General features: G+C 60.8%; 53 protein-coding genes (2 of these 53 running past the window's edge). 36 read left to right on the top strand and 17 right to left on the bottom strand.

Going from position 1 to position 56,271, the window contains the following annotated elements:
- Positions 1-478, bottom strand: partial view of a glutathione transferase gene (yfcF, locus tag GTP45_RS22090; RefSeq protein ID WP_161015995.1) — the 5' portion only. The gene continues 149 nt to the left of window position 1, outside the view; 478 of the gene's 627 nt are visible here — the first part of the coding sequence; its start codon is at positions 476-478; its stop codon lies off the left edge, out of view.
- A gap of 111 nt (positions 479-589) precedes the next feature.
- Between yfcF and GTP45_RS22085 the strand changes: the two genes are divergently transcribed.
- The 4 genes from GTP45_RS22085 to GTP45_RS22070 all read left to right on the top strand — a co-directional run bounded on the left by GTP45_RS22085 (position 590) and on the right by GTP45_RS22070 (position 3,808).
- Positions 590-1,504 (top strand): transcriptional regulator GcvA, encoded by a 915-nt coding sequence (locus tag GTP45_RS22085; protein ID WP_161015994.1) that lies wholly within the window; start codon positions 590-592, stop codon positions 1,502-1,504.
- 54 nt (positions 1,505-1,558) lie between these two features.
- A complete protein-coding gene (locus tag GTP45_RS22080; protein WP_161015993.1) occupies positions 1,559-2,482 on the top strand; it encodes a LysR family transcriptional regulator in 924 nt (307 codons plus the stop codon).
- A 97-nt stretch (positions 2,483-2,579) separates the two neighbouring features.
- Positions 2,580-3,113, top strand: a complete 534-nt coding sequence (locus GTP45_RS22075) for a carboxymuconolactone decarboxylase family protein (RefSeq protein WP_161015992.1) — start codon at positions 2,580-2,582, stop codon at positions 3,111-3,113.
- A gap of 23 nt (positions 3,114-3,136) precedes the next feature.
- Positions 3,137-3,808 (top strand): peroxiredoxin-like family protein, encoded by a 672-nt coding sequence (locus GTP45_RS22070; RefSeq protein WP_161015991.1) that lies wholly within the window; start codon positions 3,137-3,139, stop codon positions 3,806-3,808.
- Positions 3,809-3,821: 13 nt separating this feature from the next.
- Here GTP45_RS22070 and GTP45_RS22065 read toward each other — a convergent pair whose 3' ends face one another.
- From GTP45_RS22065 to GTP45_RS22050, 4 genes are all read right to left on the bottom strand, one after another.
- On the bottom strand, positions 3,822-4,097 hold the full coding sequence (locus GTP45_RS22065) for a DUF493 family protein (RefSeq protein WP_161015990.1): 276 nt from the start codon (positions 4,095-4,097) through the stop codon (positions 3,822-3,824).
- 67 nt (positions 4,098-4,164) lie between these two features.
- Positions 4,165-4,953: a hypothetical protein gene (locus GTP45_RS22060; RefSeq protein ID WP_161015989.1), complete on the bottom strand. Its 789-nt coding sequence runs from the start codon at positions 4,951-4,953 to the stop codon at positions 4,165-4,167.
- A 28-nt stretch (positions 4,954-4,981) separates the two neighbouring features.
- Entirely contained in the window at positions 4,982-5,758 is a 777-nt protein-coding gene (locus GTP45_RS22055) for a DUF2491 family protein (RefSeq protein ID WP_161015988.1), read from the bottom strand.
- Between the two features lies 1 nt (position 5,759).
- On the bottom strand, positions 5,760-6,581 hold the full coding sequence (locus tag GTP45_RS22050; RefSeq protein WP_161015987.1) for a hypothetical protein: 822 nt from the start codon (positions 6,579-6,581) through the stop codon (positions 5,760-5,762).
- A gap of 86 nt (positions 6,582-6,667) precedes the next feature.
- Between GTP45_RS22050 and GTP45_RS22045 the strand changes: the two genes are divergently transcribed.
- Positions 6,668-7,150, top strand: a complete 483-nt coding sequence (locus GTP45_RS22045; RefSeq protein WP_161015986.1) for a phage regulatory CII family protein — start codon at positions 6,668-6,670, stop codon at positions 7,148-7,150.
- A 16-nt stretch (positions 7,151-7,166) separates the two neighbouring features.
- Here GTP45_RS22045 and GTP45_RS22040 read toward each other — a convergent pair whose 3' ends face one another.
- Positions 7,167-9,104, bottom strand: coding sequence for a DUF6600 domain-containing protein (locus GTP45_RS22040; protein WP_161015985.1), 1,938 nt, complete (start codon positions 9,102-9,104; stop codon positions 7,167-7,169).
- A 90-nt stretch (positions 9,105-9,194) separates the two neighbouring features.
- A complete protein-coding gene (locus tag GTP45_RS22035; RefSeq protein WP_161015984.1) occupies positions 9,195-9,833 on the bottom strand; it encodes a LysE family transporter in 639 nt (212 codons plus the stop codon).
- Between the two features lie 100 nt (positions 9,834-9,933).
- Between GTP45_RS22035 and GTP45_RS22030 the strand changes: the two genes are divergently transcribed.
- The 12 genes from GTP45_RS22030 to GTP45_RS21975 all read left to right on the top strand — a co-directional run bounded on the left by GTP45_RS22030 (position 9,934) and on the right by GTP45_RS21975 (position 22,555).
- On the top strand, positions 9,934-10,854 hold the full coding sequence (locus GTP45_RS22030) for a DUF808 domain-containing protein (RefSeq protein WP_161015983.1): 921 nt from the start codon (positions 9,934-9,936) through the stop codon (positions 10,852-10,854).
- Between the two features lie 145 nt (positions 10,855-10,999).
- Entirely contained in the window at positions 11,000-12,643 is a 1,644-nt protein-coding gene (locus GTP45_RS22025) for a methyl-accepting chemotaxis protein (protein WP_161015982.1), read from the top strand.
- A gap of 6 nt (positions 12,644-12,649) precedes the next feature.
- Positions 12,650-14,047, top strand: coding sequence for an oxygen-independent coproporphyrinogen III oxidase (gene hemN, locus GTP45_RS22020; RefSeq protein ID WP_161015981.1), 1,398 nt, complete (start codon positions 12,650-12,652; stop codon positions 14,045-14,047).
- Between the two features lie 7 nt (positions 14,048-14,054).
- Complete coding sequence (locus GTP45_RS22015; RefSeq protein WP_161015980.1) at positions 14,055-14,819, top strand: sulfite exporter TauE/SafE family protein; 765 nt, start codon at positions 14,055-14,057, stop codon at positions 14,817-14,819.
- Positions 14,798-17,245: a heavy metal translocating P-type ATPase gene (locus tag GTP45_RS22010; RefSeq protein ID WP_161015979.1), complete on the top strand. Its 2,448-nt coding sequence runs from the start codon at positions 14,798-14,800 to the stop codon at positions 17,243-17,245. The genes GTP45_RS22015 and GTP45_RS22010 overlap by 22 nt, the downstream gene beginning before the upstream one ends.
- Positions 17,245-17,406 (top strand): cbb3-type cytochrome oxidase assembly protein CcoS, encoded by a 162-nt coding sequence (ccoS, locus tag GTP45_RS22005; RefSeq protein ID WP_161016179.1) that lies wholly within the window; start codon positions 17,245-17,247, stop codon positions 17,404-17,406. The genes GTP45_RS22010 and ccoS overlap by 1 nt, the downstream gene beginning before the upstream one ends.
- A gap of 91 nt (positions 17,407-17,497) precedes the next feature.
- Positions 17,498-18,919 (top strand): cytochrome-c oxidase, cbb3-type subunit I, encoded by a 1,422-nt coding sequence (ccoN, locus tag GTP45_RS22000; RefSeq protein ID WP_161015978.1) that lies wholly within the window; start codon positions 17,498-17,500, stop codon positions 18,917-18,919.
- Positions 18,920-18,931: 12 nt separating this feature from the next.
- On the top strand, positions 18,932-19,546 hold the full coding sequence (gene ccoO / locus GTP45_RS21995) for a cytochrome-c oxidase, cbb3-type subunit II (RefSeq protein WP_161015977.1): 615 nt from the start codon (positions 18,932-18,934) through the stop codon (positions 19,544-19,546).
- Between the two features lies 1 nt (position 19,547).
- On the top strand, positions 19,548-19,715 hold the full coding sequence (locus GTP45_RS21990; protein WP_161015976.1) for a cbb3-type cytochrome oxidase subunit 3: 168 nt from the start codon (positions 19,548-19,550) through the stop codon (positions 19,713-19,715).
- Positions 19,708-20,664, top strand: coding sequence for a cytochrome-c oxidase, cbb3-type subunit III (gene ccoP / locus GTP45_RS21985; RefSeq protein WP_161015975.1), 957 nt, complete (start codon positions 19,708-19,710; stop codon positions 20,662-20,664). The genes GTP45_RS21990 and ccoP overlap by 8 nt, the downstream gene beginning before the upstream one ends.
- Positions 20,661-22,046 carry a cytochrome c oxidase accessory protein CcoG gene (gene ccoG, locus GTP45_RS21980; protein ID WP_161015974.1) on the top strand — a complete coding sequence of 462 codons (1,386 nt, stop codon included), beginning with the start codon at positions 20,661-20,663 and terminating at the stop codon, positions 22,044-22,046. Before ccoP ends, ccoG begins: the two co-directional genes overlap by 4 nt.
- 11 nt (positions 22,047-22,057) lie before the next feature.
- A complete protein-coding gene (locus tag GTP45_RS21975; protein WP_161015973.1) occupies positions 22,058-22,555 on the top strand; it encodes a FixH family protein in 498 nt (165 codons plus the stop codon).
- 171 nt (positions 22,556-22,726) lie between these two features.
- Here GTP45_RS21975 and fnr read toward each other — a convergent pair whose 3' ends face one another.
- The 3 genes from fnr to GTP45_RS21960 are packed head-to-tail and all read right to left on the bottom strand — an operon-like array spanning position 22,727 to position 24,268.
- The gene (gene fnr, locus GTP45_RS21970) at positions 22,727-23,485 is read right to left on the bottom strand and encodes a fumarate/nitrate reduction transcriptional regulator Fnr (RefSeq protein WP_161015972.1); all 759 of its coding nucleotides are present in this window, start codon (positions 23,483-23,485) and stop codon (positions 22,727-22,729) included.
- A gap of 46 nt (positions 23,486-23,531) precedes the next feature.
- The gene (locus GTP45_RS21965; RefSeq protein ID WP_161015971.1) at positions 23,532-24,050 is read right to left on the bottom strand and encodes an RNA polymerase sigma factor; all 519 of its coding nucleotides are present in this window, start codon (positions 24,048-24,050) and stop codon (positions 23,532-23,534) included.
- Entirely contained in the window at positions 24,047-24,268 is a 222-nt protein-coding gene (locus tag GTP45_RS21960) for a YgaP family membrane protein (protein ID WP_161015970.1), read from the bottom strand. Before GTP45_RS21960 ends, GTP45_RS21965 begins: the two co-directional genes overlap by 4 nt.
- Before the next feature lie 103 nt (positions 24,269-24,371).
- Here GTP45_RS21960 and GTP45_RS21955 point away from each other — a divergent pair, with 103 nt between their 5' ends.
- The 7 genes from GTP45_RS21955 (at position 24,372) to GTP45_RS21925 (ending at position 34,706) form a co-directional block, all read left to right on the top strand.
- Positions 24,372-24,806, top strand: coding sequence for a MarR family winged helix-turn-helix transcriptional regulator (locus GTP45_RS21955; protein WP_161015969.1), 435 nt, complete (start codon positions 24,372-24,374; stop codon positions 24,804-24,806).
- A gap of 323 nt (positions 24,807-25,129) precedes the next feature.
- Complete coding sequence (locus GTP45_RS21950) at positions 25,130-25,876, top strand: alpha/beta fold hydrolase (RefSeq protein ID WP_161015968.1); 747 nt, start codon at positions 25,130-25,132, stop codon at positions 25,874-25,876.
- A 116-nt stretch (positions 25,877-25,992) separates the two neighbouring features.
- Complete coding sequence (locus GTP45_RS21945; protein WP_161015967.1) at positions 25,993-29,652, top strand: response regulator; 3,660 nt, start codon at positions 25,993-25,995, stop codon at positions 29,650-29,652.
- Positions 29,653-29,798: 146 nt separating this feature from the next.
- Positions 29,799-32,183, top strand: a complete 2,385-nt coding sequence (locus GTP45_RS21940) for a catecholate siderophore receptor Fiu (RefSeq protein ID WP_161015966.1) — start codon at positions 29,799-29,801, stop codon at positions 32,181-32,183.
- 74 nt (positions 32,184-32,257) lie between these two features.
- Positions 32,258-32,938, top strand: coding sequence for a Fe2+-dependent dioxygenase (locus GTP45_RS21935; RefSeq protein WP_161015965.1), 681 nt, complete (start codon positions 32,258-32,260; stop codon positions 32,936-32,938).
- 188 nt (positions 32,939-33,126) lie between these two features.
- The gene (locus tag GTP45_RS21930; RefSeq protein WP_161015964.1) at positions 33,127-33,360 is read left to right on the top strand and encodes a hypothetical protein; all 234 of its coding nucleotides are present in this window, start codon (positions 33,127-33,129) and stop codon (positions 33,358-33,360) included.
- 65 nt (positions 33,361-33,425) lie between these two features.
- Entirely contained in the window at positions 33,426-34,706 is a 1,281-nt protein-coding gene (locus GTP45_RS21925) for an MFS transporter (RefSeq protein WP_161015963.1), read from the top strand.
- On the opposite strand, the gene GTP45_RS21920 is transcribed toward GTP45_RS21925, so the two are convergent.
- A complete protein-coding gene (locus GTP45_RS21920) occupies positions 34,693-35,595 on the bottom strand; it encodes an AraC family transcriptional regulator (RefSeq protein ID WP_161015962.1) in 903 nt (300 codons plus the stop codon). The two genes, GTP45_RS21925 and GTP45_RS21920, sit on opposite strands and share 14 nt — an antisense overlap.
- Positions 35,596-35,734: 139 nt before the next feature.
- On the opposite strand from GTP45_RS21920, the gene GTP45_RS21915 reads away from it, so the two are divergent.
- Together GTP45_RS21915 and GTP45_RS21910 are read left to right on the top strand one after the other, a co-directional pair.
- Positions 35,735-36,487 carry an SDR family NAD(P)-dependent oxidoreductase gene (locus GTP45_RS21915; protein ID WP_161015961.1) on the top strand — a complete coding sequence of 251 codons (753 nt, stop codon included), beginning with the start codon at positions 35,735-35,737 and terminating at the stop codon, positions 36,485-36,487.
- A gap of 25 nt (positions 36,488-36,512) precedes the next feature.
- On the top strand, positions 36,513-36,815 hold the full coding sequence (locus GTP45_RS21910; protein WP_161015960.1) for a hypothetical protein: 303 nt from the start codon (positions 36,513-36,515) through the stop codon (positions 36,813-36,815).
- A gap of 287 nt (positions 36,816-37,102) precedes the next feature.
- Here GTP45_RS21910 and GTP45_RS21905 read toward each other — a convergent pair whose 3' ends face one another.
- The gene (locus GTP45_RS21905; protein ID WP_229258584.1) at positions 37,103-37,816 is read right to left on the bottom strand and encodes a hypothetical protein; all 714 of its coding nucleotides are present in this window, start codon (positions 37,814-37,816) and stop codon (positions 37,103-37,105) included.
- Positions 37,817-37,995: 179 nt separating this feature from the next.
- Here GTP45_RS21905 and GTP45_RS21900 point away from each other — a divergent pair, with 179 nt between their 5' ends.
- Together GTP45_RS21900 and GTP45_RS21895 are read left to right on the top strand one after the other, a co-directional pair.
- Positions 37,996-40,500, top strand: coding sequence for a hypothetical protein (locus tag GTP45_RS21900; RefSeq protein WP_161015959.1), 2,505 nt, complete (start codon positions 37,996-37,998; stop codon positions 40,498-40,500).
- Between the two features lie 408 nt (positions 40,501-40,908).
- The gene (locus GTP45_RS21895) at positions 40,909-41,517 is read left to right on the top strand and encodes a hypothetical protein (RefSeq protein ID WP_161015958.1); all 609 of its coding nucleotides are present in this window, start codon (positions 40,909-40,911) and stop codon (positions 41,515-41,517) included.
- 1,021 nt (positions 41,518-42,538) lie between these two features.
- Here the strand turns inward: GTP45_RS21895 and glmS are convergent.
- Entirely contained in the window at positions 42,539-44,368 is a 1,830-nt protein-coding gene (gene glmS / locus GTP45_RS21890; protein WP_161015957.1) for a glutamine--fructose-6-phosphate transaminase (isomerizing), read from the bottom strand.
- A gap of 132 nt (positions 44,369-44,500) precedes the next feature.
- Here glmS and GTP45_RS21885 point away from each other — a divergent pair, with 132 nt between their 5' ends.
- Positions 44,501-44,953, top strand: coding sequence for an Lrp/AsnC family transcriptional regulator (locus GTP45_RS21885; RefSeq protein WP_161015956.1), 453 nt, complete (start codon positions 44,501-44,503; stop codon positions 44,951-44,953).
- A gap of 434 nt (positions 44,954-45,387) precedes the next feature.
- Here GTP45_RS21885 and glmU read toward each other — a convergent pair whose 3' ends face one another.
- Positions 45,388-46,752 (bottom strand): bifunctional UDP-N-acetylglucosamine diphosphorylase/glucosamine-1-phosphate N-acetyltransferase GlmU, encoded by a 1,365-nt coding sequence (glmU, locus tag GTP45_RS21880; protein WP_161015955.1) that lies wholly within the window; start codon positions 46,750-46,752, stop codon positions 45,388-45,390.
- Between the two features lie 28 nt (positions 46,753-46,780).
- Here glmU and GTP45_RS21875 point away from each other — a divergent pair, with 28 nt between their 5' ends.
- The 5 genes from GTP45_RS21875 (at position 46,781) to GTP45_RS21855 (ending at position 49,909) form a co-directional block, all read left to right on the top strand.
- Positions 46,781-47,680, top strand: coding sequence for a DUF6279 family lipoprotein (locus GTP45_RS21875; protein WP_229258583.1), 900 nt, complete (start codon positions 46,781-46,783; stop codon positions 47,678-47,680).
- Between the two features lie 52 nt (positions 47,681-47,732).
- A complete protein-coding gene (gene rsmD, locus GTP45_RS21870) occupies positions 47,733-48,380 on the top strand; it encodes a 16S rRNA (guanine(966)-N(2))-methyltransferase RsmD (protein ID WP_161015954.1) in 648 nt (215 codons plus the stop codon).
- Positions 48,381-48,467: 87 nt separating this feature from the next.
- Entirely contained in the window at positions 48,468-48,959 is a 492-nt protein-coding gene (gene coaD, locus GTP45_RS21865; protein WP_161015953.1) for a pantetheine-phosphate adenylyltransferase, read from the top strand.
- 12 nt (positions 48,960-48,971) lie between these two features.
- Complete coding sequence (locus tag GTP45_RS21860) at positions 48,972-49,226, top strand: YfhL family 4Fe-4S dicluster ferredoxin (RefSeq protein ID WP_161015952.1); 255 nt, start codon at positions 48,972-48,974, stop codon at positions 49,224-49,226.
- A 98-nt stretch (positions 49,227-49,324) separates the two neighbouring features.
- A complete protein-coding gene (locus tag GTP45_RS21855) occupies positions 49,325-49,909 on the top strand; it encodes a chalcone isomerase family protein (RefSeq protein ID WP_161015951.1) in 585 nt (194 codons plus the stop codon).
- Between the two features lie 35 nt (positions 49,910-49,944).
- Here the strand turns inward: GTP45_RS21855 and GTP45_RS21850 are convergent, their stop codons facing one another.
- Positions 49,945-50,205: a hypothetical protein gene (locus GTP45_RS21850; protein ID WP_229258582.1), complete on the bottom strand. Its 261-nt coding sequence runs from the start codon at positions 50,203-50,205 to the stop codon at positions 49,945-49,947.
- Between the two features lie 164 nt (positions 50,206-50,369).
- Here GTP45_RS21850 and GTP45_RS21845 point away from each other — a divergent pair, with 164 nt between their 5' ends.
- Positions 50,370-51,341 carry a LysR family transcriptional regulator gene (locus GTP45_RS21845; RefSeq protein ID WP_161015949.1) on the top strand — a complete coding sequence of 324 codons (972 nt, stop codon included), beginning with the start codon at positions 50,370-50,372 and terminating at the stop codon, positions 51,339-51,341.
- A gap of 3 nt (positions 51,342-51,344) precedes the next feature.
- Here GTP45_RS21845 and GTP45_RS21840 read toward each other — a convergent pair whose 3' ends face one another.
- Entirely contained in the window at positions 51,345-52,904 is a 1,560-nt protein-coding gene (locus GTP45_RS21840; RefSeq protein ID WP_161015948.1) for a methyl-accepting chemotaxis protein, read from the bottom strand.
- 60 nt (positions 52,905-52,964) lie between these two features.
- On the bottom strand, positions 52,965-53,420 hold the full coding sequence (locus tag GTP45_RS21835) for an Lrp/AsnC ligand binding domain-containing protein (RefSeq protein ID WP_008443393.1): 456 nt from the start codon (positions 53,418-53,420) through the stop codon (positions 52,965-52,967).
- A gap of 214 nt (positions 53,421-53,634) precedes the next feature.
- On the opposite strand from GTP45_RS21835, the gene putA reads away from it, so the two are divergent.
- On the top strand, positions 53,635-56,271 hold the 5' portion of the coding sequence (putA, locus tag GTP45_RS21830) for a trifunctional transcriptional regulator/proline dehydrogenase/L-glutamate gamma-semialdehyde dehydrogenase (RefSeq protein ID WP_161015947.1). The gene runs 1,017 nt beyond the window's last position; only the first 2,637 of its 3,654 coding nucleotides appear in the window; the start codon lies at positions 53,635-53,637; its stop codon lies beyond the right edge, outside the window.

Below are 56,271 nucleotides of genomic sequence, written 5' to 3'. Positions count from 1 at the left end.
ACTCGCCGAACAGGTGCTGCGGCCCCTGCACGAAGCGCTCGGCCAAGTGCACTAGCTTGGCGGCGGCTTGCTGCGCGGTCTCGGTCAGCGGCGAGCACGGCTTTTTGAAAAACACGGTTTCCGTGTCGCGCTCCACGCGCACCGGCACCAGATCGCTGCGCACCCATGCCTGGATTTGACGTGCTTGCGCGCGCTGGCGGCGGTCGTGCGGATACAGCCGCGCGTATTCCGGCGCCGGGAAGGTCTCTTCCAGATATTCGGTGATGGCGGTCGACTCGGTCAGCACAAAGTCGCCCTCGACCAAGGCCGGCACGCGGCCGGTCAGCGCGCGGCCGGCGTAGGCGGCCAGGCGCTGCTCGCCACTGCCCAGATCCACGGTCTTGACCGTGAACGGCAAGCCTTTCTCGGTCAAGGCCACGAAGGCCGACAGGGCATAAGGGCTGGTATAGAGGCTATCAACGTACAGTTCAAAAGGCATGGCAACTCCGGCTTAGGTAGATTTATTCACATAGTAAACCTTGTCTAAGTCCCTGTATAACGGTATATTTTCGCAATTCTTGTTAGTTTTATTTACAAAGTTATCCACAGAATGGCCCGCAGGCTGCCTAATTTTTCCGCATTGCGCGCCTTCGAGGCGGCGGCCCGCCACGAGAATTTCTCGCGCGCGGCGGAAGAATTGCATCTGACGCACGGCGCCATCAGCCATCAGGTTCGCGGCCTGGAAGAGGAATTGGGACGGGCGCTGTTCGTGCGCAACGGCCGGCAGGTGAAAATAACTAACGACGGGCTGAAGTTCGCCCAGTTCCTCGGCAAGGCCTTTGCCGATATCGCCGCCGCTACCGACGCCATGCGCGCCACCAGCATCAACCAGCGGCTGACGATTACCTCGATCCCCTCGTTTGCGGCGCGCTGGCTGGCGCCGCGTCTGGGTAAATTCATCGAGCTGCACCCGGATATCGAGGTGGTGCTGCAATCGAGCGGCCACATGCAGGATCTGGCGCGGGAAGGCGTGGACGTGGGCATCCGCTTTGGGCGCGGCAATTATCCGGGAATGGTGGTGTTTCGGCTGATGGGAGACGTGTACTATCCCGTAGTAAGTCCCCACTATCGCGGTGGAAAGCTTCCATCGACGCCAGCCGATCTGGCGCGGCACACGCTGCTGCGCTCGGTCGAGCACTGGACGCCTTGGCTGCACGCGGCCGGCGTCGATATGCCGGAGCCGTCCGGCGGGCTGCTGTTCGAGGATTTATCGATGCTGATCCGTTGCGCTGCCGACGGCAACGGCGTGGCGCTGGTGCGGCACGTGGTGGCGATGCAGGAAATCGCCTCCGGGCAGCTGCTGCGGCTGTTCAACATCGCCACGCCCAGCCCGGATGAGTACTTCTTTGTCACACCGCCCAATTCGGCAAACAAGCCGCAGGTGCTGGCGTTCCGCGCGTGGCTGCTGGAAGAGATCGAAGCCTTCCAGCGCAGTTCCGCTAATGCATGGGCTAAGCCCCTATAATTCATTCCTGCGCGGAATGCAAAACCCGGGGGCAGGGCGCTTGAAAGGAATACGATGGATCGACTTACCTTGATGGAAACGTTCGTGTGCACCGTGGAGACCGGCTCCTTTTCGGCCGCGGCACGTCTCCTCAATGTCGGCCAGCCAGCCGTATCCAAGGCGATTGCTCAGCTGGAAGAGCGGCTGCAGACCCGTCTCCTGCTGCGCTCAACGCGCGGCTTGACCACGACCGAGGCGGGACAGGCCTATTACGAATCCGCGAAACGGGCGATTGGCATAGTCAACCAAGCCGATGACGCAGCGCGTGGGGTCAGTGCTGAGCTCGTGGGCAAGCTCCGCGTATGTGCGGCGGTCACCTTCGCGCGTTTGCATATCATCCCGCACATCAAGCAGTTTCTCGCGCAGCATCCCATGCTGGAAGTCGAGGTCATGCTCGACGACCGCCAGATTGACCTGCTGGAGCACGGTATCGACGTGGCTCTGCGCATGGGCAACCTGGACGATTCTTCGATGACGGCGCGGAAAATCGCCACTGCGCGCCGCCTGGTCGTCGCCGCACCGGCCTACCTGGCCGAGCACAGTGTGCCTGAGATTCCGGCCGACCTGGCGCAGCACGAAGCGGTGGTCTACCTGGCCGATGCAGGCGGCGCGGCGACATGGTCTTTCGAACGCGGCAGCACCAAGGTTTCTGTCACCGTGCACGGGCATTTGCGGGTGAACGCGGCGGAAGGCGTACGCGCTGCGGTCTGCAGCGGTGTTGGGGTGGCCATCGCATCAGAGTGGATGTTTGCCCCGGAGCTGGCAAACGGCGCGGTGGAGCAGTTGCTGCCCGAGTGGTCATTGCCGACCATCGATTTGTGGGCAGTCTATCCGTCCGGGCGGCTGGCTAGCGCTAAGGCCCGGGCATTTACGGCCTTCGTGCAAGAGATCATGGCTGGAGCTGCTTCCAAGACGGCGGTTCTACTCCGCAAGGAATAAAGCTTATGCCGCCAGGCTGGCTACTCTGACCAGCTCAAAAACTTCATAGTTCGTCCTGTCGCAACACCTCAACGACAGCAACCACAAAGGACGAATCATGAAAAACTTCACCATCCCGACCGCAGCCACTGTCTCCCCCGCCAACCAGGCCATCTTCGAAAAACTCCAGCAAGGCCTGGGGATGGTGCCCAACCTGTACGCTACCCTGGCGCACTCCGAGCACGCACTCGGCAACTATCTGACCCTGCAGAACGGCAAGAGCTCGCTGAGCCCGAAAGAACGCGAAGTCATCAACCTGGTAGTCAGCCAGGTCAACGAATGCGCCTACTGCCTGGCGGCGCACACGGCGCTGGGCGGCATGGTTGGCTTCACCCCGGAACAGATCATCTCGATCCGCAAGGGCAGCGCGCCTTTCGATACCAAGCTCGACGCCCTGGCGCGCCTGGTCAAGAGCGCTACCGAGCGCCGCGGCCACGCCACGCCGGCGCTGGTCGACGGGTTCTTCGCGGCAGGCTATACCGAAGGCCAGCTGGCCGACACGGTCATGGTCATCGGCGACAAGATCATCACCAACTATCTGCATGCGCTGACACAGGTTCCAGTCGACTTCCCTGCCGCGCCGGCCCTGTAAAACGTCCCAAGGAGCATCACATCATGACGCTGCAAAGCAAACTCGACGCATTCAAGGCCGACTTCAGGGGCGGTAAAGCCCCTTACTTCGCGCCGCCGGAAATCCATCCGATCATGGAACGCGCTACTGCGGAACTGGTCGCCTCCGGCCAGGCTGGCCGCGCGCTCAAGGCAGGCGACCGCGCGCCGGCCTTTATCCTGAACGACCCCGAAGGCAAGCCGGTATCGTCGGACGACTTGCTTTCCCAAGGGCCACTCATCATTAGCTTTTACCGAGGGGTATGGTGCCCGTACTGCAACCTGGAGCTGCAGGCCCTGCAGGAAACGCTGCCGCAATTCCAGGCGCTTGGCGCAAACCTGGTCGCGATATCGCCGCAAACTGCCGCCAATAGCCGCAAGGCGCAGCGCCAGAACAAGCTGGCGTTTCCGATCCTGAGCGACACGCACAACGACGTCGCCGCCGCTTTCGGTCTGCGCTTTGCATTGCCGGATTACCTGATAGACCTGTACCAGCGACTGAAGAACGACCTGCCAGCCTTCAATGACGATCCGGCCTGGACGCTGCCGATGCCGGCCCGCTACGTGATCGGCCAGGACGCGGTCATTGCGTACGCCGAGGTCAATCCCGACTACACCCGCCGCCCGGAACCGGACAGCATGCTGCCGATCCTGCAGCAACTGCTGGCTGCTGCCTGACCGGCGTTCTTAATCACATGACAATCTTGACCATCGGGTGCGCCGACAGCTCGGTGTACAGCGCATCCAGCTGCTCGCGGCTGGTGGCGCGCACGGTGCAGGTCAGGCCGGTGTAATTGCCCTTGGCCGACGGACGCACTTCCATTTTGCCCTCGTGGAAATCCGCGTCATGCTTTTGCACGACCAAGATGATGGTCGGGGCGAAATCGATATGAGTCGGCCCCATGACCTTGATCGGGAAGTCGCTCGGGTACTCGATGAGGGACTCTGATGGTGGGATCGCTTGCATATTCTTGTTCCATTTCAATAAAGACCGGCGACGCCAAATGGCGTCACCAGCCTATATTGTAGCCCGATCAGGACTTTGCAAGCGCCAATGGCTCGGCCGCTGGCGGTGCAGACAGCCGTTGCAAGCGCGCCAGCGCCGACTCGTTGCCGAGCGCCGGCTGGCTCACCGATTTGCGGATCGCCTCCAGTTCGGCGGCCTGATCCAGCGGCTTCTGGCCGATGTCGGTGACGATGCGCAGGCCCTCGGCGTCGTTGCGGATGGCCTCGGCGCGGCGGGTCAGGGCCGACAGCGCGCTCGACTGGCCGCGCATGCCTTGCAGGCCGGCCAGCTGGGCCTGGCGATCAGCGCGCAATTGCTGCAAATCCTGCTGGGCGCGGGCCGAGGCCAGGGCTTGCATCGCCTTCTTGGCCTGTGCGTCGAATTCGGACAGCTGTTTCGACAGCGCATCGACGATGGTTTGCAGTTCGCTCATGTACTGCCTGGCGTCGGCTTCCTCTTGTATTTCCTGCGGCAGACGCGCCTTGTTGCCTTCCAGCTCGTCGCAGAGCAGGGTGATGGTCGATTCGGAGATCTTGCCGGCGGCGAGGCGCTCGGCCAAGGTGCCAGCGGCCTGCTCGTCGGTGGCGATCAACTGGCGCAGCTTGACCACGTCGTCCGCTTCCTTGTCGAACGCGGCACGCGCGGCGGCCAGCTTTTGGGCGGCGCTGCGCAAATTGTCGGCCAGACGGTCGCGGTCGGCCTCGGTGGCGGTTTCCGGGTCAAAGTTGGCGATCGCTTCGGACACGCGATTGCCCAGCGCGCCGAAATGCTTGGTGATCAGTCGCGCGGTCAAGCCCCAGCCATTCAAGTTGCTCATGTCAGTCTTCCTCAATCAAGGTTGCGCATCATTGGATAACGATGCGTTGCTGCTCCACCGGGATGCCAATGACGAAGTCGACATGGATCCCGCGTTTGCTACGGTCGCCGTTCACGCTGTGGAGTATTTCCGTCGTGATCAGCAGGTACTCGTGGCCGCCGCCGCGCAACTGGCGCACATACGGCATGAAATACATTTCCTGGCGCAAGCCGGTGTGGCCGCCGGCGTCGTCCAGCCGCGTTTCCGTGCCAGTGAACGGCGGCACGAACTGCGCTTGCTGATCGCCAGCGTCGCGCCAGTAGTCGAGGCCAACGCTGGCGCCGAAAATCAGTTCCAGGTCGAGGCCGGCATCGTCCAGCTGCTCGCGCCACAGGGTGTAGCTGCGGTCGCCGAGGCCGGAGCCGGATTGGCCGGTGTAGGCTTCCTGGTCTTCCGCCGTTTCAGGAATCACGCGCGCCAGCTGGGTGCAGTACATGATCTCGCTGACCTTGCCGCTGGCGTTTTGGTAGACCTGCAGGAATTTCTCCTTGTCGTCGCGGTCGCCGGTTTCGAGGTAGTAACGGTACAGGCCGCCCGCTTGCTTGAGCTTGATCTGCGAGACCGCCACGATGCGTGTGTCGTCGGCGTCCGGCAAGGCGATCAGCGAGCCGTCGGCCACGGCGCGCAGCAGCGGCGATTGCTGGATGCCGACCACGCTGCCGATGCGCGCGCCCAGCGGGAGGTCGCTGTCAGTGCGCGGCGTGTCGTTGGCGGACAGCTTGGCCGCGCCGGTGCGCAGGTAGTTGTATGCATCACTCCAGCCCATCTCAATTCCTTTCAAACGAATAATTCGGCGCGGCGCGCAGGCGGCGGAACTTGCGCACCGAGTACACGGCGGCCCAACCCAGCAAGCTGATCACCGACAGCCAAGCGAACAGGCGCAGGACGCTGCTCATGAACGATGGCGCAGGCGCTGGAGCCGCCGCTGGTGACGGCGCGCCCAAGCCCGGCATGCCAGCCACCATGCCCGCACCTTCCGGGCCCGGGGCCGCGGTCGCACCGGTCGCGGCAGGGGCGCTCGCGGCCGGTACGGGCTGGTTGCCGCTGGTGGTCGGGTAGGCGACCGGCTGGTTGCTCTGGCTCATTGCCCGGCCCAGCATGAAGCCCAGCACGCCGGCCATCAGGCCGTTGGATGGCTGGGCGGGCGGCGCATAGACCGGCGACGGGCCGGCGTAGGGCGGCGCGCCGTAGGCTGGGGCCGGCCGCTGCGGCGCGGGCTGCTGCGGTTGGCGCAGCGTGTCATTCAGCGGCGGCAGCGGTTGCGGCGCATTGGCGGCGGCGCGGCGCTCGTCCAGCGTCCGCAGCGCGCGCTCGCGGCTGGCGCCCTGGTCGACATCGCGCGACATTGCCGAGGTGTTGCGCTGCTGGGCCGGCGACCCGGCTTGCTTGCCAAACGCGCCGGGGCCGCTCTGGCGGTTGGCGGGCGGCGCTTGGCGGCTGTGCGCAGCGGAGTTGTTCTTTTGTGAAGAAAATCCGCTTTTAAACGACTTTGATGTGCCAGAATGTGAGGCCGGCCGCGCTTCTGCCGGCACATTGCCCAGAAAGGCAAGGCAAACCATCAAAAGCAGCGCAGATCTGAGTGACTTCATGATGTCATTTCACAAAGAAGTTGAATGAAAAACAGCATAGCGCCGCGCAAAGTCGCTTGCATCGGTAATAAAAGGCACGCTTCACCATGACTCGCAAATACTTGGACATGAATCAGCACGACGCGCTCTACAAGGTGGCGCGCGCGTATCCCGGCGGCATCGACGCCTTGGCGCAGGCAATGGGGATTTCGGTCAACGTCCTGCGCAACAAGCTGGCGCCGACGATCGCGTCGCACTATCCGTCGTTTGAAGAGGTGTCGACGGTGGTGGACTTGTGCCACAAGGCAGGGGTGAACGAAGCCCACCTGCCGCTGCACGCGTTGCTGACGCGGCACGGCATGGCCGCCTTCGTGGTGCCGACGCCGGACACCATCGGCGACGACGATTTATCGCAGACGGTGTGCAAGGTGATGAGCCAGGTGGGCGCGGTGGCGGAGGCGGTGTCGACTGCGCTGATGGATGGCAAGGTCACCGCTGCGGAAGCGGATTTGATCGAGCGGGAATTCCAGGGCGCGCTGTCCGCGCTGGGAGAGTGGCGGGCACGGCTGCGGTTGAAGGCGCAGCAGTAGTCCCGCCTGGCAAGGCTTATTTGTCGTTTTGGCGGTTGCGGCGGTCGCCTTTTTCTTCGCTGCGGCGTTCCGGCTCGTGACGCGGTTCGCGGTTTTCGCGCTGGGGCGGCTGAGCTTGGGGCTGCTGCTGCGGCGGCGTGAACTGGCGTGGCTGCGGTTGAGCCTGCGGCTGCACTTGCTGCATCGGCGGCGGCGTGAACTGGCGCGGCTGCTGCTGAACCTGCGGCTGCGCTTGCTGCTGCGGTTGCATCTGCGGCTGTGGGCGCGGCTCAGGGCGCTGCTCGTCATGCGGACGGAAACGCCGGCCTTCATCGCCGCCACGGTCGAAACGATCCCGCCCCGGTTGCTGCGGCGTGATGGAAATGTTCGGCGGCGTCTGCGGTTGCTGCTGCGGATTGAAGCGCGGCCGCACATCGATCCGCACATCGTTGGGGTCGATAGTCTGCGGACGTGAATCCGGCTGGCCGAACTGGCCCGGCGCCAAGGTGCTGGTCTGCCCGCGCGGCTGCTGCGCCGGCACGTTCACCGGCTGCGACGGCGCGGTAATCACGCGGCCCGGACGGTCGTTGCGATCATTGCGGTCGTTGCGGTCATTCCGATCATTGCGGTCATTGCGATCAAACCGGTCATTCCGGTCGTTGCGCCCATCGTTGCGGTCGTAGCGATCTGGGATGCCGTCGTGATCACGGTCGCCCATGCCGCCGCGGTTGGTGGTCAACGGACGGCCCGGCGGTTGCGGCGGCGTCACCGGCGTCACGCCCCGCACAAACGTGGTCGGCGGAATAATCGACGCACCACGGTTCACCACCACATTGCGGCGACCTTCAAACTGATCGCGCGGCAGCACCGTCATGCCGTCACGCGGGCCGTTCCAATCATTGCGCGGCGTGAACGGCTTGCCATTGTGCGTCCACGTCACGCGGCGTTCGTAATCCGACGACACGCGGTAACCCGGCACAAACCGGTCACGCGGCGACAGCGGATACCAGCCCAAGCCCGGCCCCGGATGATGGCCGCCGCCATTGCCGCCCACCCAGCCAACCAGCGCCGGCGCCCACACCGGCCGTCCCACGGGACGCCCCGGCGCCCAGCACCAGCGGCGATTGACCATCACCCAGCGCCCATAGTGCGACGGCGCATAACCCCATGGCGCGTTATCGATCCACGTCCAGCCCCATGGCGCCAGCCAAGTCCAGCGGCCGTCGCGGTACGGCGCCCAGTCGATGGCCACATTGCGCGGCGTCCACAGCGGGCCGTATTCGGCACTCTCAGTCCAGCTGCCGTTGCGATCCAGCTCCTCGTAACCGGTCATGCCGCTGGAGACGAAGCGGGTGGTGGTGGTGGCGCTGTCCAAGCGGTCGCGATCCTCGGCCCATACATCAAAGCCGTCGCGCCGCGCCACACTGGTACGCACGTCTTCCATGCTGACATCCACATGGCGGCCATTGTTGACCACCACCGACGAACCGGCGCCATCCACCCGCGCCGAACCGCTCAACACGCTGATCTGGCTGGTGTCGGGCACGCGATCCACGTCCACCCGCAGCACACCCGGCTCGATCATGGTGATGCGCGCCTGCGGCGTGCTCAGTTCAAAATCGCGCAGCATCTCGGGGCTGCGCACGCGGATGCTGACGCTGCCGTAGTTCAAGCGCAAACGCAGCAAATCGTCATCCATGCCGGTGATTTCGAGATCGGAATCGCTATCCACGCGCACTGCCGTCGAGCCGACGCGGAATTCGGTGCGCGCACCGCTGGCGGTATTGATGTGATTGAACGCCGTCACCGGCCAGTTGAGCGACGCACCAACCGGCTCGCCATCACCCACCAGCGTCACTTGGCCCTGCACGGCAGAAATGCGGCCGACCATGGCCGGCGGATCGTCGGCCAGCGCCAAAGCACTAAAGCTGGCCAAAGCGGCCAGCACGACGGTGTGGATAAGTTTGCGGCTCATGGCAGCGTCTCCTGTGGATATTGTTGATTTAACGCCGACCGCCACGGTTCGACTACACGGGTTACACGAGGTTACAAAATGCGTTGCGATTTAAGCAGCCGCAGCGCCGCGCTTGACGAAGAACAGCGCCGCGCCGACCGCCATCAGCAGGCCGCCGAACACGCGGTTTTGCTTTTTCACTGCGCCGGCGTCGCGGAAGAAGCGCTGCATCGACGAGGCCAGGAACGCATAACTGTGCATCACCACCAGGTCGATGCAGCACATGGTTACGGCCAGAATCAGCAACTGCGGCAGCAGCGGCGCATCGTGCGTGATGAATTGCGGCAGCACCGCCACCATGAAGATGATGCCCTTGGGATTGGTGGCATTGGTCAGGAAACCGGTCAGGAAGCGTTTTTTGATAGTTGGCACCACCACTTCCGCCTGCTTCTGCTCGCTGATGCTGACCTTGGCGCGCCACTGGCTCAAGCCGAGGTAAATCAGGTACAGTGCGCCGACGGTCTTCACGATATTGAACGCCACTTCCGACGCCAGCAGCAGCGAACCCACGCCCGCACCAGCGATAAAGAACACCAGCAGCAAGCCAGTCTGCAAACCAAAGATGGTGGCGCTGGCGCGGCGCACGCCGTACGACAGCCCGTGCGACATCGACAACACGGCGCCCGATCCGGGCGAAACGGCAATAATGCAGGCGGCGACAAAGAAAGTGATCCAGGTGGCAAAGCTCATGGCGTTTCCATTCAAATAAGCGATCTCCATTGTAGCGGTATCGCTGCCTATCCCGCTTGGGTTAATATTGCTGATCAAACCACACACGGAGTTTCCCCAAATGGCCGGTTCCAGCCTGTTAGCCCTGATCGACGATATCGCCACCATCCTCGACGACGTCGCCGCGATGAGCAAAGTGGCGGCCAAGAAAACTGCCGGCGTGCTCGGCGACGACCTTGCGCTGAACGCCCAGCAAGTGGCCGGCGTGCGCGCCGAGCGCGAGTTGCCGGTGGTGTGGGCGGTGGGCGTCGGTTCGCTCAAAAATAAGGCCATCCTGGTGCCGGCGGCGCTGGCGATCAGCGCGTTTGCGCCGTGGGCGATTACGCCGCTGCTGATGATCGGCGGCCTGTATCTGTGCTTTGAGGGCTTCGAGAAAATCGCCCACAACCTGCTGCACAAGGAAGAGGGCGAGCACCACAAAAACGAACTGCACCAAGCGCTGGCCAACCCGGAAGTCGACCTGGTGGCGCTGGAAAAAGACAAAATCAAAGGCGCGATCCGCACCGACTTCATCCTCTCGGCCGAAATCATCGTGATCGCGCTGGGCACGGTGGCGGAGGCGGCGTTCAGCAAGCAGGTGACCGTGGTGGTCAGCATCGCGCTGGTGATGACGGTCGGCGTGTATGGCCTGGTGGCAGCCATCGTCAAGATGGACGACGCCGGCCTCTACCTGAGTCAGCGTGGCGGCGCCGCCGTGCGCGCGCTAGGCCGCATGCTGCTGACCGCCGCCCCCAAGCTGATGAAGCTGCTGGGCGTGGTCGGCACGGTCGCCATGTTCATGGTCGGCGGCGGCATCCTGACCCACGGCCTGCCGTTCGCGCACGACATCATCCACCACGCCGCCGAAGCCTCCGGCCCGATCCTTGGCGCCATCGTCCCAACCGTGCTGGACGCCGTCACCGGCGTCATCGCCGGCGCATTGGCGCTGGTGGTGGTCACCATCGGCAGCAAGATTGTCAGCTTGATTAAGAAGTCTGGCTAAGCGGACAAGCTTGCTTCTCCCGGAAGGGCCATACACCGGCCCAATCCGGGTAAATTTGATCTACATCAATAAAATCGGCGGGGTGACTACGTAAACTGGCTATATGTATTGCGATACAGCAATAAAACCAGCCGGAGTACGACCCATGCGCAACAATCAACCTGTCACCAACCGCGAAGTAGAAGTCCTCGACGATCAAGCCATCGTTTCGAAAACTGATCTGGACGGCAATATCACGTATGTGAATCCGTATTTCACGGAGATCAGTGGTTTCAGCGAACAAGAGTTGCTCGGCGCTCCGCAAAACATCCTGCGCCACCCGGATATGCCGGCCGAAGCGTTTGCCGACCTGTGGGCCTCGATCAAGTCCGGCACGCCGTGGACTGGCATCGTCAAGAACCGCTGCAAAAACGGCGACTACTACTGGGTGCGCGCCAACATCACCCCGATCCGCGAAAACGGCCGCACCATCGGCTATATGTCGGTGCGCACGCGCCCGGAGCGCCAGCAAGTGGCCAAGGCTGAACAGGTTTACCGCACCATCCGCACCGAGGCCAATCACGGCATCCGCATCAAGAACGGCCAAGTGATCGAACCCGGCGTCGGCTCGCTGCTGTCGCGCTTAAGCCACGTGTCGCTCGGCATGCGCATCTGGCTGGCCACCAGCACCGTCAACGTGCTGCAAGTGATTGTCTGCGGCGCGGCCCTGCTGAACGGCACCAGCGCGAATAACTACGGCATCTTTGCCGCCACCTTTGTCGGCCTGCTGATCAACGTCTTCCTGTGGTACACGCTGCGCGTCTCGGTGCTGCAACCGCTGGATCGCGCACTGCAAGGCGCGCGCGCCATCGCGGCCGGCGACCTGTCGTCGTCGTTCGATACCGAGGCCACCGACGAAGTGGGCCAGCTGCTGCGCGCCCTCCAGCAAATGAACAGCAACTTGATCGCCACCATCCGCGATGTGCGCGTCAACGTGGAGACCATGGCTGTCGCCACCCGCCAGATCGCTGCTGGTAACGCAGACCTGTCCGGCCGCACCGAGGCGCAAGCGGCCAGCCTGGAAGAAACCGCATCGAGCGTCGAGCAGTTCTCCTCGACCGTCAAGCAAAACGCCGACAACTCCGAGCAAGCCAACAAGCTGGCGCAAAGCGCGTCCGAGGTGGCAGTGCAGGGCGGCGTCATTGTGGCCGACGTCATCGCTACCATGGACGAGATCAACAACTCCTCGCGCAAGATTGTGGACATCATTGGCCTAATCGAAGGCATCGCCTTCCAGACCAATATCCTCGCGCTGAACGCCGCAGTAGAAGCAGCACGCGCCGGTGAACAAGGCCGCGGCTTCGCCGTGGTGGCAGGTGAAGTACGCAACCTCGCCCAGCGCAGCGCTACCGCCGCCAAGGACATCAAGAACCTGATCGACGTCTCGGTCGGCAAAGTCAGCGCCGGCATGGTGCAAGTGGATCGCGCCGGCGCCACCATGAAGGAAGTGGTGGCCTCGGTACAGCAAGTGACCGCCATCATGAAAGAAATCTCGGTGGCTTCGCACGAACAAAGCATCGGCGTGGATCAAGTGAATTCGGCCATCGCCCACATGGATCAGGTGACGCAGCAAAACGCCGCGCTGGTGGAAGAAGCGGCAGCAGCCACCGCCAGCCTGGCCATCGAAGCGGGCGGTCTGACGCAAGCTGTGAGCTTGTTCAAATTCGGCCCACCGCGCACCTCCCGCGCTAATCGTACTAACCGTGCCAGTGGTGCAGCCACACAGAATGTGAAACGTCTCGCCGCCTAAAACATCATGAACACGCCCTTCCCACCCGTTGAATTTGATGCCGGGATTATCGGCAAACTCAGTCAGTCGGGACCACGCTATACCTCCTATCCCACTGCGGATCGCTTCCAGGAAGACTTTGGCTACGGCCAGTTCCTGGAGGCGGTGGCCGGCCTGCGCATGCGTCGCAGTCGCCGGCCCTTATCGCTTTACATACATATTCCGTTCTGCGACACGGTCTGCTACTACTGCGGCTGCAACAAGATCGTCACCAAGGATCACAGCAAGGCCGCCGTCTATCTCGGCTACCTGAAGCAGGAGATCGATATGCAAGGCCGCCTGTTCGACGGCATGGGCCAGATCGAGCAGCTGCACTTTGGCGGCGGCACGCCGACCTATTTGAGCGATAAGCAGATGGGCGACCTGATGACGCATCTGCACGCGAACTTCGATTTCGCCTCCGATGCGCAAGGCGAGTATTCGATTGAGATCGATCCGCGCACGGTGAGCGTGGAACGCGTGCATAGCTTGCGCGCGCAGGGTTTCAACCGCATCAGCCTTGGCGTGCAGGATTTCGATCCTGAAGTGCAGAAGGCCGTCAATCGTATCCAGCCGGAAGCCGAGACGCGCGCGGTGATGGATGCGGCGCGTGCTGCCGGCTTCCGTTCGATCAGCATCGATTTGATTTACGGCCTGCCCAAGCAGACCATGGCCAGCATGATGCAGACGCTGGACAAGGTGATCGACGCGAATCCAGACCGGATTGCGCTGTACAACTACGCGCACCTGCCGCACATCTTCAAACCACAACGCCGGATCTCGGAGGCGGATATGCCGTCGCCTGCGGTGAAGCTGGAATTGCTGGCAATGTGCATTCAGCGCTTGTGCGACGCGGGCTACATCTACATCGGCATGGATCATTTCGCGAAGCCGGACGACGAGCTGGCGGTGGCCCAGCGGCAGGGCCGTCTGCAGCGCAACTTCCAAGGCTATTCCACGCGCGCGGAGTCGGAGTTGATTTCGTGCGGCGTGTCAGCCATCAGCGCGGTAGGTGCGACTTACAGCCAGAACGAGAAGACGCTGGACGCTTATTACGACAAGCTGGAACACGGCGTGCTGCCGGTCACGCGCGGCATCAAGCTCGATAACGATGATTTGCTGCGCCGGATTGTGATTCAAAAATTGATGTGCAATTTTGAGTTGTCGATGTCGTCGATTGAGCAGGGCTTTCCGGTCAAGTTCCGCCAGTACTTTGCGACCGAACTGGCAAAGCTAAAAGCGTTTGAAGAAGACGGGTTGCTGACGATTGATGATGAGTGGATTTCGGTCACGCCGAAAGGCCGACTGTTGATCCGCAATATCTGCATGGTATTCGACCGCTATCTCGGCACGCCGCAACCACTGCGTTATTCGAAAACGATTTGAGGATGCCATGAACGGCGCGCAGCTACTGCCAGTGTTTGTGGTCGGCCTGGCCGGCAGCATTCATTGTGCGGGCATGTGCGGCGGGATCGTGACCGCTATCGCCGTCGCTCCGGCGCACGCCGGAGTCCATAGAACGCCGGTGCGCATACTCAGCATGGATTCCGGCGTTCGCCGGAATGACGTGGGGTACGTGGTGGCTTATAACGCCGGCCGCATTAGCAGTTACATGATGGCGGGCGCACTGGCAGGCGGTCTCGCTGGCGGTGCGCGCAGCATGGCGACATTGGCCGGCATGCAGCTTAATTTCTACTGGCTCGCCAACGCCATGCTGATCGCCCTTGGCCTCTACCTGATGAACGCATGGCGCGGCCTCGCCGTGTTGGAACAAGGCGGCCGCGTAATATGGCGCCGCATCGCGCCCATCACCAAAACCTTCATGCCCGCTGACACGCCGCGCAAAGCCTTCACCCTCGGCGCGCTATGGGGCTGGCTCCCGTGCGGCATGGTCTACAGCGCCCTCACCACCGCCTTGCTCAGCGGCTCGGCCCTCAACGGCGCCGCCATGATGCTGGCCTTCGGCCTCGGCACCCTGCCGATGCTTATTAGCCTCGGCCTGCTGGGCGCGCACTTGCAGCAAGCAATGCGGCGCCGTTCCTTGCGCATCGCCTGCGGACTGCTGGTGCTGGGCTTTGGCGTGATCGGACTGGCCCGTGCGGCCGGCGGCGTCACGCCCGACTGGATGGATATGCTATGTCTCACACCACATCAATAAGCACCGCACCCGCGATCTGCTACCACTGCGGCCAGCCTTTGCCAGGCGACGCCGCATGGACAGTCTTGATCGAGCACGTTGAACACACCATGTGCTGCCCCGGCTGCGCCGCCGTCGCGCAAACCATCGTCGATCTCGGACAGGAAACCTACTACCGCGAGCGCACTGCCTATGCCGCCAGCGCCGACGGCGCACAGCAACTGCCGCCGGAACTGCAACTGTACGACAACGCCGATCCGCGCTTCGCTCTCGATGAAGACAGCCGCGAATCCACCTTCACGGTAGAAGGCATCCGCTGCGCCGCCTGCGTGTGGCTGATCGAGCAGCGCTTGATGCGCTTGCCCGGCGTGGAGAGCGCGCAGCTCAACGTCGCCACCGAAAAACTCTACGTGCGCTGGCGCAGCGACGCCTGCAAGCCGGGCGACATACTCGGCGCGCTGCACACCATCGGCTACACCGCCTATCCGTATGACGCTGGCCGCCACGCCAACCAGCAGCGCCGCGCCGCCAAGTCATTGGGCCGCCAGCTGTTCGTGGCCGGTCTGTCGATGATGCAGGTGATGATGTACGTCGCTCCCGCCTACCTCGCGGAAGACGGCACGCTGGACGACAGCATGGCCTCCTTGATGCGCTGGGCAAGCTTGCTCTTAACGCTGCCTGCCATCTGCTATTCAGCGTTGCCGTTCTGGCGCGGCGCGTGGGCCAGCTTACGTGCAAAGGCGCTCGGCATGGATGTGCCGGTGGCACTCGGTATCGCCGCCGCTTTTGGCGCGAGCGTAATTGCCACCATCAGCGGCAAGGGCGATACCTGGTATGACTCGGTCACCATGTTCATCTTCCTGCTGCTGTGCAGCCGCTATCTCGAACTGCGCGCGCGCCAAAAAGCCGGTGCCGCGCTGGAGCGCTTACAGCACGCGCTGCCCGCATCAGCCGCGCTGCTGGAAAATTATCCGGCCAGCCGCGCCGCCACCATCGTGCGCGCTGCCGCACTGGCTGTGGATAACGTCATAGTTATCAAGCCCGGTGAAGCGGTAGCCGCCGATAGCATCATCATCGAAGGCCGTACTTCGCTCGACTTGTCGCTACTCAGCGGCGAAAGCGCGCCACAGGCGAAAAATGTAGGCGACTCTATTCCCGGCGGCGCAATCAACGCCGGTAGCGTGATCCTCGCCCGCGTCACCAGGCGGGCGCAGGACAGCACCTTGTCCGACTTGATTAAGCTGATCCACCGCGCCGGCGGGGAGAAGCCGCGCATCTCGCAATGGGCCGACCGCGTGGCCGCTTGGTTCGTGGCCGGGCTGCTGCTGTTTGCGCTGGCCACCTTCGGCTTCTGGTTCATGCTGGACGGTGACGCTACGCGCGCGTGGCCAATTGCGATTGCGGTGCTGGTAGTATCCTGCCCATGCGCGCTTTCTCTGGCGACGCCGACCGCGCTGGCCGCCGCCACCGCCCGCCTGCTGCGGCAAGGCGTGCTAATCACCGGCCCGCAAACACTTGAAACGCTGCACCGCGCCACCCACATCGTGCTCGATAAAACCGGCACGCTGACGTGGGGCCGGCCGGTGCTGCAAAAGACCCTGGCACTAGGCTCGATGCGTCCTGACTTCTGCCTGCAAATCGCTGCCGCGCTGGAAGCGGGCAGCGCGCATCCGCTGGCGCGCGCCATCATCAACGCCGCCGACGAAGGATGGCGGCAGAACTGGCACGCCACTACGCTAATCGAAACACCGGGCAGCGGCCTGGAAGGCGTGGTGCACAACCGCCGCTACCGCTTGGGCAGCCTGCAATTCGTGGCCGGCATCAGCGGCTTGCCGCCAGAGCGCGAAGTGGCCGATGGCGTCACGCCGGTCTATCTCGGCGTGGAAGGCCAGTGGCTAGCCTGCTTCCACCTGCATGACGGCCTGCGCCCCGACGCGCAAGATACGGTCGATTACTTCCGCCAGCGCGGCAAAACCATGGTGCTGGTCAGCGGTGACGATGACATGTTGGCACGCCGCGTCGGCGATCAACTCGGCATCGACACCACGGTGGGCGGCTACCTGCCTGCCGATAAACTCAATTTCGTCCAGCAGCTGCAACGGCGCGGCTGCGTGGTGGCGATGATCGGCGACGGCATCAACGACGCTGCCGTGATGGGCGCTGCCGATGTGTCCTTCGCCATGGGCGGTGGCGCAGCGCTGGCGCAAGCGCATGCCGATGCGGTGTTGTTCAACGGCCGCCTCAGCGCCGTTGCCGACAGCGCGCGCACAGCAGAGCGCACCATGCAAATCATCCGCCAAAACCTGTGCTGGGCCACCCTGTACAACGTGGTGGCGATACCGGCCGCTGCTTTCGGCTTGCTCAATCCATGGCTGTCCGGCGTCGGCATGGCGCTCAGTTCCGCCGTGGTGGTGCTCAACGCGCTACGCCTAAGACGAGGCCCATGATGGAAGCACTTTTTTTGCTGATTCCGCTCAGTGTGGCGCTGGTGTTTGCCGCGCTGTGGATATTCTTCCGTGCCTCCGACGACGGCCAGTTCGATGACCTGGTCGGCCCCGCCTACCGCATCTTGAAAGACGACGACCTCCCTCCAATGGATCAGAAGTGATCTGGAAAGTTTTGATCCACATCAAAGAATTTTAAGGTGCTCCTAAGTAACCTTTGACCTACATCATCAAAGTGTTCTGGGGAGAACTCAATTGGATCAACACTACAACTACAAGGTCGTCAAACAGTTCGCTGTGGCGACGGTAGTCTGGGGCGTCATCGGCATGCTGGTGGGCGTGATTATCGCCGCCCAGCTGGCGTGGCCGGCGCTCAATCTCGACATACCGTGGCTGACGTACGGCCGCCTGCGCCCGCTGCACACCAACGCGGTGATTTTCGCGTTCGGCATTTGCGGCCTGTTTGCCACCTCCTACTACGTGGTGCAGCGCACCTGCCAGGTGCGGCTGTTCTCGGACAAGCTGGCCGCCTTCACTTTCTGGGGCTGGCAAGCGGTAATCCTGAGCGCGGTGGTCACGCTGCCGATGGGCCTCACGCGCGGCAAGGAATACGCCGAGCTGGAATGGCCGATTTCGATACTCATCGCCGTGGTGTGGATCGCCTACGCGGTGGTGTTCTTCGGCACCATCATCAAGCGCCGCGTGAAGCACATCTACGTGGCCAACTGGTTCTTCGCCGCCTACATCATTGCCGTGACGATTCTGCACGTGGTTAACGGCATGAGCATGCCGGCCTCCGCATTTAAATCGTACTCGGTGTACGCGGGCGTGCAGGACGCGATGATTCAATGGTGGTACGGCCACAATGCGGTCGGCTTCATCCTCACCGCCGGCTACCTTGGCATGGTGTACTACTTCATTCCCAAGCAAGCGGAACGTCCGGTGTACTCATATCGTCTGTCGATCGTGCACTTCTGGGCGCTGATCTTCACCTACATGTGGGCCGGCCCGCACCACCTGCACTACACCGCACTGCCGGACTGGACGCAATCGATCGGCATGGTGTTCTCGCTGGTGCTGCTGGCGCCAAGCTGGGGCGGCATGATCAACGGCATGATGACCTTGTCGGGCGCATGGCACAAGCTGCGCACCGATCCGATCTTGAAATTCATGATCGTCTCGCTGTCGTTCTACGGCATCGCCACCTTTGAAGGCCCGATGATGTCGATCAAGACCATCAACGCGCTGTCGCACTACACCGACTGGACGATCGCCCACGTGCACGGCGGTGCGCTGGGCTGGGTTGGCTTCATCACCATGGGCTCGATCTACTACCTGCTGCCGCGCCTGGCCGGTGAACAGAAGATGTACAGCACCCGTTTGATCGACCTGCACTTCTGGGTTGCCACCATCGGCATCGTCTTGTACATCGCCGCGATGTGGATTGCCGGCGTGATGCAAGGCCTGATGTGGCGCGCGGTGAATCCCGACGGCACGCTGACCTACACCTTTGCGGAAAGCGTGAAAGCCACCTACCCGTACTACGTGGTGCGCTTCACCGGCGGCTTCCTGTACCTGAGCGGCATGTGCGTGATGGCCTACAACACGTGGATGACCTTGCGTAACCGCGACACCGCTGTCGCCCGCATCCCGGCGGTGAACGCCGCCCATGCTTGAACCGGAGCTCGTATGAAATTTTCACATGAATGGATCGAAAAAAATCCGTGGCTGCTGATCGCGCTGGTGACGCTGGTGGTCAGCGTCGGCGGTGCGGTGGAGATTGCGCCACTGTTCTTCCAAAAGTCGACCACCGAGCCGATCGCCGGACTGAAGCCGTACTCGCCGCTGCGCCTGGTTGGCCGCGATATCTACATCCGCGAAGGCTGCTACAACTGCCACTCGCAAATGATCCGGCCGTTCCGCGCCGAGACTGAGCGCTACGGCCACTACTCGGTGGCGGGTGAGTTCGTCTACGACCACCCGTTCCAGTGGGGTTCCAAGCGCACCGGCCCGGATCTCGCGCGCGTGGGCGGCCGCTACAGCGATGAGTGGCACCGCACGCACTTGAACAATCCACGCGACGTGGTGCCGGAATCGAATATGCCGAACTATCCGTGGCTGGCCAAGACCACGCTGGTGCCCGCCGAGGTGGTGCCGAAGATGAAAGCGCTGCGCGTGACCGGTGTGCCTTACACCGACGCCGAGATCGCCGCCGCGCCGGAGGAACTCAAGGATAAAACCGAAGAAGACGCCCTCGTCGCTTACCTGCAAGGCCTGGGCACCCTGATTAAAACGAGGAACTGAGATGGCTATCGAAACTGTGTTTGACAGCGCCAGCAGCGTGATGACCGTGATCTCGTTCATCACCTTCGCCGGCATCCTGTGGTGGGCTTACGTGCGCCATAAGGAAGCCGATTTCGCCGTGGCAGCCGCGCTGCCATTCGCGGACGACGAGGAGAAGCGCCATGGCTGATTTCACCAACGGTTTTTGGGACTGGTACATCGTCGTTTTGACCTTGCTGGGCGTGTTCGGCTGCGGTGTGCTGCTGTACTCGCAATCGAAGGTCAAGCTGGCCAAGACCGCCGACGGCAAGACCGGCACCACCGGCCACGTCTGGGATGAAGACCTCACCGAACTGAATACGCCGATGCCGCGCTGGTGGATGTGGCTGTTCTACCTGACCATCGTGTTCGGCCTCGCTTACTTCTTCCTGTATCCAGGCCTGGGCACTTACGCAGGCAAGCTCGGCTGGACTTCAAACACCGAGTACAAGGGCGAGCTGAAAAAGGCCGATAGCGAATTCGGCCCGCTGTTTGCCCAGTACCAGAAGCAGGATTTGAAAGCAGTGGCGTCCAATCCGCAAGCACGCGCCATCGGCGAACGTTTGTTCCTGACCTACTGCGCGCAATGCCACGGTTCGGACGCGCGCGGCAACAAGGGCTTCCCTAACCTGACCGACAAGGATTGGCTGTTCGGCGGCGCGCCGGAAACCATCAAGGAAACCATCTTGCACGGCCGCGTAGGCGCGATGCCGCCAATGGGTGCTGCGCTCGGAGACGATAAAGCCGTGGAGAGCGTTGCGCACTACGTGCTGAGCTTGTCCGAGTCGACCCACGATCCGATCAAGGCGGTGTTCGGCAAGAGCAAGTTCGGTGCTTGCATGGCCTGCCACGGCGCCGATGCGAAAGGTAATCAAGCTATGGGCGCACCTAACCTGACCGACAAGATCTGGCTGTTCGGCGGCAGCGCCGAGACCATCATGGAAACCATCCGCAAGGGCCGTACCGCCACCATGCCGGCATTCGAGGATTTCCTCGGCGACGCCAAGGTACACGTGCTGGCCGCCTACGTGTGGAGCTTGTCGAACGACGTGAATGTGCCACCACCGGCCCCCGTTTCTGAACCGGCCGCTGCAAAATGAACGCCCCGCAGCCACAAGTCATCAAGATGTACGCCGCGCGCGAGGAGATTTATCCTCGCGAGACAGATGGCCGCTACGCGCGCCTGCGCTGGCTGTTCGTCTGGCTGACGCAGCTGGCGTTCTACTGCACGCCTTGGTTGCAGTGGAACGGCCGGCAAGCGCTGCTGTTCGATCTGGGTGCGCGCAAGTTCTACATCTTTGGACTGGTGCTGTGGCCGCAGGACTTTATCTACCTCGCGGCGCTGCTGATTATCAGCGCCTACTTGCTGTTCCTGGCGACGGCGGTGGCGGGGCGCGTGTGGTGCGGTTTCGCTTGTCCGCAAACGGTGTACACCGAAATCTTCCTGTGGATAGAACGCCAGATTGAAGGCAAGCGCAGCGCGCGCATTGCGTTGGATCGGCAGCCGCCGTCGCTGCGAAAATTCAGCAAGAAGACTGCCAAGCATTTGGCGTGGGGCGCGGTGGCGTTGTGGACTGGCTTTACCTTCGTCGGCTACTTCACGCCGATTACGCAGTTGATGGGCGAAGTGGCGACGCTCAACTTCGGCCCGTGGGAATGGTTCTGGGTGGTGTTCTACAGCTTTGCCACGTACGGCAACGCCGGCTGGATGCGCGAGCAAGTGTGCAAGTACATGTGTCCGTATGCGCGCTTCCAGAGCTCGATGTTTGACCGCGATACGCTGATCATCACCTACGACGCCAAGCGCGGCGAACCGCGTGGTCCGCTGTCCAAGAACGCGCATGGCAATGGCGGTTCATGCATCGATTGCTCGCTGTGCGTGCAGGTGTGCCCGACCGGCATCGATATTCGCCATGGCCTGCAATACGAGTGCATCGGCTGTGCTGCTTGTGTGGATGCTTGCAACGGCGTGATGGACAAAACAGGTCAAGCGCGCGGCTTGATCCGCTACAGCACTGAACGCGCGATGGAAGATCATTTAACGCCGACCGAGATCCGCTTGCGCGCCTTCCGCCCGCGCGTGAAGATTTACACCGCCGTGCTGGGCTTGATCGTGCTGGCGACCTGCACCGCGCTATTCCTGCGCACGCCGCTCAAGCTGGACGTGATCCGCGACCGTGGCTCGATGGGGCGCGAGGTGGAGGACGGCATGATCGAAAACGTCTACCGCTTGCAGATCATGAACACGTCCGAGAAGGCGCACCTGTACAAGATTGAAGTCAGTGGCATCGACACGGTGGCGCAAGTGACTGCCGACCACGTCATGGTTGGCGCGACCGAAACCCGCAGCTATCCGATCCGTCTGCGCACAGCGCACGGCGCCGGCCATCCCGGCTCGAACAAGATTGAAGTGACACTGAGCGCAGCCGACGATCCGTCGCTGCACGTGAAAGAATCCGCGGTCTTCATTGTGCCGCGCTAAGGAGTGTTTTCATGAGTACACTGACTTTTCCGGTTACGCCGTGGTGGAAGCAACGCTGGCCGTGGCTGTTGATGGCCGGGCCGGCGCTGGTGGCGGTGGCCAGCATTTACACCGGCTATTTGGCGGTCTCCGCACCGGACGCGCTGGTGGTTGGCGATTACTACAAGCAGGGCAAGGCTATCAACCAAGACTTGCGGCGCGATCACGTAGCGGCCCAGTTGGGCTTGTCGGTGGCTCTCGGCTACGACGCAGTCACCGGTACTTTAAGCGGGCGTATCAACCGCAAGGATAGCGGCACGCTGCTGCTGCATCTCTCGCATGCGACGCTGCCGGAGAAGGATATCAAGCTGGTGCTGGTGCCCGATGAGAACGGGACGTTCAGCGCCAGCTTGCCGCTGCTGGAACGCAGCCGCTGGATCGTGCTGGTGGAAGGGCCGAAGCGCGAGTGGCGCTTGGCCGGATCATGGAGCTGGCCGGCGCAGCGCGGCGTTGCGCTGCTGCCTGATTGAGATGGGGTTGACGTTGCATGCCGCTTTAAAAGTCTGCGGCACCAACCCAACCCGCACACCGCTGCGGCCAGGGTCAGACCCCGTACGGGGTCTGACCCTTTCGTTCGGGGTACTTTTTAGGATAGCAATGAGGTGCCAAAGGCTACTCATCTTCCGTACCCCGTCGATGGATTAGCCGCAGGTTTCGGTACCTGCCGTAATCGCCTTCAGCATACGCGGATCGAGCAGCTCGATCTCGCGGTTGCTGACGCGTACCAAGCCTTCTTTCTTAAACTTGGACAGCAAGCGGCTGATACTCTCAATAGTCAAGCCGAGGTAGTTGCCGATTTCCTCGCGCGACATGCGCAGCTGGAAGGTGTTCGGCGAATAGCCGCGCGCCTCGTAGCGCGACGACAGGTTGACCAGGAACGCGGCAAAGCGCTGGGTCGCCTGCATATTCCCCAGCAACAGCATCACGCTTTGCTCGCGCGTGATTTCCTGGCTCATCATGCGGTGGAAGTGGCGCAGCAAGGTTGGCATTTCGGCCAGTAGCTGCTGCAGCGTGGCGAAAGGAATCTCGCACACTTCGCTGTCTTCCAGCGCGACGGCGGTGCAATGGTGCTCGTCGGCGCTGATGGCGTCCATGCCCAGCAGCTCGCCGGCCATCTGGAAGCCGGTGATTTGCTCCGCGCCTTCGCGGTTCACCTGGTAGGTTTTGAAATGGCCGAGACGAATCGCGTACAAATTCTGGAAAGTGTCGCCAATGCGGAACAGCGTCCCGCCGCGCGGCACCTTGCGGCGGCGGCCGATGATCTCGTCGAGCCGCTCCATGTCGTTGTTGTCCAACCCCATCGGCAGGCAAAGCTGGTGCATGCTGCACGAGGCACAGCTGGCCTTGAGGATCTCGATCGTCGCGCCGGGCAGTACCAGCGAAGGAAGTTCTCGTATCATGCGGCTAGTGTAGCCCATCAACCGCGATTGCGTGCCGATTCCGCAGTCATCCAATCAGGTATTCGCGCGCCATCTGCCTTGCGCGGTGCAAGCGGCTCTTCACGGCAGCCACGGATTCGCCGGTTTCCTCGGCGATTTCAGCAATCGACATCTCTGCAAAGTCCCGCAACAGTACGACTTTTAGATAGTCCGCAGGAAGGGATTCCAGCGCGCGGATCAGTTCGACGCGCAAGCCGGCCGTGTCCTGGCTGGCCAGCCATTGCTCGGCGCGTTCATCGTCCCACGGATCGTGGCCGAGGGCGGCGCGGCCGAGACGGTGGCACTCGCGCTTCACAACCTGGAACAGCCAACCGGAGAATGCCGCCAACATGCGCACTGACGACAGCCGGCGCGACAACACCAGCAGCGCTTCCTGCACCGCGTCGTCGACGTCGCCGATCAGGCAATTGCGCTGGGCGTAGCGGCGGATATCGGGCTGGCATAGCCGCAACAGCTGGGCCAGCGCCGCTGGGTCGCCGCTGTGGGCGGCGTTCAATACCGGTAAATGCTGTTCCGCCAGACTCATAGTTTTCCTTGTTTGGCCGCCTTATCGAGGCGACGGCCGACCATGGCGCACATCGGGCAAAAACCGAACAGGCCGGACGCCACGATACCAGCGGCCGACAACGCCACCACCGTACCCCAGATGCCGCCCAGCAGAGTGAAACCGGCGTAGATAGCGATCAGGCCCAGCACGATGCGCAGCGCGCGTTCCCAGGTTGGTACATTTTTAACGTAGAACATTTTGCTCTCCAAAGTGTGATCGAGGAAGTCCCTCGGCTACTAAGAGGCGGGGAAATCGCATTTGGATTCGCGCGCAGAAAAATATTTTGTTAGGCTAGCGGTCATGACCCTGCCCAAGCCACCCACACTGGATCAGCACTTGTGTTTTTTAATCTACAGCACCTCGCTGAAGATGACCCAAACCTACAAGCCGCTGCTGACCGCCCTCAACCTGACTTATCCACAATACCTGGTGATGGTGGTGCTGTGGGAGCAGGACGGACTGGGCCTGAAAGACGTGGCGCAGCGCCTGCAGCAGGATTCCGGTTCGGTCACGCCGGTGGTCAAGCGGCTGGAAGCGGAGGGCTATTTGATCCGTAGCCGCGACCCGCGCGACGAGCGCAACCGCGTCCTGACCTTGACCCCGGCCGGCCAGGCCCTGCGCGCCGCCGCCCTCAAGGTCAGCCAGGACTTCGCCGCCCAGTGCTCGATCGAGAACGAAGAAGTCGCCTCCCTGATGCGCAACCTGGGCAAACTCAACCAAAACCTCGGCCCTTGAATGGCGGGGTACCATAATGAGTCCTGGTGGGCCTTCAACTACTAGCTTGAAAAGCACCCCGAACGAAAGGGTCTGACCCCGTACGGGGTCAGACCCTGGCTGCAGCGGTGTGCGGGTTAGGGTGGTGCCGCGAACTTTTAAAGCAACATGCAGCGTCAACCCCGTCAAAAACAACAGACTCAAAAAAATTTTAAAATTAACTTGCGCACTAATTATTTGTGCACTATATTACGGTTCATGGACGCGGCTTAAACAAGGCGCGTTTTTTAAAGACAAACACTTAGCGCGCTAACTAATAGCGTGTAACCTTGAAAGGAATTACCATGAAACGCACTCTGATCGCTTCCGCTCTGCTGGCCGCCACCGCTTTCGCTCACGCTGCTGCTCCTGCTAACGACACCACCATCGTGCTGGTGCACGGCGCGTTTGCTGACGGCTCCAGCTGGGAAAAGGTGATTCCTCTGCTGCACGCTAAAGGCTACAAAGTGGTCGCCGTGCAGAACCCGCTGAGCTCGCTGGCTGACGACGTGACCGCTACCCAGCGCGTAGTTGACGCACAAACCGGCAAGGTCGTTCTGGTCGGCCACTCGTGGGGCGGCACCGTGATTACCCAAGCCGGCACCAGCGACAAGATCAAGGCGCTGGTCTACGTGGCAGCCTTCGCTCCGTCGGAAGGCGAAGCTACCGGCAACCTCGGCAAAGACTACGCTGTGCCACCTGGCATCGCTACCCTGCAAGTCGATGCTACCGGCTACGCCTGGCTGCCAGCTGACTCGGTCGCTAAAAACTTTGCGCAAGACGTATCGCCAGCGACCGCCTCGCTGATCTACGCCACCCAAGGCCCAATCGCACTCAAGGCTTTCGGCGAGACCACCACCGTGGCAGCATGGAAAAACAAACCGAGCTACTACATCGCTGCCAGCAAAGACCGTATGATCGCGCCGGAACTGCAACAAGCGTTTGCGAAGAAGATCAACGCCACCACCACCACGCTGGCAACCAGCCACGTGCCGATGGTATCGCAGCCGGCCAAGGTGGCTGAAGTGATCATCGCCGCAGCACAGCGTTAATACAGTTTCATGTAGCAAGCAAGCCAGCGCGCCTTGTGCACGCTGGCTTTTTCTTTCTTGCCAAGGTAAGCCATTGATAGGAGAATCGACCCAGCCCCGCATACATCAAGGATGATATGAAGCCACTCGGCATCAAGGCTAAAGTCGCTCTCGCTACTAGCATCACCTCGGTCCTGATGATCGGACTAGTCACGCTGGTACAGACCCAGCGCATGCAGGAAGACTACACGCGCGTGCTGTTCACGCAACAGACCGCGCTGATCAACCGCACCGCGCAGGAGCTCGACGACAAGCTGGCCATGCTGCTCGATATCATCGCGCTATCCGCGCGCAACCAGCCGCCGGGCCTCGACACCTCCGCCGAAAAGCTGCGCGAGTATTACCAGAACCGCGCCGTGCTGGCCCTGTTCGATGATTTGCTGGTGATGAACGCGCAGGGCAAGGTGATTTCCGATTTGCCGCTGGTGCCGGGCCGGGTCGGCATCGACGCTTCCGACCGCGCCTACTTCAAGACCGTGATGCGCACCCGCAAGCCGATGATCACGGAGCCGCTGATCGGCCGCGCCAACAAGCAGCCCATCGTGCAGATGGTGGCGCCGGTGCTCAACGATAAGGGCGAGGTGGTATGCGTGCTGATCGGCGTGCTGCGCCTGTACAAGGACAATCTGCTGGGCCATTTGCGCACTGCCAAGGTCGGCAGCACCGGCTATTACTTCGCGCTGACCCGCAGCGAGACGCCGGTGTATGTGCTGCATCCCGACATCACCCGCTTGCTCAAGCCGCGCGCCGCCAACGCCAATCCGGCCACCACCCGCGCGCTGGAAGAAGGCTTCGAAGGCACGGTAATGGGCATGGGCGAGGGCCGCCCCACGCTCAACAGCTACAAGCAGCTGAAATCGGTCGACTGGCTGCTGGCCACCTCGCTGCCGGCGGAAGAAGCGCTGGAACCGTTCGACGGCGTGATCAAGCGCGTGCTGATCTGGAGCGGCTTGGCGGCCGTGCTGACGGCCTTGCTGATCAGCGTGCTGACCTTGCGTCTGATGGCGCCGCTGATCAAGCTACGCAACGCCATCGTCGCGCTGCGCGCCCATCCGGCCCGCTTCACGCCGCTGCCGGTGCACGCGCGCGATGAAGTCGGCCAGCTGACCTCGGCCTTCAATGATTTGATGCACGAACGCCTGGCCGCCGACGCGCGCCTGCAAAGCCTGGTCGAGTTCGCACCGAACACCATCGTGGTGGTGGGTGTGGACGGCCGCATCGAAACCTTCAACCGCGAAGGCGAACGCTGCTTCGGCTACGAGCGCGACGAGGTGCTGGGACAGCCGCTGGAAATCCTGGTGCCGGAACGTTTGCGCAGCCAGCACGCCACCCATCGCCACCGTTTCTTTGCCGATCGCCTGAGCGCCGAGCCGGTGCGCATGGGGCAGGGCAAGGTGCTGCACGGCCGCCGCCGCGACGGCAGCGAGTTCCCGGTCGAGGTCAACCTGAGCGCAGTGCGCACCGACCAGGGCACTAAGGTGCTGGCGGTGATTTCCGACATTACCGAACGCCACCGCCTGCAACAGGAAGTGGAAGAGCGCGCGCTCGATCTCGAACGCGAGCGCGACCGCGCGCAAGCCGCCAACCGCGCCAAGAGCGATTTCGTGGCAAATATGAGCCACGAAATCCGCACGCCGATGAACGCAGTGCTGGGCATGGTCTACCTGCTCGGCAATACGCAGCTGACACAGCAGCAGCGCAAGTATCTGAACATGGTGCGGGTGTCCGGCCAGTCGCTGCTGGGCATTCTCAACGACGTGCTGGACTTTTCCAAGATCGAGGCGCGCAAGCTGGAGCTGTCGCCGGTCGACTTTGCGCTCAACGACACCATGGATTCACTGGCCACCATGATGACCATGAATGCCGGCGACAAGGAGCTGGAGCTGGCGATCAGCGTCGATGCCGCCGTGCCGAATCGGCTGCGTGGCGACTCCATGCGGCTGCAGCAAATCCTGATCAACCTCGCCGGCAACGCCATCAAGTTCACCGAACAGGGCGAGGTGGTGGTCAGCGTGCAATTGAGCGCGCGCGATGAACACAGCGCGCTGCTGCGCTTCGAAGTGCGTGACACCGGCATGGGCATGACCGAGGCCCAGCTGGGCCAGCTGTTCAATGCCTTCTCGCAGGGGGACCAAAGCATCACCCGGCGCTTCGGCGGCACCGGGCTGGGCCTCGCCATCACCAAGCGCTTGATCGAACTGATGGGTGGGCAAATTTCCGTCAACAGCCGGCCGGGGCAGGGCTCGACTTTCTGGTTCAGCCTGCCGTTTGACATCCAGGCCGACCAAACCGACGAGCGCCGCAAGCCGGCGCTGGGCCAGTTGCGCCTGCTGGTGGCCGACGACAACCGCACCAGCCGCGAGCTGGTGGCGCGCCTGATCCGCGCGTGGGGCTGGCAAGCCGACGAGGTCGATTCCGGCGAGGCCGCGCTGCGGCGCTACCGGCAAAGCCGCGACCAGCAGCAGCCCTACGATGTGGTGCTGGCCGACTGGCACATGCCCGGCATGGATGGCTTGGCCACGGCCAAGGGCATCCGCGCTGCAGCAGCCGGCCAGCCGCAACCGATTGTGGTGATGCTGAACGCTTTTGCCCGCGACCGTATCGAAGAAATCTCGCACGCGCCGGAGGCCGACGTGGTGCTGGTCAAGCCCATCACCAGTTCCAACCTGTTCGACGCGCTGCATCAGGCGCTGGTCACGCAGGGCGAGGCCGATCCGCAGGCGGTCACCGAGCAGGGCATCGTCGGCTCGCTGGCCGACATCCACTTCCTGCTGGTGGAAGATAATTTGCTGAACCAGGCGGTGGCGCGCGGCATTCTCGAACACGCCGGCGCCACGCTCGACATTGCCGGCGACGGCCGGCAAGCGGTGGAGATGATGCGCAACCGCGCCGCCGAGTACGACATGGTGCTGATGGACATGCAAATGCCGGTGATGGATGGTTTCACCGCCACCCGCCTGCTGCGCCAGGAGTTGAAGCTGGTGCTGCCGATCATCGCCATGACGGCTGGCGTGCTGGAGTCCGAGCGCGAGCGCAGCCGCGAAGCGGGCATTACCGATTTCATCCCCAAGCCGATCGAAGTGGACGAAATGCTGGCAGTGCTGCGCAAGCACTTGCCCAAGCCGGTGCTGCCGGTCGCCAGCCCGCCGATCCCGGCCCCGCCGCCGGCCGAAGACGATTTGCTGGCCGCGATGGAAGCCGCAGCGAGACTGCCTGCTGCCGCACCGCCAGCCCCTGCTGCGTCCGCGCCCGCTCCGGCTCCGGCACCGGTATTCGCCCCGCGCGAAGCCGTGCCGCTGGGCGGGCCGCTGCCGATACCGGCCTCGGCCATCGCCGCGCCACCACCCAAGCTGGTCACCTCGCCGATGCCCGCCGGCGAGGCCGCCATCTTCAATATGGACGGCATGATGCGGGTGATGGGCAAGGACGCCAAGGGGCGCGCCGCCATCTTCAAGATGGTGCGCGGCGCTATCGACAGTGGCATGGAGCCGCTAGACCAAGCCGCGCTGGCCCTGCAAGAGGGCCGGCTGCGCGATGCTGCCCGCGCCTTCCACAGCCTGCGCGGCGCGGTTGGCGTGCTGGGCGCCAAGCGCCTGATCAAGGCCACCATGGCCGCCGAGGACGCCATCAACGGCCAGCGCGACGAGGAACTCGACGAACGCTACCGCGAAGTCCGCACCGAGCTCGAACAAACCCTCGCCCAAGCCCGCGCCTGGCTGGCACGCGAGCAATCCTGAGTAGCTTTTTAGCGTTTCTACAACGCTTTTCCTTGCCGTCGCGCGCCTCTGAATCATATTGATAATAATTCGCATTTACGTTACGGCATTTTATTGTTACAATCTTTCCTATTCTTTTACTCACATTTACGAACGGAAAGAAGCAAATGGCAATGATCAAGAGTCGCAAACATGCGCAGACGCGCTTTAACCAACACATGAGCGCAGCATTGGCTGCAATGTTGCTGCCAGTGGCCGCCCACGCTGCCGACACTGTTACCGCGCCGGACGCCGCCGAGAAAACCAAGACTTTGCAAGAAGTCCAGGTCAACGGCAGCCGCGAGAATGATTTCAAAGCCGAACGTGCTTCTTCCGCCAAGTACACCGAAAAACTGGTCGACACCGCCCAGACCCTGACCGTCATCAAGAAAGAACTGATCGAGCAGCAAGGCGCCACCACCCTGACCGAAGCGCTGCGCAACACCCCGGGCGTGGGCGCGTTCTTCCTCGGTGAAAACGGCAATACCAACACCGGCGACGCCATCTACATGCGCGGCTTCGACGCCTCGAGCAGCATCTACGTCGACGGCGTGCGCGACATCGGTTCGATCTCGCGCGACACCTTCAACATCGAACAAATCGACGTGCTGAAAGGCCCAGCCGGCACCGACAACGGCCGCTCCTCGCCAACCGGCTCGATCAACCTGGTCAGCAAACAGCCACAGCTGGAAAACGCCTACAGCGGTTCGGCCACCGTGGGCAGCGGCAAGCAACGCCGCGCTACCGCCGACATCAACACCGTGATCGATGCTGATTCGGGCATCGCTTTCCGCCTGAACCTGCTGGATCAAGACAGCGAAAACCCAGGCCGCGATTTCGTCAAAGCCAAGCGCTGGGGCGTGGCGCCATCGGTCGCCTTCGGCCTGAACTCGCCGACACGCGTCTACCTGAACTACTTCCACGTCAAGCAAAACAACATTCCTGACGGCGGCGTGCTGACCATCGGCCTGCCGGGATGGACGCCACCACCGGACATCGCTGCCGTGGCTGCCACCCCAACCGCGCCGGCCCGTCCAGCCAAGAGCTTCTCGTTCATGGCCGGCGCCGCTCCGGTCGATCCGAAGAACTTCTACGGCTCGGTGCTGGATCACGACAACGTCAAGGCCGACATGGCCACCGTGAAGGTTGAGCACGACTTCGCCAACGGCGCCAAGCTGGTCAACACCAGCCGCTACGGCAAGACCAAGCAGGATTACCTGCTGACCTCGTTCATGGCCACCAACACCAACCTGAACGCGAACACCGCGGCCACCGGCGCCGACAACTGGGTCATGGCGCGTACCAACCTGACCACCAAGGATCAGCTGAACGAAATCCTGACCAACCAGACCACCCTGACCGCTGACTTCGCCACTGGCGCGCTCAAGCACACCGTGGTGGGCGGCGTCGAGCTGACCAACGAGAAGCAGACCAACTTCACGTATGCCAACACGGCCCCGGCAGCGACTGCCGGCCTGCCACCGACCAGTATCTACCACCCGAACCCGAACACCCCGATCACCTCGGCGCAGGTCAACCTGAAGCGTAACGGCGGCCGCAGCGACGGCACCACCAACACCCAGAGCCTGTACGTGTTCGACACCATCAAGGTCGGCGAGCAGTGGATCTTCAACGGCGGCGTGCGCGTTGACCACTACAACACCACCTACAACGCGACCACGGTGCAAGCCGCAGCTGCCGCCGGCCAGCCGCAGCTGATCCCGATCGGCACGCTGGTTGCCAGCTCGATCGAAGCGTCGGACAACCTGGTCAACGGCAAGCTGTCGGCACTGTACAAGCCAACCGCCAACAGCAGCGTGTACGCGCTGGTCGCGTCGTCGAAAGCGCCTCCTGGCGGCACCAACTTCGCCCTGAGCACCTCGGCCAGCAGCGCGGCCAATCCGAAGTTCGATCCACAGGAGACCACCAACTACGAGCTGGGCACCAAGTGGGATCTGCTGGGCCAGAAACTGGCGCTGTCGGCGGCCCTGTTCCGCACCGAAGTGAAAAACGAAGTGGAGCAAGATCCGGTCGACTCGCAGTACTACCAGACCGGTAAGAAACGCGTGGAAGGTATCGAGCTGGGCTTGACCGGCGAGATCCTGCCGAAGTGGCTGGTCAGCGCCGGCTATGTGCATCAGAAAACCAAGGTCGAGTCGGGTAAAGTCGTGACCGCCAGCGGCGACAACCAGCTGACCTACACGCCTAAGCAATCGTTGACGCTGTGGACTTCGTACACCCTGCCGTTCGGCCTGCAAGTAGGCGGCGGCGCGCGCTTCAGCGACAAGCTGGCACGCGGCACCGACGGCGCTGTTGGCACCCCGGCTTACGCCAACTCGTACTGGGTGTTCGACGCCATGGCTTCGTACCCGATCAACAAGCACATCGACCTGCGTCTGAACGTGTACAACCTGGCTGACAAAGAGTACGTGCAAGCGATCAACAAGTCGGGCTACCGCTACACCCCGGGCGCACCGCGTTCGGGCAGCCTGACCGCCAACTTCAAGTTCTAAGCACCGGTTCCCGATTCCGGTATGCTGGCCCCGCCCTTACCGGCGGGGCTTTTTGTTTTCAGGAGGATTACATCATGATGCTGCACATTCCCGGCGTACTGACGCGCGAGCAAGTGGCCGATATGCGCCGCCGCCTCGATGAATCGCAATGGGTGGACGGCCGCGCCACGGTCGGCATGCAGGGCGCCAAGGTCAAGCAGAACCGCCAGTTGCCGGAGACTTCGCCGCTGGGCCTGGAGCTGGGCCAGATCATCTTGCAGGCGCTGGCCAGCAACCCGCTGTTCTTTGCCGCCGCGCTGCCGCTGCGCACCATTCCGCCGCTGTTCAACTGCTACGCCGGCGGCGAGCACTACGGCGCGCATGTGGACGGTTCGATGCGCCGCATTCCCGGCAGCAGCCAGTGGCTGCGCACCGATGTGTCGTCGACCTTGTTCCTGAGCGAGCCGGACGAGTACGACGGCGGCGAGCTGATCGTCACCGACCAGTACGGCGAGCACGAGGTCAAACTGCCGGCTGGCGACTTGATCCTATATCCGTCGACCAGCATCCACCGGGTGGAGCCGGTGACGCGCGGAGCACGCGTGTGCTCGTTCTTCTGGACGCAAAGCATGGTGCGCGACGACATGCGGCGCGGCATGCTGCTGGAACTCGATCAAAACATCCAGAGCCTGCGCGCCCGCCTCGGCGACAGCCCGGAAATGGTCGGCCTCACCGGCCACTACCACAACCTGCTGCGGCAGTGGAGTGAGGTCTAAGGCACTGTGCGGCGAGCAGGCGCGGTTATACTTTTTTTGGGAACTTTTTTATGGTTAGCGACGGTCTATCTCAGTATCGGCGGCAAATGGCCTGCTGATTGGATAGGCGCGAATATGGATCAGAAACTTTGGATCAGCGTCGTGCTCTATGGCGCCGCTTTGACCTTAACGGAATGGAAGGAGCATATATGAAAGACCTGCAAGAACTGTTGATTTTGCTCGGCATTGCCCCTTTCATGTTAGTTGTCACTTGGCTCATGGATCGCCATTTCAAAATCCCGGACGATAGCAATGCCTATACGCTTTCAGACGATCAAAGGCACGCCATAAAGTTTCTCGTCAAAAAACAAGCTACCGCAGCAGAGCGCGAAAAAATCTTCAACGAGAAATTTCGTGAGCTGATTCAACAACAAGCGCCTTAGCAATTTCCCAGCCGCGCGGTGGACTTGTTTATACTCGCCAGCATTTTCCCTATTCTGCTGGCCGCATGTACTCTCTTCCTGCTCAACTCGCCCCACCTTCCTCGATTCGCCGCCGCCAAGTTTTGACGCTGGTGCTGCTGGTGGTGTGCGGCGTCATCAACTACCTCGACCGCGCTACCTTGGCGGTGGCGAATGAATTCATCCGCGCTGATCTCGGCTTGTCGCTGGGCGAAATGGGCTTGCTGCTGTCGGCGTTTTCGTGGAGTTACGCGCTGTGCCAGTTGCCGGTGGGCGCGCTGGTCGACAAGATCGGGCCGCGCTGGCTGCTTGGCGCCGGGCTGGTGGTGTGGTCGCTGGCACAGGCTGCCGGTGGACTGGCGTCGACCTTCGGCTATTTCGTGCTGGCGCGTATTGCGCTGGGGATCGGCGAAGCGCCGCACTTCCCATCGGCGGCACGAGCAGTAAGCAACTGGTTCCCGCCGCGCGCACGCGGTACGCCGACCGGCATTTTCAACTCGGCCTCGCCATTGGGCATGGCGCTGGCGCCGCTGTGCCTGCCGCCGCTGATTCTGGCCACTAGCTGGCACTGGGCCTTCTTCGTGACGGGCGCACTGGGCATTGTGGCGGCGCTGGTGTGGATATCGGTGTACCGCGATCCGGCGCGCGAACAAATGAGCGCCGACGAACGCGCCTATCTCGAAGTGGGAGAGGCCGGCGCGGCCGCGCCGCAAACCAGCTTTGCCGCATGGTGCGCCTTGTTCCGCCATCGCACCACGTGGGGCATGATGCTAGGCTTCTTCGGCTCGGTGTATTTGAATTGGGTCTACCTTACGTGGCTGCCCGGCTATCTGCGTGCCGAGCGCCACATGGATCTGGCCTACGCCGGTGTGGCGGCGGCAATTCCCTTCCTGTGCGGCTTTGCCGGCGCGCTGGTGGCGGGCTGGGCTTCCGACCGCATCGTCCGCCGTTCGGACTCGCCGATTGCCGGCCGCCGCAACGCCGTGGTGCTGACCACGCTGGGCATGGTGGCGTTCACCATTCCGGCGGCGCTGGTGGAGAGCAATGTGCTGGCCGTGGCCTGCATTGCCATGGTGATTTTCTTGGCCAACGCGGCCTCGGCCTGCGCGTGGTCGCTGGCGACGGTAGCGGCCCCAGCCAGCCGCATCGCCTCGCTGGGCGCGATCCAAAACTTCGGCGGCTTCCTCGGCGGCGCGCTGGCGCCGATTCTGACCGGCTACATCGCCCAAGGCTGGTCGTTCGTGCCGGCCCTGCTGACCGGCGCTGGTATCGCCTTCGCCGGTGCGCTGGCGTATCACTTCCTCGTGACGCGACCTATTCCTGAATAATTAAGCGCATCTTGATGGCGGCCGCGAGCCGCAAGGCGTCCTTGGCCGGAGAGAGTCCAAACGCACGGCCATACTCCCGGCTGAACTGGGTCGGGCTTTCATAGCCCACCTCGTATGCCACTGCGGTGACGTTCTGCCCGGCAGTCACCAGCAGCTTGCGCGCCTGCAGTAAGCGCAGCTGCTTCTGATACTGCAACGGGCTCAGTGAGGTGATTGCTTTGAAGTGCCGGTGAAAGGCTGACGCGCTCATCGCGGCTTCTTCGGCCAAGTCTTCCACCGCCAGCGGCTGGGCAAATTCGCGGCGAATACGCTGAATGACTTTATTGACGCGGGCGAGCGCCGTATCAGGCGTTGCAATATCGCGCAGCATCCATCCCATCGGCCCCTGCAACACGCGGTACAGGATCTCGCGCTCAAAGGCTGGCGCCAGCGCTGGAATATCAGCAGGCTGATCCATCAGCCGCAGCATGCGTACCCAGGCGTCCAGTAGCTCGGGCGTCACCGGCGCAACTGAGAAACCTTGTTCGGCCGTGGCCTGCGTAGCAGGATCAGGCAACACCGAAAAGAAATCTGCCAGCACGGCAGCATTCAGCGTCAGTGCGACCGCCAAATACGGCGAACCATCTGCAGCCGGCCTCACCGTCCCGGCGGCCGGCAAATCCACCGACATCACAAAATACGTGGCGGGATCATAGTCCAGCGCCTGATCGCCCACCGTCAGCGTTTTTCCGCCCTGCAGGATGAGGTTGACCATCGGATCGTACACAGCGGCTAACTCGTGCTCTGGAATGCTGCCCTGAACCATGAATACACGCGGAATCCCCGTCTCGGTCGGACGGTTCTGCGCACGGCTAGCCAAGGCCCGGAGTTCGTTCAGTTGCTGTTGCATCGAGGCACTCTAACCCATTCCCATAGCCCGAACAAGCATAGCCAGGAATAGGCAAGAATCGAACAGGAACCGCTGCGACTGAAAACGGCAGCGTCCCTATAGTTGAGTCATCCCAACCACTGAACTTTAGGAGCCTGAAATGAACCACAGCAAAGTCATCGTGATCACCGGCGGCAGCCGCGGCATTGGCGCCAAAACGGCCTTGGAAGCGGCCCGTCGCGGCCTCGGCGTTATCCTCACCTACAACGCCAACCCGGAGGCAGCACATGCCGTGGTGCGCGAGATCAAAGCACGCGGCGGCAAGGCAGTCGCACTGCAACTGGACGTCGCCGTCGCTGCCAGCTTTGCCGCTTTCCGCGTAGATGTCGAAAAAGCGCTGGCGTCCACCTGGAGCACCACGCATCTGGCGGGTCTGGTGAACAATGCGGGATACGGCTTGTTCCAGCCCATCACCGCCGTCACCGAGGAGCAGTTCGATGGCCTCTTCAACGTGCATCTCAAAGGTCCATTCTTCCTGACGCAGGCGCTGCTGCCGCTGATGCGCAAAGGCGCCAGCATCGTGAATCTCACCAGTGCCACCACCCGCGTCGCCACCGCCGGCGTGGCGCCCTACGCCTCGTTCAAGGGCGGCCTGCAAGTGCTCACGCGCTACATGGCCAAGGAGTTCGGTGAACAAGGCATCCGCGTCAACTCGGTGTCACCGGGCCCGATCCGCACCGAGCTGGGCGGTGGCCTCAATGACGAATTCGAAGCGCTGCTGTCATCGCAAACGGCTCTGGGCCGCGTCGGCGAGCCGGAGGAAGTCGCCCGTGCCATCACCTCGCTGCTCACTTACGACAGCGGCTGGGTCAACGCGCAAGACATCGAAGTGTCCGGCGGCTACGTCATCTAATTGTCTATTCACGAAGGAGAGCATCATGAATGAAGCAATGGAAATCACCACCTTTCAGCTGGTGAAGGGCATGACGATCAAGGACTTCATCGCAGCGAACGCCGATGTTGATGCATGGCTGCAAAAGCAGCCGGGCTTCATCTTGCGGCGCATCTGTGAAGGCAGCGATGGCTGGGTCATCGATATGCTGCTGTGGAAGTCGGCGCGCGATGGCAAGCGCGCGGCCGCCGGCATCATGACCGAGCTGTCCGGCTCGCCCGTGCACGCGGCCATCGACCAGTCCACCGTGGACTGGACTATTCAAACGTGCCGGCATCGGCTTGGGTGAGCTGATGAGAGCAAATAAAGTTGGTCGGGCTGCCTAACGTTAAGTGCTTAATTTTACTAAGGTAGCTGCTTCAGGCAGAGTTGGTCGGGGTCGGCAAATTTGCATGAACAAAAAGGTAGTGTAGAAATATAGTTGGTCGAGCCGTCGTCGGGATGCTTGCTGAAAGGTACATGCGTTGTTCGTCGTAAATCTATTTGACCTACGGGGGGCTCTTTGGTGAGCCGTATAGAGGCCAAGCGGCTTCAGTTTGGAGTCGAAGGCCAACAAGCGGCCTTACTCTGAAACAGTCATACATGTGGCCACAAAGCTGCGACGTATGCTAGTTCAGCGTCTAAAATCGGCTTCGACGTGCCCGGATTGACAGTCAAATAATGCAGCTTGCCCTTTCGGGCATCCAACAGTCCTACGGCGTCTCCTGCTTGGCACTTGTCGCGCAACACCAATTCTAAGAGGAGCGGGATCAGGTCAACCCGGTACTGTGATATCGGGTCGGCTTTCATGTATAGCTTGATTACAACTCTCGCACCATCAATCACCAAGCCTAATTCTGGGTTAACGCTTATGTCTATCCCCGCATGGCTATATGTCCCGCGCGGCGGAACAAACCAGCCAATCTTCTTCTTACCCCACCATTTCTTATAGCCTTCCACAAGCTCAGGATAACTGGTGATTTTCTTTACGTCAGTCAACTTGGGCACGATGCCGTCCAGCGAGGAGCGATCCGCACCTTCTGTGTGGATCTTGACGAAGGCGTCTCGCAGGGGCTTATAAAAATCTATGGCAGGCTGATATGCAGGACGGTTCTTAATCTGGCGAACCTTCGTTGCTTTGGGCGTCCCTGACTTGGACACGACGTCGATCAGGTCGCTAAGAGAAAGATTCGGCATAGATCCTCCCAAGTTGGAGAGGCAATTATCCTTTAATTTGAGCAGCACATAACCAAAAATACAATTTTCGATGTCTGACATAGACAAATAACCTTCATCATGCGAAATTTCCATATGGAAATATTTTTAAGGTTATGTATATGCTAAATGATCGAAACGCTCTCCGAGAGATCGAAAACGAGCTGTTGAAACGAGGGCAGAAGACGATGGAAGCACTTCGTCTAGCCTGCAACTTTATTTGGTGTTTGCGACGCCCAATTACTGCCTTACTCTTGCTCGAGGCTGCCTGGAGCATGGATCAAATCGAAGAGTATTTTGAAGACCTTCTGTTTTTGTGCGGCTCCTTCGCAAGCGCTTGTGGTCATCGAATGGGGTTTCAGGCCACTATTGCTCAAATGTTGGTACTTACGTTAAGCGTGCTTTGGTACGGTTTCGCTGTGCGCACAAGCACTACGCGAGCCCTCACGAAATGGGGTTTGCGGCATGTCCTATCCGCAGATCACATTCATTTGGTCGCAACGCTGCTCGGTAGTGTGCCACTTTTCATGCTGTCTTATCGGCTGCTCCACGGCGCTGGGCAAGGACGTAGCGAATCGGTTTTCGTCGCATTACTTGGCCTCTTTACTTTGATAGTACTCATGAAGGCCATTACCCGCCGGTCAAATAGAGTGGTCCGGATAAGTGCGGGGTGGGCAGTCTTTGCAGCAGTAACGCTCGCTATCGTTGGGCCATTCAACTCGCAGCTCCACCACTGGAATTGGATACTTGGATACGTAGTGGTCTTCATCACCATATTTGGAGCAATCCGTTCTGCAGGCTGGCGCAACGGGCGCATGTTACTGGCGGCGTTATTAATGATCTTAGCGGTTACGTGGATCATTTTGAGGATTATGGTGGTCAGCTTAAGCGTTGCGCCTGCATCACGAGCATTCATGCTGCCCTTCGCGTTTTTCTTTCCTTGTCTTCTGCTGTGGATGCCGTGGAATTGGCCAGTATTCAAAGGGAGACAGCTAGAAGGTGAGAATAGAGAATTTCTTGCGGTCTATCGGCGTGGCATTCGTCGTAAGCTCACCGGGTTTTCGGCCGCGACAGTCACCGTGACCTGCGTTGGGATTATTGCGACTTGCGGCCTCTTCGCAGTTACAAATGACATTCACACACCGCAGACATTAGCTGCATGGGTTATCACCCCAGCGGCGCTAGTTCTGGTCTTGGCGACGGCCGGCAATGTATATGAGTTGGCAAGCGCTCTGCTTGGGCGCGCCGTCTGTATTTGTTGTGTAGCGGCGGCCGGACTGGGCTTATACGTGCAAGGCATACCGCCTGCTCCAATAACTACCGCGGAACGCGGATTCCACTTTGGTGACTGCTCGGATGCTAACGCGGTCTGCCCCATGGAAATGCGCATTTGGGATCGCTATCAACGGTGGTCCCGTTTTCCGGGACGAGGCGACGATACACCCATAATCCTTGTCGCTGCTGCAGGCGGTGGGAGCCGCGCTGCGGCTCACACCGCTTCTGTACTAGCAGCCGTCGATGCCGCTACCTGCGGTGCTTTCGGCGATCATATTTTTGCGATCAGCAGCGTGTCAGGAGGAGCAATCGGCAGCGCTCTATACGCAGCAAGCAGGCACGACCTGGCGGATCCTGCCCAGCGTGAGCATTGCCGATTAAATTCGCCGGATTCCCGTGGTTATCCGCTGGCGCTCGGATTAGTTGCGGCAGCCACTGAAGATCACCTCAGCCCAGTTGTCCTGCGTGCAGTAGGTCACGATCTACTTAACGGTACTTCTAACACTTCGCGGCCAAATAACTCTGCGGAATGGAACGATTTTTCGACCAGAGCTGGGCCGTTGCAAATGAGTTGGATAGCAGCTTACACGAAGCTGTTGAAATCGCACGGCAAAGCTGGAAATGGTGGCGCTTTATTAGGTCAAGAGCTGATAGAAGACGACGCGCAGCCATTTCTGATCTCGAACGCCACTAGCGTCCAAGACGGACACCGAGTATTGCTCAGCTCCCCTTTGCTATGTCCACGGGATGGCTGGTGTGCCCAACGCGCAGGCCTATTTACGAACGCAACCGACAGTGCCCGGTTTCCTCTTGTGAGTCCGCCAAGGGCGCGTAATGCATTTCATTGGAACCCTTGGTCGCATGAAATGGCAGCAAGCGAGCGATCCATCGTTGATGGCGGATATTTCGACAATTCGGGAAGTCAAACACTACTCGACATAATCAGTGCGTTGGAAAAAAATAAAATCCCTGCTTCCCGCCTATTCGTTGTGCTGATCAGCTCCGATCCAGAAGAGGGAAGCGTCAGTAAAACGGTACCGGACTATGCGGCTTCCAGTTGGCTGGTACAGCTTGCTGTCCCACTCCGCTCAATCATTGGAGTTCGCGAAGGGCGTACAGCGATCGCTCTCAATGAACTTGGACGCAATCTGCAAGACTGCCATGTTATTCATTGGTCAATGGGAACAAGGTCACTTAACCCTCGTCTACCGGAGTCAGATAGTCGCTTACACCAAGACACAGCGATGGACGCGTTGCGGGAGCTATCGCCACCTGAAGACGAAATGGCACGTCTTGAGCGTGCCCCAGCTCTCGGCTGGTCCCTCTCACCGCGCTCAGCTACTCAATTATGGAGATTGGCCTATGGGCAAGGCAATGCCTATACACAGGGTAGCTTCAAATATCCCAACGAGCTGCTCTTAGCAACCAAGCTTCAGTACCCTACGGCGTCAGGAAGTGAAAAGCTCAAAGAAATGCTCGCCAAAAGTGACTGTTATGACAAATGAACCCATTTATGTCTGATGAACATAGCATGTAGCAAGACGAACTTAGGAGGACGAGGCAAACCGCTAGCGACTGCGGCGCAAAGGCAGGGTCGCATGCGGTGCAAGCGCCGGCACAAAGAAAGCAGTCAAACGCCGTAAGCAGAACAGGTCAAGGGGGAGTCAAGGATTAATCAGACAACAGTCTCGGGGACTCGCCAGGGCGCGACCAGAATGGCCGACATCACCGAAAACAGTTGCTGACGGGACAAGGCATCTGCACAATCGTCGCATACATTGTCGTACGTGGATAAATACATAAATTGAGGAAAATTACAACCATAGGAATTCATACGAATTCGCCCGGAGCAAATGTAGATTGACTCCAAACTATCTCCTAGAATTTCATCTCCTACGTTTCTGAGGGATAACATGTCTATTAACGCCGTGAAATCAGATATCGCCGCGATTGCATCTAAACTGAATTTTGATCCTGTAAAGATACCGCCCCATCTGGCCCACATGGCATCTATGGATGCCATCCACGCGCGTCTTGTTGAGAATATAGAAGCGATCGGGGGCTATAGCGCGCTTGCGAAAAAATTGACGAGCCACGGAGCAAAAGTGTGGCAAGGAAAAATTGAGCGCATCGGCCGATATGTTTTAAACACCGACGACTTTGTTGAAATGCTGAAATTATTTCAGGATCCAGTGCTAATTGCGTTGTTGGCCAATGGTCAAAAGCACGCGATTATTCATCTCTCACCAATTCCTCCATCCGAGTACAGCGCGGCAGATCTTGCCTGGACTTTAAGCAGCCTCAGCGCTGAAGGCATACTAGTTTGTTGTCGTCTTCGTGAACAACGCCTCGATGGTGAAGACAGTTCAGATACCGAAGCCGAAATGGTGCGACTGACAAAAAGCTCCATTGTGCTTTTACAGCAAATGAGGTTAGTGCTGAAATCCAAATTAGAAGGGGTACGGGGTCCCGATGTCAGTTTGCCAAGTGTGCTCGCCGCGAACACTGCCACGAAATTCTAAGTTTTTATTCATTTCGTTTTACGATATCAATTAGATGCACTGAAGTCGGATTTTCGAATTTACGCATCGAAAAATACCTGCCCAAAACTTAAGAGCAATCGTCAATGAATGTCATAAAAAATCTGAAAAAATTCAGCATAAAACTACGTTGGTTTCCGCCTCTGGCCGCGAGCATTTGGTGGGCCGGCAAATATGCGACGGGAGCATGGCAGCTTTTACATCAATTCCTATGATAGGGAATTTTTGAGATGTGCAAGATACGCCCACCAGCGGCACAGGACTTTATCCCACCACCCATGTAGTGCTGCCGGCATCAGTCAACTTTACGTTGCGCCGACACATACAAATCTTTAGGTATTAGGCCGCCGAAAAAAGCTGAAAAGAGTTCTCCTGCCGGACGCTCATGTCGCCTCTCTAAGCTTATACGACTATCTGTTTCATCCAATGCTGCCAAGGCTTCCTTTGCTGAATTATAGGTAACAACAAGAATCGCTGCGCACGTCAAGGCTGGGTAAAAGTCGTGAGTTCCTGCGCAAACTCCATCAATTTTACCGAGGTACGCATGAGGTTTTGTGTCTAGAATTTGTGGACGGTGTTTGCGGAGCCAAGTCTTATGAAATTGTTCGCGGATGAAGTCGCTGGCAAAATCGCTTGCCCCAGCCTTATGATTTCGAAGACCTAGGAAACGGCACCGCTCCCCAATCACTTGTACCCACGTCTCCACCCGAAGTGGACGGCGCCTATGCAACCATCCATTGATGGATATCCTGCAAGCGCACAAAGGCAGGACTCCCGATCTCATCGATATCGGCAGAGAACGGAGCCCGCATATGCCCTGCTCTGGCACCTACATGATACGTTTTCGTTTGGATGAATTGCTGTAACGGAATGCGATGCTCTCAAATTAGACGCAGGCTGGTCCCCCCACTTGGAGCCAGCCCCGCAGGCCGGTGTCAAACTTTATTATTTAGTGTCAGACTTTATTATTTGACGACAACTGGTGATGGGCGAGCTTGGGCAATTACTCCACCGTCACCGACTTGGCCAAATTGCGCGGCTTGTCGACGTCGGTGCCGCGGGCGACGGCGGCGTGGTAGGCCAGCAGTTGCAGCGAGACCACGTGCAGGATCGGCGACAGCAAGCCGTAGTGTTCCGGCAGGCGGATCACGTGCACACCTTCGCCCGAGGTGATGCGCGAGTCGACGTCGGCAAATACGTACAGCTGGCCGCCGCGCGCACGCACTTCCTGCATATTCGATTTCAGCTTCTCGATCAGCGCGTCGTTCGGCGCCACCGTGACCACCGGCATTTCTTCCGTCACCAGCGCCAGCGGGCCGTGCTTCAGTTCGCCCGCAGGGTAAGCTTCAGCGTGGATATAGGAAATCTCTTTGAGCTTGAGCGCGCCTTCCAGTGCGATCGGGTAGTGCATGCCGCGGCCAAGGAACAGGGCGTTTTCCTTGCGCGCGAAATCTTCCGCCCAAGCGATGATTTGCGGCTCCAGCGCCAGCACCGCCGAAATCGCCACGGGCAGGTGGCGCATGGCTTTCAGGTGCTCGGTTTCTTCGGCGTCGGTCAGGCGGCCGTTGACTTGCGCCAGCGACAAGGTCAGCAGGAACAGGCCGGCCAGCTGGGTGGTGAAGGCCTTGGTCGAGGCCACGCCCACTTCCACGCCGGCGCGGGTGATGTAGGCCAGTTTGCATTCGCGCACCATTGCGCTGGTGGCGACATTGCAGATGGTCAGGGTGTGTTCCATGCCCAGCGAGCGCGCATGTTTCAATGCGGCCAAGGTGTCGGCCGTTTCGCCGCTTTGCGAGATGGTGACCACCAGCGTGTTCGGGTGCGGCACGCTGTCGCGGTAGCGGTATTCGGAGGCGATTTCAACGTTGACCGGAATCTTGGCCACCGATTCAATCCAGTACTTGGCGGTCAGGCCCGAGTAGTAGCTGGTGCCGCAAGCCAAAATCAGCACGCGGTCGATTTGCTTGAAGACGTTGTACGCGCCATCGCCAAACAGCTCGGGCATAATGCCGGTGACGCCTTCCAGGGTGTCGCCAATCACGCGCGGCTGCTCGAAGATTTCTTTCTGCATGTAGTGGCGGTACGGGCCCAGCTCGGCCGCGCCGGTGTGCGCCTGCACGGTTTTGACGTCGCGCTGCACTTGCTTGCCGTTGCTGTCGACGATCCACACGCGGCCCAGTTGCAGGTCAACCACGTCGCCTTCTTCAAGGTAGATGATTTGGTCGGTGGTGCCGGCCAGCGCCATGGCGTCCGAGGCGACGAAGTTTTCGCCTTGGCCGATGCCAACGATCAGCGGCGAACCTTGGCGCGCAGCCACCACGCGGTGCGGTTCTTCGCGGCAGAACACGGCAATCGCGTAGGCGCCGGTCAGGCGCTTGACGGCTTGCTGGACGGTGTCGAACAGGTCGCCGTTGTACATGTGGTCGACCAGGTGGGCGATCACTTCGGTGTCGGTCTGGCTCTGGAATACGTAGCCGAGCGCGGTCAGTTCGGCGCGCAGTTCGTCGTGGTTTTCGATGATGCCGTTGTGCACCAGCGCGATACGGGCTTGCTCGGTGGTCGGCGAGAAGTGCGGGTGGGCATTGTGCGAAGCCGGCGCGCCGTGGGTAGCCCAGCGGGTGTGGGCGATGCCGGTGAAACCTTGCAGGTGTGCTTCCTGAATCTGCTGTTCGAGGTCAGCCACGCGCGAGGTGCTGCGCGAGCGTTGCAACTGGCCATCCACGTGCAGGGCGACGCCGCAAGAGTCGTAGCCACGGTATTCCAGCCGTTTCAGACCTTCCAGCAGAATGGGAGTGATGTTGCGTTGCGCTACCGCGCCGACGATGCCGCACATGGGGAACCTCTTCAATTAAGTCAGGAAGCCATCGTAGAGCAGCGGGGGTGAAATAAGCTTTCTGAATTTAGCCATATTTGGCATAAAATTTCACCATACCCACCTTATGAAATATTATTTCTTAAATGACTCATGGATGAAATAGATCGTCGCATTCTCAACGCGCTGCAAGTTGATGCATCTCAAACCAACGCCGAGTTGGCCGCTGCCGTGCACGTTTCACCGCCAACTTGCTTGCGCCGGGTCAAGCAGTTGCGCGAAAGCGGCGTGATTCAGCGGCAAGTTGCCATCGTCGCGCCGGAAAAGGTCGGGCCAAGTTTGACGGCGCTTGTGGAAATCTCGCTAGATATCCAGGCCGCCGAGCGCATGGCCGAGTTTGAAGCGTTGGTCGCCAGCGAGGCGGCAGTGCTGCAATGCTACCGCGTGGCGCCGGGGCCGGATTTTGTGCTGGTGGTGCAGGTGGCGGACATGCCGGCGTACCACGCGCTGGCGCACCGGGTATTCACCAGCCACGCCAATGTGCGCAATGTGAAGGCGTATTTCTCGACTTTCCGCAGCAAGTTCGAGACGCGCATTGCGGTGTAAGCGAAGTTATTCAAAGCTTATACAGGCTTACTCCAAGCTTATCCCCCCCGGTTTTCACAGGCTTAGTCACAGGTTTTTCCACAAGCAGTTTTAGACCATTTGGAAAAACCTGTTTAGGATAACTTATCCCATGGTTATCCTGCCGCTATTCCAATGCTTCCCCACAGCTTTATGCACAAGCATTGCGACGCAGAAAGAGTTATCCGCCACTTATTCAGCCTTATCCAGCACTTACTCAGGCACTTACCCACAAAGTTATGCACATTTGCTGAAATAGGTAGCGCCGAGTGGCTGAATGACAGCAAGCCAAATGCTTCATACCTGTATGTTTTACTTGTCCAATCGTTTTCCTCGGCTTGCTCAAGGCTTGCACACAAGTTTATCCACAAAAAAAATGGCGCCCGCAGGCGCCACCTCAGTGGAAAACTCTGAACTTACTTTTTGATCTTTACCGGGCGAGTCCAGTTGTCGATGGTGACCTGGCGTGGACGCGATACCGTCAGCTTGCCGGCCGGCGCATCCTTGGTCAGCGTGGTGCCAGCGCCGATGGTCGCGCCTGCGCCGACGGTGACCGGGGCCACCAGCTGGCTGTCGCTGCCGATGAAGGCGTCGTCCTCGATCACGGTGCGGAACTTGTTGGCGCCGTCGTAGTTGCAGGTTATAACGCCGGCGCCGACGTTGACGCGCGATCCTATCGTCGCATCGCCGATGTACGCCAGGTGATTGGCCTTGCTGTGCGCGGCCACTTGGCCGTTTTTGATTTCAACGAAGTTACCCACATGCACATCCTCAGCCAGCACGGTGCCGGGACGCAGGCGCGCGTACGGGCCGATCAGCGAAGCTTCGCCGACCACCGCTTCTTCGATGTGGCAGAACGGCTTGATCTGCGCGCCAGCCAGGATGCGGGCGTTGACGATCACGCTGTGGGCTGCCACCCGCACGCCGTCACCCAGCTCAACCTTGCCTTCAAATACGCAGCCGACGTCGATGGTGACATCGCGGCCGCAAATCAATTCGCCACGCACATCAATGCGGGACGGATCCATCAGGGTCACGCCTTGCTCCAGCAGGCGGTTGGCGATGTTGCGCTGGTGGATGCGTTCCAGCTCGGCCAGCTGCACTTTGCTGTTGACGCCAGCCACTTCCCATTGCGCCGACGGCTGGGCCGACACTACCGGCACGCCATCCGCCACGGCCAGCGCGACGATGTCGGTCAGGTAGTACTCGCCCTGCGCGTTTTCATTTTTGACGGCGGCCAGCCATTGCTTGAGCAGCTTGGTCGGCGCCACCATGATGCCGCTGTTGATTTCCTTGATGGCGCGCTCGGCCTCATTGGCATCTTTTTGCTCGACGATGCGCACAATGTGGCCGTTCTCACGGACGATTCTTCCCAACCCGGTAGGATCGTCTTGTTCGACAGTCAAAATGCCGAGTTTGTCGTTGCCGGCGGCGTCCACCAGCGCCTGCAAAGAGGCGGCGGTAGTGAGCGGCACGTCGCCGTACAGGATCAGGGTAGGGACGTTGTCGTCCAGCTCCGGCAGCGCCTGGATCACGGCGTGGCCGGTGCCCAGTTGCTGTTCTTGCAGCACGGCAGCCACCTTCTCAGGCTGTTGCGCCAGCAAGGCCTGAACCGCCGCACCTCCGTGGCCGTAAATCACGCATAATCGGCTGGCGGACAGGCTACGCGCCGTGTCCAGCACGTGTTGCAGCAGCGGCTTACCCGCCAGTGGGTGTAGAACTTTCGGCAGCGCGGATTGCATGCGCTTGCCCATGCCGGCGGCGAGGATAACGACGTTCATAGAGGTGCCAAATCGAGTGAGTGTGTAAATGCAAAAGTCTAACATGCCCCCAGCCGGCCGCCGGACGCTATCCGGCCTGTTCCTGATTGTGCTCATGGTGCTGCTGGCCGCGTGCAGTTCCCTGCGCATGGCCTACAACCACGGCGACGCCTTGCTGTACTGGTGGATCGACGGCTATATCGATCTGACCAGCGAGCAAAAAGGCTGGGTCAAGAAAGACATCGACGAACTATTCCGCTGGCACCGCAAGACCCAGCTGCATGACTACACGCAAATCCTGCAAAGCGCGCAGCGCCAGCTGGCCGCCGGCCCCACTGCCGCCGATCTACAAAACGATTACGACGACATCAAGAACCGCACCCAGTTGCTGCTGTTCAAAGCACTGCCCGAACTGGCCGATCTGGCGCGCTCGCTGCAGCCGGAGCAAATCGCCACGCTGGAACGCAAGTTCGCCGCCAACAACGCGGAGTTCCGCAAAAAGAATATGAAAGGCGACCGCGAAGCGCAGCAAAAGTTCCGCTATCAAAAATCGATGGAGCAGTTCGAGCTGTGGTTCGGCAATTTCACTTCCGAACAGGAAGCGCAGATCCGCAAGGCTTCCGATGCCCGTCCGCTGGACAACGAGCTGTGGCTGGACGAACGCCAGCGCCGCCAAAAAGCCATCCTGGCGGCGGTGCGCAAGATTCAGCACGACAAGCTGAACAAGGAAGCCACGATGGCCGTGCTGCACACGCTGATCAAGGACAACTTCGATCGCATGGAGCAGCCTTCCGACCGTAAAGCCTTTTTCGATGCTGCCGAGGCGGCCAATATCCAGCTGATCTTGACGGTCATCCACATCGCCACGCCGGCCCAGAAAGCCCACGCCAACAAGCGCATGCAGGGCTGGATCGACGACTTCAACAGCTTGGCGGCCGACCAGCGATAAACGCCGCTGTGGTATGATTGCTCATTGAATCAATGACTTAGATCACAGCCACATGCCGAAGAAGCCCGTCAGCAAGCCCGCAAAAGCAGCCAAAGTTCCAGTCCATGGCCCCCAGCACGCCAACCAGGTGCGGATCATCGGCGGCCAATGGAAGCGTACGCCGCTGCCAGTGCTGACTGCGCTCGGCCTGCGTCCAACGCCCGACCGCGTGCGCGAAACGGTGTTCAACTGGATCAACCACCAGCGCGACGGCTATTGGGCCGACGCGCAAGTACTCGATATGTTTGCCGGCAGCGGTGCGCTCGGTTTCGAAGCTGCCAGCCGTGGCGCGCAATCGGTCGTCATGGTGGACAGCAACACGCAAGTGATCCGCCAACTGGACGAGATCAAGACTAAACTGAAAGCCGATAACGTCACCGTCACGCGCGGCGACGCGCTGGCGACGGCGCAATCGGCGGCGGCGCGCGGCCAAAAGTTCGACCTGATTTTCCTCGACCCACCTTACCAGCAAGGTTTGCTGGAGCGTACCTTACCGCTGTGCAGCAAACTGCTGAAAGAGGGCGGACTCGTGTACGCAGAATCCGGGCTGGCGCTGGAGTTCGCCGAGGGCGAAGCGCCGGAATGGATGGCAAACTGGGAAATCATCCGGGCTGACAAGGCCGGGATGGTGTTCTATCATTTATTAAAATACCAAGGCTAATTGTCGTTAAAACAGCCCCAAATGAAGGCAAATGGCTTTTTTAGGGCATAATGCGCGTTCTATATTGGTGCACTGCAGGGAGCCGCAATGGTAGTAGCTGTTTATCCGGGAACTTTCGATCCGCTGACCCGTGGTCACGAGGACTTGGTGCGTCGCGCATCGGGCCTGTTCGACACGCTGGTGGTTGGCGTTGCCGACAGCAAGAACAAGAAACCGTTCTTCTCGCTTGATGAACGGCTGGAAATTGCCAACGAAGTGCTCGGCCACTATCCGAACGTGCGGGTGGAGAGCTTCTCCGGCCTGCTCAAAGACTTCGTGCGCGAGCATGATGCGCGCGTGATCGTGCGCGGCCTGCGCGCCGTGTCCGACTTTGAATACGAGTTCCAAATGGCGGGCATGAACCGCTACCTGCTACCGGACGTCGAAACCATGTTCCTGACGCCGTCCGACCAGTACCAATTCATCTCCGGCACCATCGTGCGTGAAATCGCCATGCTGGGCGGGGATGTTTCCAAGTTTGTGTTCCCATCGGTTGACCGTTGGCTGCAAAAGAAGATTGCCGCGAATAAAACCGAGTAAGCGAGTACCACCATGGCCTTAATGATCACCGACGACTGTATCAATTGCGACGTTTGCGAGCCCGAGTGCCCGAACGACGCGATCTACATGGGCGCCGAAATTTACGAAATCAACCCGGATAAATGCACCGAGTGCGTCGGCCACTTCGACGAGCCGCAGTGCCAGCAAGTGTGCCCGGTCAGCTGCATTCCCTTCCATCCCGAGCACCGCGAAACCAAGGAACAGCTGTTCGCCAAGTTCGAACTGCTGCAGGCCGCCAAGGCCTGACGAGCCAAAACTGGCAAAAAAGCATGACCGTGCGGCCAACTGCGCCGCTGCGTCTCCACGGTGGTATAGTCCGTTCACATACCACCTCGGAGACATTCATGAACCGTAGAACTACCCTGCGTACCCTCGTGGCCGCCGCTTTGCTGGCCGCCATGCCTGCCTTTGCCGCCGTTGAGGTGGCCGGCGTCAAATTCGACGACAGCATCACCCTGGCCGGCCAGCCGCTCAAGCTGAACGGCGCCGGCGTGCGCACCAAGATGATCTTCAAGGTCTACGCGGCCGGTCTCTACCTGACCGAAAAGAAAACCACGGTGCCGGACGTGCTGGCGGTGGCCGGCCCGCGCCGCGTCGCCATCACCATGCTGCGCGAAGTGAGTTCGGACGACTTCGGCAAGGCCTTCCTGGACGGCCTCAACGCCAACACCAGCAAGGAAGAGCGCAACAAGATCCTGCCGCAAATCACCAAGTTCGGTGAAGTGTTCGCGCAGACGCCGGCGCTGAAGAAGGGCGACCAGCTGTCGCTGGATTGGACGCCGAGCGAGGGCACCCAGTGCTATCTGAATGGTAAAAAACTCGGGGAATTGATGCCGGACGTGGCGTTCTACAACGCCGTGCTGCGTATTTGGCTCGGTGATAAGCCGGTCGATAGTTCCTTGAAGCCGGCCTTGCTCGGGGAAAAATGATGCTGCAACGCGGCAGTTGCTGCCGCGCTTAAATTTTAGGCCCGCGAAGCCATGGCGCGCAGTTCGGCGGCGTGGCTCGGGTCGCATTCGCTGCGGTTCAGCATGCGCTTGAGCAGCATGGCGTCGCGCATCTGGCGGCGCTGCAAACGTTCCTCTTTGCTCAATTTTGGCTTAACCACAAGCACGGCAGCGCGCGCGCAACCGCGCAGCAGCGGCTGGAACAGCACCAGCAAACCGCCGCTCACAGCGATCAGCAGCGCCAGCTTGATAGCGGCGAACCATGAAAAATCTTGCATGAAAGAAATTGCGGTGGACATAGTTTAAGCGTAGCTTTAGAATCTGACGTAACTATAGTGCGGCGCAACATAACTATCCAATTTCCTTTCTCGATAACAATTATTCGTTTGGTGAATGGACTGTGCTATCGTTATTTCTCCAACACCTCTTCCCCTGAGCCGCTATGAGCTTCCTGACGCTGGACTTGAACTTGCTGCGCGTATTCGACGCCGTGATGACAGAGCAAAATCTGACCCGCGCCGCCGGCCACCTGGCCATGACCCAGCCCGCCGTTTCCAACGCCATCAAACGCTTGCGCGAAAGCCTCGGCGATGAACTGCTGATCCGCACTGCCTACGGCGTCAAGCCGACCCCGCGCGCCGAATCGCTGTGGCCGTCCGTGCGCAGCGCGCTGGCCAGCCTGGAAGCGGCGGTGGCGCCGGAAACCTTTGACGTGTCGGCCGCTCACGCCACCTTCCGTATGGCGATGGCCGATGCGACCGCCGCCATGTGGCTGCCGTCGCTGATGCGCTCGATCGAGAGCGAGGCGCCGGGCGTCAATGTGCGCATGGTGCCGCTCACCACGCGCGAACCGCGTCCGATGCTGCTGCGCGGCGATATCGACCTCGCGGTCGGCTTTTTCCCCGGCGTGGCGGCGCAGCTGTCGTACGAGACCGGTTCGCCGATCCGCCACGAGCGCTTGTATTCAGGGAAGTATGTATGCGTGATGCGGCGCGATCATCCGCTGTCCAAGGTTGAGCTGACCCTGGAGAATTACTGCGACGCCAACCACTTGCTGGTCAGCTTCTCCGGCCGCGCCCACGGCCTGGTCGATGAGGCGCTGGCCCAGCTGCAACGCGAACGCCGCATTTTGCTGACGGTGAACCAGTTCTTCACCGCCGGCCGCGTGGTCGCCAACTCGGACTTGATTACCGTGCTGCCGCGCCACTTGATCGCAGCAACCGGCATGACCGACGCGCTGGTGCACAAGGAATTGCCATTCCCGCTGCCGGCGGTGCACCTGGACATGCTGTGGCACGAGCGCGATGCGCGCAGCCCGGCCCACAAGTGGCTGCGCATGCACCTCGAAAAAATGAATACCGTCACCCAGAGCCGCGTCGCCAATCCTCCGACGCCGCCGGCCTCATCTCGTTAATCGCTAATGCTTGCTGCTGGAGCGGTAGCCGATACGGAAACCGCCCCAGTGCTTGCCATCCACGTAAATCGGCGCCGACAAGTCATGCATCACCTCGCCGGTATCGCGCTTGTACGTCTGTAGCAGGAACGGCTTGGTGTTCGAGCCGCAGCGCTTGCCCGTGCGATCGCTGAAAATCCGCTTGGTGCGGTTGTTGACGATGTCGACGTCGTAGTTGCCGGTCAGCGGCTGGGAAAACTTCTTGTTGTGGGTGGGGAAATAGCCATTGTTATCCACAGCGCCCGCATAAGCCAGCTGCGGCATGGCTTGCAGCAAGCCTTCCTGCAGCGGCGGCAGCACGCGGTCGGTGAAATCGTCGAACTTGGTTTTGTGCTTGGGCGGATCGGTATTTGGAATCGGCGTGTAATGACGATCCCACAGCGCCTCGCGCGTGATCTTGCCGGAGGCGATGGCTTGTTCGAAAATCTTGCCCACCTCAGCCGCCGCGCGCTGCGCCGCCATGCGGATCTCGTCATGCGAACTCTCGATATCCGAATCGCCCAGCGCGCCGGTGATGACCTCGGCCCGTTCCGCCAGCGCCATGGCCGAGCTGGCCGCGCGCGGCAGCTCCTTCTCGGTCGACAGCAGGCTGTCGCGAATGCTGGCGATGGCGTGGGCGATTTCCTCAGTGGTGGCGACGTGCTCGCGCGACGCCCGCGCGATCTCGCCGATCTCTTCTTCCGAGACGCCCGACGAACGCTCGATATTGCCCAGCAGCCCGTGCACGGTTTCCACGTTGCCAGCGGCCTCGCTCACTTTCACCGCCAATGAGGTCATGCCGTTGGCCGCCTTCTCGGCTTGCTGATTAATCTCGCGCACCATGGTGCTGATTTCGTCGGTGGCTTCCTTGGTGCGCAGCGCCAGCTGGCGCACCTCGCTGGCGACCACGGCAAAACCACGGCCCTGTTCTCCGGCGCGCGCGGCCTCGATGGCGGCATTCAGCGCCAGCAGGTTGGTGCGGGCGGAAATTTCGCTGATGGCCTCGGTGAAGCCGTAAATCTTGCGGGAGTTGGTTTGCAGCGCGGCCATGACGGCAGCGGCAGTCTGCGCGTCTTCGCGCGCGGTGCGGATGCGTTGCAGGCCGCTGTCGGCCTCGGTGCGGCCAGCGACGGTTTCGCCGCGCACTTGCGCTGCAATCTTGGCGGCGCGCTCGGCATTGGCGGCGATGCGTTCGGTGGTGTCGGCGTTTTGGCTGGAGCTGTGGACAATATTGCCGGCGGTGCTGACGTCGAGCTCGATTTTCTTCTTCACCGAGTCGACAAAGTAGGACGTTTCCGCCGCGCCGATCATGATGGCGTCGATTTCCGCGCCCACGGTGTGGGCAAAGTGGCGCACGCCGCCCTCGTCGCTGTTCTGGCGCGCTGCCCACCACGTCACGGCCGCCCCGCCCAATGCGGCCGGAATCGCCGACGTGACCGGGCCGGCGCCCATCAAGTTAACCAAGTAAGCGAGGCAAGTACCGCCTGCCGTCGCACCCAAAATCCACAATCCACGTTGCACCAACTTATGCTGCAAAAGCTTCATCTGTCCCCCGTCTAAACAACAGGCGCCTTGGGCGTCTCCACTAATTTTATTTCTGTGATGCTACTTTATCGGTAACTTGGTGGTATTCTTCACTTCTTCCATGACAGCGTAGGTGTGCGTCTCGCGCACGCCTTTCTGCAGCAGGGTTTTACCGAGGAATTCGCGATAGGCGGCCATGTCCTTGACGCGCGCTTTGACCAGGTAGTCGAAGCCGCCGGCAACCATGTGGCACTCCAGCACTTCCGGGATCACCTGCACGCTGTGCTTGAAGGCGTCGAACACTTCGGGCGTGGTGCGATCAAGCACAACCTCGATAAAGACAAGCAGGGACACGTCCAGCAGCTGCGGATTCAGTTGCGCCGTGTAACCCATGATATACCCGGATTCGTGCAACTTGCGCACGCGTTCCAGGCAAGCGGCGGGCGACAAATTCACCCGCGCGGCCAGCTCCACGTTGGAGATACGGCCATCGCTCTGCAATTCCATCAAGATTTTTTTGCTGATCTTGTCTAACATTTCCGGGAACTCCCAAATAAATATTATTTGGTTAAATTGTCTCACCAAAAACTATCTATTGCTAGCCCCTCGCATTACCAGAATTAATCCAGAAGAAATCCCACTACAATCGAATCATAAGCAGTTCACCTCATTTCACGCTCGCCAGCCACGCTGACCGGGCGTGTTTTTGTACGTGGGCCGGCTCCCCAATTTTTCTTCTGAGAGTACCTCCATGCAAGCAGCAAGCACCTCCGGTTTCACCCCGTTCGCCGCCCTACAGGCTGAAGTCCTGCGCGACCCAATTCCCCTGCGCGCAACAGTCACCGCAGCCTATCGCAAAGACGAAGTCAGCGCCGTCCAATGGCTGCTCGGCGAGCTGAAAAACCACGACGCCGCCAGCATCCAGCAGGCCCAGCAACTGGCCCATAAACTGGTCAGCTCGGTGCGCGCGGAGCGTACCCGCGCCTCGGGTGTTGATGCGCTGATGCATGAGTTTTCGCTGTCTTCGGACGAGGGTGTGGCGCTGATGTGCCTGGCCGAGGCACTGTTGCGTATTCCCGACAACGCCACCGCCGACCGCCTGATTGCCGACAAAATCAGCAAGGGCGACTGGCGCAAGCACCTGGGCGAATCGCCATCGCTGTTCGTGAATGCCGCCACCTGGGGTCTGCTGATCACCGGCAAGCTGGTCGGCACCAGCAGCGAAGCGGGCCTCGGCTCGGCGCTGACCAAGCTGATCGCCAAGGGCGGCGAGCCGCTGATCCGCAAGGGCGTGGATCTGGCGATGCGCATGCTGGGCAACCAGTTCGTCACCGGCCAAACCATCGATGAAGCGATCAAGAACGGCCAGGCCAACGAGGCGCGCGGCTATCGCTACTCCTACGACATGCTGGGCGAGGCCGCGCTGACCGAGGCCGATGCCAAGAATTACTACGCTTCGTACGAAACCGCGATCCACGCCATCGGCAAGGCCTCGAACGGCCGCGGCATCCGCAACGGCCCGGGCATCTCGGTGAAATTGTCGGCGCTGCACCCGCGCTACAGCCGCGCCCAGCGCGCCCGCGTGATGGAACAGCTGCTGCCGCGCGTGCGGGAACTGGTGCTGCTGGCCAAGCACTACAACATCGGCCTGAACATCGATGCGGAAGAGGCGGATCGCCTGGAACTGTCGCTGGATTTGATGGAAGCACTGGCCGCTGATCCTGCGTTGGAAGGTTTCGAAGGCATCGGCTTCGTGGTGCAGGCTTACCAGAAACGCTGCCCGTTCGTGATTGATTACCTGATCGATCTGGCCAAGCGCAGCGGCCGCAAATTCATGGTTCGCCTCGTCAAAGGCGCTTACTGGGATGCCGAAATCAAGCGCGCCCAGGTGGACGGCATGAGCGGCTACCCGGTCTACACGCGCAAGGTCTACACCGACGTGTCCTACCTCGTGTGCGCGCAGAAACTGCTCGGTGCACAAGGCCTGATTTATCCACAATTTGCCACGCACAACGCGCAAACCTTGTCGACCATCTACACCTGGGCCAAGCGCGACGGCATCACCGACTACGAATTCCAGTGCCTGCACGGCATGGGCGAGTCGCTGTACGACCAAGTGGTGGGCAAGGACAACCTCGACAAGGCGTGCCGCATCTACGCGCCGGTCGGCACCCACGAAACGCTGCTGGCCTACCTGGTGCGCCGCCTGCTGGAAAACGGCGCCAACTCGTCGTTCGTGAACCAGATCGTCGACGAAGCAATTCCTATCGAGTCGCTGCTGAAAGACCCGGTTGAAAGCGCGCGCGAGCAGGGCGGCAAGCCGCACGCCGGCATCGCCCTGCCGCTGGATATGTTTGGTTCGGAGCGCAAAAACTCGGCCGGTTTCGACCTCGCCAACGAAAACGTGCTGCGCGAGATTTCCGCCGCACTGGCAACGCCGCGCAACTGGCACGCCGCACCGCTGCTGGCAGGCGGCGTGAGCGTCGGCCAGCCGGTGCTGAACGTCACCAACCCGGCGCAACGCAGCGATATCGTCGGCCAACTGGTGGAAGCCACTGCCGCCGACGTGGAAACCGCGCTGACCAGCGCCAGCAATTTCGCCATGGACTGGCAAACCACCGAACCGTCGCAACGCGCCGCCGCCCTGACCAAGGCTGCCGACTTGTTCGAAGCCAACGCCATGGAACTGATGACCTTGGCCATCCGCGAAGCCGGCAAATCGCTGCCGAACGCGGTCGCCGAACTGCGCGAAGCGGTCGACTTCCTGCGCTACTACGCGGCCGAAGTCAGCGGTGCGACCAACACCTTGGCGCTGGGTCCGGTGACTTGCATCAGCCCGTGGAACTTCCCGCTGGCGATTTTCACCGGCCAGGTAGCCGCTTCGCTGGCAGCCGGTAACGTGGTGCTGGCCAAGCCAGCCGAGCAAACGCCGCTGATCGCTCACCGCGCGGTGGAATTGCTGCACGAAGCGGGCGTTCCGCGCGCCGCGTTGCAATTCCTGCCGGGCCGTGGCGAAGTGGTTGGCGCCGCGCTGACCGCCGATAGCCGCGTCAAGGGCGTGATCTTCACCGGCTCGACCGAAGTGGCGCAACTGATCAACCGCACGCTGGCCAAGCGCGCCGTGGCGGAAAACGCCGACATTCCGCTGATCGCGGAAACCGGCGGCCAGAACGCCATGATCGTCGACTCGTCGGCGCTGCCTGAGCAAGTGGTGCAGGATGCGATTTCGTCGGCCTTCGACAGCGCCGGCCAGCGTTGCTCGGCCCTGCGCGTGCTGTTCCTGCAGGAAGATATCGCTGAAAAAACCATCAAAATGCTGAAAGGCGCGATGCTGGAACTGAACGTCGGCACGCCGGATCGCCTGGTAACCGACATCGGCCCGGTGATC

The sequence above is a fragment of the Duganella rivi genome (assembly GCF_009857435.1).
Lineage (GTDB): Bacteria > Pseudomonadota > Gammaproteobacteria > Burkholderiales > Burkholderiaceae_D > Rugamonas > Rugamonas rivi.
This window is presented reverse-complemented; position numbering and strand designations above follow the sequence as displayed.

Excerpts from the sequence above, each read along its gene's own strand:
- GTP45_RS22085 (WP_161015994.1), top strand. The coding sequence starts at position 590 with ATGGCCCGCAGGCTGCCTAATTTTTCCGCATTGCGCGCCTTCGAGGCG.
- GTP45_RS22080 (WP_161015993.1), top strand. The coding sequence starts at position 1,559 with ATGGATCGACTTACCTTGATGGAAACGTTCGTGTGCACCGTGGAGACC.
- GTP45_RS22075 (WP_161015992.1), top strand. The coding sequence starts at position 2,580 with ATGAAAAACTTCACCATCCCGACCGCAGCCACTGTCTCCCCCGCCAAC.
- GTP45_RS22070 (WP_161015991.1), top strand. The coding sequence starts at position 3,137 with ATGACGCTGCAAAGCAAACTCGACGCATTCAAGGCCGACTTCAGGGGC.
- GTP45_RS22065 (WP_161015990.1), bottom strand. The coding sequence starts at position 4,097 with ATGCAAGCGATCCCACCATCAGAGTCCCTCATCGAGTACCCGAGCGAC.
- GTP45_RS22060 (WP_161015989.1), bottom strand. The coding sequence starts at position 4,953 with ATGAGCAACTTGAATGGCTGGGGCTTGACCGCGCGACTGATCACCAAG.
- GTP45_RS22055 (WP_161015988.1), bottom strand. The coding sequence starts at position 5,758 with ATGGGCTGGAGTGATGCATACAACTACCTGCGCACCGGCGCGGCCAAG.
- GTP45_RS22050 (WP_161015987.1), bottom strand. The coding sequence starts at position 6,581 with ATGAAGTCACTCAGATCTGCGCTGCTTTTGATGGTTTGCCTTGCCTTT.
- GTP45_RS22045 (WP_161015986.1), top strand. The coding sequence starts at position 6,668 with ATGACTCGCAAATACTTGGACATGAATCAGCACGACGCGCTCTACAAG.
- GTP45_RS22040 (WP_161015985.1), bottom strand. The coding sequence starts at position 9,104 with ATGAGCCGCAAACTTATCCACACCGTCGTGCTGGCCGCTTTGGCCAGC.
- GTP45_RS22035 (WP_161015984.1), bottom strand. The coding sequence starts at position 9,833 with ATGAGCTTTGCCACCTGGATCACTTTCTTTGTCGCCGCCTGCATTATT.
- GTP45_RS22030 (WP_161015983.1), top strand. The coding sequence starts at position 9,934 with ATGGCCGGTTCCAGCCTGTTAGCCCTGATCGACGATATCGCCACCATC.
- GTP45_RS22025 (WP_161015982.1), top strand. The coding sequence starts at position 11,000 with ATGCGCAACAATCAACCTGTCACCAACCGCGAAGTAGAAGTCCTCGAC.
- hemN (WP_161015981.1), top strand. The coding sequence starts at position 12,650 with ATGAACACGCCCTTCCCACCCGTTGAATTTGATGCCGGGATTATCGGC.
- GTP45_RS22015 (WP_161015980.1), top strand. The coding sequence starts at position 14,055 with ATGAACGGCGCGCAGCTACTGCCAGTGTTTGTGGTCGGCCTGGCCGGC.
- GTP45_RS22010 (WP_161015979.1), top strand. The coding sequence starts at position 14,798 with ATGTCTCACACCACATCAATAAGCACCGCACCCGCGATCTGCTACCAC.
- ccoS (WP_161016179.1), top strand. The coding sequence starts at position 17,245 with ATGGAAGCACTTTTTTTGCTGATTCCGCTCAGTGTGGCGCTGGTGTTT.
- ccoO (WP_161015977.1), top strand. The coding sequence starts at position 18,932 with ATGAAATTTTCACATGAATGGATCGAAAAAAATCCGTGGCTGCTGATC.
- GTP45_RS21990 (WP_161015976.1), top strand. The coding sequence starts at position 19,548 with ATGGCTATCGAAACTGTGTTTGACAGCGCCAGCAGCGTGATGACCGTG.
- ccoP (WP_161015975.1), top strand. The coding sequence starts at position 19,708 with ATGGCTGATTTCACCAACGGTTTTTGGGACTGGTACATCGTCGTTTTG.
- ccoG (WP_161015974.1), top strand. The coding sequence starts at position 20,661 with ATGAACGCCCCGCAGCCACAAGTCATCAAGATGTACGCCGCGCGCGAG.
- GTP45_RS21975 (WP_161015973.1), top strand. The coding sequence starts at position 22,058 with ATGAGTACACTGACTTTTCCGGTTACGCCGTGGTGGAAGCAACGCTGG.
- fnr (WP_161015972.1), bottom strand. The coding sequence starts at position 23,485 with ATGATACGAGAACTTCCTTCGCTGGTACTGCCCGGCGCGACGATCGAG.
- GTP45_RS21965 (WP_161015971.1), bottom strand. The coding sequence starts at position 24,050 with ATGAGTCTGGCGGAACAGCATTTACCGGTATTGAACGCCGCCCACAGC.
- GTP45_RS21960 (WP_161015970.1), bottom strand. The coding sequence starts at position 24,268 with ATGTTCTACGTTAAAAATGTACCAACCTGGGAACGCGCGCTGCGCATC.
- GTP45_RS21955 (WP_161015969.1), top strand. The coding sequence starts at position 24,372 with ATGACCCTGCCCAAGCCACCCACACTGGATCAGCACTTGTGTTTTTTA.
- GTP45_RS21950 (WP_161015968.1), top strand. The coding sequence starts at position 25,130 with ATGAAACGCACTCTGATCGCTTCCGCTCTGCTGGCCGCCACCGCTTTC.
- GTP45_RS21945 (WP_161015967.1), top strand. The coding sequence starts at position 25,993 with ATGAAGCCACTCGGCATCAAGGCTAAAGTCGCTCTCGCTACTAGCATC.
- GTP45_RS21940 (WP_161015966.1), top strand. The coding sequence starts at position 29,799 with ATGGCAATGATCAAGAGTCGCAAACATGCGCAGACGCGCTTTAACCAA.
- GTP45_RS21935 (WP_161015965.1), top strand. The coding sequence starts at position 32,258 with ATGATGCTGCACATTCCCGGCGTACTGACGCGCGAGCAAGTGGCCGAT.
- GTP45_RS21930 (WP_161015964.1), top strand. The coding sequence starts at position 33,127 with ATGAAAGACCTGCAAGAACTGTTGATTTTGCTCGGCATTGCCCCTTTC.
- GTP45_RS21925 (WP_161015963.1), top strand. The coding sequence starts at position 33,426 with ATGTACTCTCTTCCTGCTCAACTCGCCCCACCTTCCTCGATTCGCCGC.
- GTP45_RS21920 (WP_161015962.1), bottom strand. The coding sequence starts at position 35,595 with ATGCAACAGCAACTGAACGAACTCCGGGCCTTGGCTAGCCGTGCGCAG.
- GTP45_RS21915 (WP_161015961.1), top strand. The coding sequence starts at position 35,735 with ATGAACCACAGCAAAGTCATCGTGATCACCGGCGGCAGCCGCGGCATT.
- GTP45_RS21910 (WP_161015960.1), top strand. The coding sequence starts at position 36,513 with ATGAATGAAGCAATGGAAATCACCACCTTTCAGCTGGTGAAGGGCATG.
- GTP45_RS21905 (WP_229258584.1), bottom strand. The coding sequence starts at position 37,816 with ATGGAAATTTCGCATGATGAAGGTTATTTGTCTATGTCAGACATCGAA.
- GTP45_RS21900 (WP_161015959.1), top strand. The coding sequence starts at position 37,996 with ATGGATCAAATCGAAGAGTATTTTGAAGACCTTCTGTTTTTGTGCGGC.
- GTP45_RS21895 (WP_161015958.1), top strand. The coding sequence starts at position 40,909 with ATGTCTATTAACGCCGTGAAATCAGATATCGCCGCGATTGCATCTAAA.
- glmS (WP_161015957.1), bottom strand. The coding sequence starts at position 44,368 with ATGTGCGGCATCGTCGGCGCGGTAGCGCAACGCAACATCACTCCCATT.
- GTP45_RS21885 (WP_161015956.1), top strand. The coding sequence starts at position 44,501 with ATGGATGAAATAGATCGTCGCATTCTCAACGCGCTGCAAGTTGATGCA.
- glmU (WP_161015955.1), bottom strand. The coding sequence starts at position 46,752 with ATGAACGTCGTTATCCTCGCCGCCGGCATGGGCAAGCGCATGCAATCC.
- GTP45_RS21875 (WP_229258583.1), top strand. The coding sequence starts at position 46,781 with ATGCAAAAGTCTAACATGCCCCCAGCCGGCCGCCGGACGCTATCCGGC.
- rsmD (WP_161015954.1), top strand. The coding sequence starts at position 47,733 with ATGCCGAAGAAGCCCGTCAGCAAGCCCGCAAAAGCAGCCAAAGTTCCA.
- coaD (WP_161015953.1), top strand. The coding sequence starts at position 48,468 with ATGGTAGTAGCTGTTTATCCGGGAACTTTCGATCCGCTGACCCGTGGT.
- GTP45_RS21860 (WP_161015952.1), top strand. The coding sequence starts at position 48,972 with ATGGCCTTAATGATCACCGACGACTGTATCAATTGCGACGTTTGCGAG.
- GTP45_RS21855 (WP_161015951.1), top strand. The coding sequence starts at position 49,325 with ATGAACCGTAGAACTACCCTGCGTACCCTCGTGGCCGCCGCTTTGCTG.
- GTP45_RS21850 (WP_229258582.1), bottom strand. The coding sequence starts at position 50,205 with ATGCAAGATTTTTCATGGTTCGCCGCTATCAAGCTGGCGCTGCTGATC.
- GTP45_RS21845 (WP_161015949.1), top strand. The coding sequence starts at position 50,370 with ATGAGCTTCCTGACGCTGGACTTGAACTTGCTGCGCGTATTCGACGCC.
- GTP45_RS21840 (WP_161015948.1), bottom strand. The coding sequence starts at position 52,904 with ATGAAGCTTTTGCAGCATAAGTTGGTGCAACGTGGATTGTGGATTTTG.
- GTP45_RS21835 (WP_008443393.1), bottom strand. The coding sequence starts at position 53,420 with ATGTTAGACAAGATCAGCAAAAAAATCTTGATGGAATTGCAGAGCGAT.